Here is a 57,671-nt window from a genome sequence, read left to right on the forward strand (position 1 = left end):
TTCCACTTTCATGGCGAGGAATTCGACGACATCACCCAGATGATCGATCCCGCCTATAATGCCGACTACGCCGCCCGCTTCCTGAAAGATCTGCAGGGCGAAACCGCGACCTGGACCGAGGCGGTCGGCTTCTATCACAGCCGCACGCCCTCCAACTCCAAGCCCTATCGCAGCCGGGTGCTGGATTTCTGGCTGGAGCGCAACGGCCATGCCCCGGCCGGCTCGGCTTCGGGCAAGCGCACGCCTGCGATCACGACCGCCGCCGAGGATGCCGCACAGCGCCAGGCACCGGCGGCTGACGAGACCCAGCTTGCCGCCGCCGACATGGCGCCCGAGACTGCCGGCGCTGACGACGCCCCCGGCGCCATCGCCCCCCGCCCCGCCGCCACTCGGGTGCATATGCCCTCCCCCGCCCGCGGCGCCACCCTCGGCCCCGTCACCAGTTCGACCCGCGGGGTCTATCGGGCGCCCAGCGGTCAGGTTCTGCGCATGATGCGCCCCAGCGGGGCGATCGGCCTGAACTGACGTTGCGACACGAAAAACCCGCACCGGCCAAGGGGGCGGGTGCGGGCACATCCGGCCGGCAGAGACTGCCGGATCAGTTCGGCTGGGTGCTGCCGCGCAGCTGGCGATGGCCACCGGCCGCGCGGGCGGCAATCATCTGATCCTCGTTGACCACGCCGTCGGCGATGGCCAGTTCCAGCGTCTTCTTCTGCACCTTCTCGAAGGCCCTCACCTCGATCTGGCGCACCCGCTCGCGGCTGATGCCGTAGACCTGGGCCAGATCCTCCAGCGTCGCCGCCGGCTCTTTCAGGCAGCGCTCGGTGAAGATGTGGCGCTCGCGCTCGTTCAGGTCTTCCAGCGCCGACTGCATCAGGCCCATGCGCTTGGACTGCTCCTCGTCCTCGGCGACCATGGTTTCCTGGCTGGGCCGGCTGTCGGTCAGCCAGTCCTGCCATTCGGCATCGCCTTCGGCCGAGACCGGCGCATTCAGCGACTGGTCGGGACCGGCGAAGCGGCGGTTCATCTCCACCACCTCGTGCTCGCCGACATCCAGCTCGGTCGCGATCTTCTTCACCACCTCGGGCGGCAGGTCGCCGGCCTCGATGGCGTTCATCTGGTTCTTCAGCCGGCGCAGGTTGAAGAACAGCTTCTTCTGAGCGGCGGTGGTGCCCATCTTGACCAGCGACCACGACCGCAGGATGAACTCCTGGATCGAGGCGCGGACCCACCACATGGCATAGGTCGACAGGCGGAAACCACGGTCGGGATCGAACCGCTTGACCGCCTGCATCAGGCCGACATTGCCCTCGGCGATAACGTCTTCCAGCGGCAGGCCGTAACCGCGATAGCCCAAAGCGATCTTGGCGACCAGGCGCAGATGGCTGGTGATCAGCCGGCGCGCGGCGTCGGCATCGGCATGGTCCCGCCACCGGCAGGCGAGCATGAACTCCTCGTCGGCGGTCAGGATCGGGTACTTCTGAATCTCGTTCAGATAGGTCGACAGATTACTGCCGCCCGATATGGCGGGGAGTTGAGCGACCAAGACCTTCTCCTTTCGTCGTCGAGACCGAAGATGCGGCCGGACCCGGCGGTCGGCATCCGGACGGCATGTATCACGTCAAAATGGGGTGTCGCGGACGCAAGGGCAAGGGATCCCCCCGTGACCGTTGCATGTCTGTGCCTGGCCCGGAAAAGACCCTCGGCAAAGCTGCATCCATCCGGCTCATCGACGGCGTAGGGAGATTGACCATGCGCGCCGCCCGGGGGCGAAACCATGCGGTGCTTTGCCGCGGGCGCCCCGACCGCTCATGCGCCTCCGCTCGCCCCCCTGTTCACGGGGGATCGGGTGGCACAGGACTTGCGCTTTTGCCCTCAATCAATGCCGGACATGGCCGGCAGGGCCGGATTTCTGCGCCCCGCCTCGCGGAATGCGACGCGTATCGCAGTGATCGTTGCAAGTTGCGTCCCGGAGACGGAGACGCAGCGCCCGCCGCCATCCGCCTGTCCACAGTCCGGGGCTCTGCCCTTGAAAGACGAGATGCCGATGAACCGTATGACAACTGTCACCGATCGCCGCCCCGCCCTGCTGCTCGTCGGCCGTGGCGACAGCTTTCCGGTGTTCGATCAGGCCTCGGGGTCGCTGATGCGGATGCCACGCACGGCCGTGCCCGACGCCCAGCGCGCGCTTGCCGCCATCCGCGTCTCCCACCCGCCGGTGGTGATCGTGGGGCGCTTCGACGACATGCCGCGCGCCGGGCTGATCCAGCGGCTGATCGCCATCGTCCCGGACATCCGGCCGATTTTCGTGCGGCTGCCCGAAGACGACGACGAGGTGGTGGTCGGTGCCATGCGCGCCGGCGCCATCGACGTGGTGCCGCAGGACGCCTCTCCAAGCCGCATCGCCCATGCGGTGACCATGGCCATGACCTGGCGGGCCGGCTCCCTCGCGCTGCCCGAGGACGATCCGGCACAGCTGATCCGGCCGCTGGACGACGTGATCGACGAGACGATCGAACGCGCGATCCTGCTCTGCCAGGGCAATGTCACCCGGGCCGCCCAGCTGCTGGGCATCAGCAGCTCCACCATCTATCGGCGCCGCGAGCGCCGGGCCGGGAACGCCGCCGATTGACCTGCACCCGTCAGCCGAGGGCAGCCACCGCCATGCCTGCGGCGGCGGCCAGCGGCACCAGCCCCCAGACCGGCAGCCGCCAGACCAGCAGCGCCAGCAGGACCAGAATGGCGAGCGCGGCGTCCCGCGGGCCGGACACGGCCGTGACGAAGACCGGATCGTAGAGCGCCGCGGCAAGCAGCCCCAGCACCGCGGCATTGACCCCCGCCACGGCCCGCCTCGCCCCCGGATGGCCGGCGATCCGGCCCCAGAAGGGCAGCGCCGCCACCACCAGCAGGGCGGCCGGCACGAAGATCGCGATCAGGCCGATGATCCCCGCCAGCCATCCCGGCAGCCCGCCCCAGCTGCCGGCAGCCCCCAGAAAGGCCGAGAAGGTGAACAGCGGCCCCGGCACCGCCTGGGCCAGGCCATAGCCGGCCAGGAAGGCCTGGCCGTCGACATGGCCGCCGGTTTCCGCGGCCAGCAGCGGCAGAACCACATGGCCACCGCCGAAGACCAGGCTGCCGGCCCGATACATGCCGTCGACCAGCCGGCCGGTGGCGTCGCCCGTGGCCGACCAGAGCGGCAGCAGGACCAGCCCGGCCAGGAAGATGAGCAGGGCTGCCGCCCCGGCCCGCCGCAGGGGGCGCCGGCCGGCGGGGGCCGCGGCGGCAGGTGCCGCCGGCAGATCCAGAAGCGGAACGGCCAGAAGCCCGATCAGGATGGCGCCAAGCTGCCCGGCCAGCCCGGGCAGGGTCAGGGCGACCACGGCCGCAACGGCCGCCACGCTTCGCCGGGCGCGATCGGGCGCCAGGCTGCCCGCCATCCCGGCCACCGCCTGAACCACCACAGCCAGCGCCGCGATCTTGAGCCCGGTGGTCAGACCATCGGGCAGCCGGCCCGCCTCGGCACCGGCGCCGATGGCAAGCCCGGCCAGGATCATCAGCAGGGCGGAGGGCAGGGTGAAGCCGGCCCAGGCGGCGGCGGCCCCTGCCCAGCCGGCACGGCCGAAGCCGAGGGCGATGCCGACCTGGCTGCTCGCAGGCCCCGGCAGGAACTGACACAGCGCCACGATCCGCGCATAGGCCTCGTCGTCCAGCCAGCCGCGGCGGGCGACGAATTCGGTCCGGAAGAACCCCAGATGCGCCACGGGGCCGCCAAAGGCGGTCAGGCCCAGCTTCAGGAAGGCCCGGAAGACCTCGCCCGCACTGCCGTCGCTGCCTGTGCCCATGCCTCGCCCCCGCACCGCTATCTTTCGCGGGGACGATATCGTTCGACCTGACGCCCTGGCAATCCGGGCCGCGGGCGTCATGAAATCATCATGATCTCCCGCCGATGCCTGAATCCCCGCCGATCCCTGAAAACCCCGCCTCTGGTTCCGCGGCGTGGACCCTGCCACCGGCAGCATTGCGCCGCCGCGCCGGGATCGGCTACCGTTCCGAAGTGACCCGCCGGACAGATACGTCAGGGAAGATCGCCCCATGCTGAAATTCGGAATCGGCCAGGCCGTGCGTCGCGTCGAGGACCGGCGCTTTCTGACCGGCCATGGCCGCTATGCCGACGACATTTCCTTTGAAGGCCAGCTGCACGTGGCCTTCGTGCGCAGCCCCCATGCCGCGGCCCGCATCCTGGCGGTCGATACCGCCGATGCGGCGGCCGCCGAGGGCGTGGTCGCCGTCTTCACCGGCGCCGATCTGGATGCCGACGGCGTCGGCGGCGTGCCGGCGGTCGCGCGGGTGAAGAATGCCGACGGCAGCGGGATGCAGGCGCCCAAGCGTCCGGCGCTTGCCGCCGATGCCGTGCATTTTGCCGGCGAAGCGGTGGCGATGGTGGTCGCGACCGATCCGGTCGCCGCCCGCGATGCCGCCGAGCTGGTGGTGGTGGATTATGACGAGCGCCCGGCCGTGGTCGATCCGCTGAAGGCGGTGGAAGAGGATGCGGTGGTCGTGCATGACGGCACCCCCTCGAACCTCTGTTTCGACTGGCGCCAGGGCAAGGCGGCCGAGGTGGAGACGGCGATGGCGGCTGCCCACCAGGTGGTCGAGATCGACATCGTCAACAACCGGGTGTCGGCCAATCCGCTGGAACCGCGGGCGGTGAACGCGACCATCGATGCCGAAACCGGCCAGACCGTGGTCTATACCAATGGCCAGGGCGTGCACGGGCTGCGCGGCATCCTGGCCGATGCCGTGTTCAAGGTGCCGGCCGACGAATTCCGGGTGGTGATGCCGGATGTCGGCGGCGGCTTCGGCATGAAGATCTTCCTCTATCCCGAACATGTCGCGGTGATCTATGCCGCCCGCAAGCTGCGCCGGCCGGTGAAATGGACCGGCGACCGCTCGGAAAGCCTGCTGACCGACGCCCATGGCCGCGATCTGCGCACCCATGCCCGGCTGGGGCTGGATGCCGATGGCCGCTTCACCGCCTTCGAGGTCTCGACCGTCGCCAATCTGGGTGCCTATGCCTCGCAGTTCGGCGCGATGATCCCGACCTCTGCCGCAGCCGGCCTTGCCACCACGGTCTATGCGATCCCGGTGGCGGCCCTGCATGTGAAGGGCGTCTTCACCAACACCGCCCCGGTCGATGCCTATCGCGGCGCCGGCCGGCCCGAGGCGAATTACCTGATCGAACGGCTGATCGACACCGCCGCCCGCGCCACCGGCCGCAGCCCGGCGGAACTGCGCCGGATCAACTATATTCCTGCGACCGCGATGCCCTATACCAACGCCATGGGCACCACCTATGACTGCGGCGATTTTGCCCTGATGCAATCCCGCGCGCTGGAAGCGGCCGACATGGCCGGCTTCGCCGAGCGCCGCCGGCAGTCGGCGGCCAAAGGCCGCCTGCGCGGCATCGGCATGGCCAGCTATATCGAATGGACCCAGGGCAACCCCAAGGAAGAGGTCCGGATCCGCTTCGAAGCCGATGGCAGCGCCACCGTGCTGGTCGGGACCCAGTCCAACGGCCAGGGCCACGAAACCTCTTTCGCCCAGGTGGCGGCCGAACTGCTGGGCATGCCGTTCGAAAAGGTGCAGGTGGTGATGGGCGATACCGCCCGGGTGAAGACCGGCGGCGGCACCGGCGGTTCCCGCTCGCTGCAGATGGCGGGCTCGGCGATCCGTCTGGCGTCCGAGGCGGTGGTGGAACGGGCACGGTCGATCGCGGCCGAAAAGCTCGAGGCCGCGGCGGAGGATCTGGTGTTCGAAGACGGCCGCTTCACGGTTGCGGGCACCGATCTCGGGATGGATATGGAGGCGGTGGCGCAGATCGCGCTGGATGCCGGCGCGCCGCTCGACGAAAGCCGGACCTTCGACCGCCCCGCCCCCACCTTCCCCAATGGCTGCCATGTCGCCGAGGTCGAAATCGACCCCGAGACCGGCCGGGTGGAACCGGTGCGCTATGTGGTCGCCGACGATTTCGGCAAGGTGGTCAACCCGATGATCGTGATGGGCCAGGTGCAGGGCGGCGTCGCCCAGGGGCTGGGCCAGGCGCTGATGGAACATGCCGTCTATGACGATGACAGCGGCCAGCTGCTCACCGGCAGCTTCATGGATTACGGCATGCCCCGCGCCGAGGACATGATCTTCCTCGACATCCGGCTCTACGAGGATCTGCCGACGGCGTCGAGCGGCCTCGGCTCCAAGGGATGCGGCGAGGCCGGCACCATCGGCGCCTGCCCGGCGATCATGAACGCGATCAACGACGCCCTGATCGCCGAGGGCGCGGGCGAGATCGACATGCCGGCGACCCCGGCCCGGGTCTGGGCGGCACTGGGCGCCGCGCGCAGCACCGCTGCGGCCTGAGTGACGCCCGGCCATATCGACTGGAAACGGGCCCTGCGGTTCGCCGCAGGGCCCGTTTCACATCCGAAGACCCGGGTGATCCGGCCGGTCGGTCAAAGGATGTAGCGCATCAGCACGAAACCGCCGACCAGCAGCACGCAGAACAGAACCGTGAACAGGCCGAGCCGCTTCTCGACGATGGCAAGGGTCTTGGGCCCGAACCAGTAGATGATCGCGGTCACCGCATAGAACCGGATACCGCGCGCCACGATCGCAGACAGAATGAAGCTGACGACATTCATGCCCGTGACGCCGCTGGTGATGGTGATCACCTTGAACGGGATCGGCGTGATGCCGGCCAGCAGCACCATCACCCAGCCGAGTTCATTATAGCGGGCGGCGGCGGCGGCGAAGTCCTGGCGCAGGCCATAGATGTCAAGGATCGCCTGGCCGACGCTTTCAAACAGCAGATAGCCGATCAGATAACCCAGCACCGCCCCCGCCACCGAGGTGAGGGTGCAGATGAGCGCGAACCGCCAGGCCTTGGAGCGCTGGGCCAGCACCATGGGGGCGAGGATCACGTCCGGCGGGATCGGGAAGAACGAGCTTTCGGCGAAGCTGACGACACCGAGGGCACGTTCGGCGTGACGATGGCCGGCAAGCGCCATGGTCCGGTCGTAGAGGCGGCGGAGCATCGGGACCTTTCGGGATGGGTCGGCGAAGCCTGGAGACTAGCACCGGCCATGCCCCCCGGCATCCCCAATTCAGGGCGGCGAGAACACCATCTCCGCATGAAGACGCCCCGGACGGTTTCCCGTCCGGGGCGTCTTCGCCGTCAGGCGTGCGGTAAACCGGCTCAGCCGGCGCGCACCGCTTCAAGGAAGCTGCGGACTTCGCTGTCCAGATCGGTGGCCTGGCGGGCGAGTTCGCCGGCCGAGGACAGGATCTGCTGCGAGGCGCTGCCGGTGGCCTGGGCGGCGTCGCGCATGTCGTCGACGCTGCGGCTGACCTGTTCGGTACCGCGGGCGGCCGCCTGGACGTTCGAGGCGATCTCCTGGGTCGCGGCACTCTGCTGTTCGACCGCACTGGCGATCGAGGTGGCGATGTCGTTGATCTCGACGATGATCTTGCGGATGCCTTCGATCGCGCCGATCGCCTGGTTGGTCTCGCCGCGCACCGCCGCAATCTGGGTCGAGATTTCCTCGGTCGCCCGCGCCGTCTGATTGGCGAGGCTCTTGACCTCGGAGGCCACGACCGCGAAGCCCTTGCCGGCTTCGCCCGCCCGGGCCGCCTCGATGGTGGCGTTGAGCGCCAGAAGGTTGGTCTGCTCGGCGATGTCGGTGATCAGCCGCACCACGTCGCCGATCTTCTCGGCCGCGGCCGCCAGGCCATAGACGGTCTGGTTGGTGCGCTCGGCCTCGTCGACCGCGCGGCCGGCGATGGTCGAGGACTTGTGGACCTGCCGGCCGATCTCGGAGATCGAATGCGACAGCTCTTCGGCGGCGGCTGCCACCGTCTGCACGTTCTCGGTCGCCTGGGCGGTGGCATGGGCCACCTCGTCCGACTGATGGCGGGCGCCATCGGCGGTGGACGACATCGAGCGGGCGGTGGCATCCAGCTCGGTCGCAGCCGCCGTCACCCCGCGCAGCACGCCGCTGACCCGGTCGTCGAAGCTGCGGGTCAGGCGCACCAGTTCCTCGGCGCGCTTCGACTTCTCTTCCTGATCAAGCCGCTGGGCCTCGGCCAGGCGCTGGCTTTCGACCATGGCGTCCTTGAAGACCTGCACCGAGGCGGCCATCTCGCCGATCTCGTCGCTGCGGTCACGATCGGGAATGTCGATCGAGAGGTTGCCGTTCGAGAGTTCCTTCATCGCGCCGGTCATCCGGCCGAGCGGGCGGGTGACGCCGCGGGCGACCAGCATACCGATGGAGCCGACGATCACGATCAGGCCGACGGCCACCGCGGCGATCATGTTGCGCATGTCGACGACCGGCGCCAGGATCTCGTCCTCGGCGACGTCGGCGATCACCGCCCAGCGCTGCCCCAGGAATTCCAGCGGCTCGTAGGCGCTCAGCACCGGATAGCCGCCGGGGCCGATATCGCGGACAGAACCGCTCTTGCCGGCCAGCGCTGCGGCGACGGCATCGGTGTTGACCTGCCGCTCCAGCACGGTGGTGTCTGCCGACAGCCGCGAGTTGGAGCGCATATAACCGTCGGAGCCGACCAGATAGGTCTCGCCGGTCTCGCCCAGGCCCTGGGCGCTCTGCATCACCTCGTCGACGCCCTTGACCGACAGACGCACGACCACGGCACCGACATAGCCGCCGTCACCGAAGACCGGCACCGCCAGGAAGGCGCTGACCTCGTTGTTGGCCTGGGGGTGATAGGTGAAGTCGATCAGCGACACCTGGCCCGGCTCGGTGGTCGCCTGCGCGGCGGCGACGGCACGGCCGAGACCGGTCTGGCCGACATCGCTCTCGTCGAGCTTGACCGCAAAATCCGTGTTCTTCTCGACCGAGTAGACCACCCAGCCGTTCTTGTCGACGAGATAGAGATCGGCATAGCCCTTGGAGCGTGCAGCTGCCCGCAGCCAGGGATGATAGCGCTCGTGACTGTCGCTGAAGAAGGTGCCGTCACCGGCCTTGTTCAGCACCGCCCGATCGGTTTCGGGATTGTCGGTGATGTACGACTTCTGAAGGATCTGATCGGGCTTATCATCCATAAGCGAGATCAGCTCGAAGGCGTAGGTGAAGTCGATCAGGGTCTGGCGCAGCACCGAATTGTCGGCCAGCACCGCCACATCGGACCGCACCCGTTCCAGATAGTCGTTCAGACGGGCCTTGCGGCCCTCGGTGATCGCTTCCAGCTTGGTTTCCGATGCCTCCACCAGCTCCCGCGACGACACCAGATAGGCGACGACGCCGAGTACGATGGATGTGATCGCGACCGCAGCCACGATGGCACCGGGAATTTTATGAACGATGCGCAGCCCACGCGCCGCAGCCGCCATATCGGTGTCCCTCTTCCCAAGATGTCCCGTGAGCGGGTCTCTCACTGCCAGACCGGACCCGCCATGCCCACTGTTCAATATCCCGAAACTCCCCCCGGTCGGAAGTTATCGCAGGGGAGAAGTTAATCATTTGTTAGGATCGGCGAGCAAACTGCCACGAGGGGCACGAAAATGCGTCGCATTTCGCATATGCAACACATTTTAGATAAATGAAACCGGCCGCGGACCATGGTCCGCGGCCATCCATGCTTCGAGATGCAGTCGAAGCAGACGTTCGCGGGTCAGTTCAGATCGATGACGACCTTGCCGGTCGAGCGCCGCTCCATCAGCGCCCTGAGCGCCTTGGGGGCCTCGACCATCGGGAAGGTCTCGGAGACATGCGGCTTGAGCTTGCCTTCGGCATACCAGCCGAGCAGCGTCTTCAGGCTGTCGCCCAGCACCTTGGGATCCTTGTGCATATAGGCCCCCCAGAAGGTGCCGACGACCGACACGTTCTTGACCAGCAGCAGGTTGGCGGGGATCTGCGGGATGGTGCCGCTGGCGAAGCCGATCACCAGGATGCGGCCTTCCCAGTTGATGCAGCGGAGCGAGGCATCGAAGGCGGCACCGCCGACCGGGTCGTAGACCACGTCGACGCCGCCGACCAGCTCCTTCACCTTTTCGCGCAGATCATCCTTCGAATAGTCGATCAGGTGGGTCGCGCCGTGGGCGCGGGCGATTTCCAGCTTCTCGGGGCTGCTCGCCACCGCGACCACCTCGGCGCCCATGGCGGCACCGATCTCCACCGCCGTCAGGCCGACGCCGCCGGCTGCCCCCAGCACCAGCAGCTTTTCGCCCGCCTTCAGATGCGCCCGATGGTCAAGCGCCACATGCGACGTGCCGTAGGCGACCGGGAAGGCGGCGGCGCTTGCGAAATCCATCATGTCGGGGATCGGCACGACGGCGGCCGCAGGCAGCACGACTTCCTGGGTATAGGCGCCGCTCTGCGCCATGCCCATCACCCGCTGCCCGGGCTTCAGATGGGTCACGTCGGCCGCCACTTCCGTCACCTCACCCGCCAGTTCGATGCCGGGCGAGAAGGGCAGTTCGGGCCGCACCTGGTACTTGCCCTGGATGATCAGCGTGTCGGCGAAGTTCACCCCCGCCGCCCGCACCCGCACCCGCACATGGCCGGGTTTCATCTCGGGCGCCTGAATCTCCTTGATCTCAAGATCCTCGGGCCCACCCAGCTTCGTGCACAGAACCGCCTTGATCACGTCTTTCCTCCGTTCGACCGGTTTCGATCCGTATCCGTTTCAGTCTTGGGCGCCCGTCAGGACGCCGCCTCTACCGCCTCATCCTCTTCCGCCTGCGCGCGCGGCGATGCCGCCGGGGCGTTCTGGCCAAGGGTGAAGACGGGTATCTGGTGCAGCGGCGGCGCATTGCGGAAGCCCGCCGCGGCAAAGGCCACCATCCGCCGGATCAGCGCGTCGTAATCCTCCAGATCGCAGACGCCCTGCGAAATCGCCTCCAGGCGGCTGAGATCGGTGATGGTGTAGTGCATCATGCCCAGCGAGAAATGCAGCCGCCAATAGATCTCCTCGGCCGCCAGGTCCGGCAGCGCCCGCTGCAGGGCCGGCACGAAGCGGTGCAGGTGGCGCACGTCGCGGTCCAGCAGCGCCTTCATCTCGGGCGTGCCGTCGGCGCGGCAGCGGGCCAGGAACTGCACGAAAACCGACAGCCCGCGCCCGGGATCCGACATCCAGCGCATCGGCGGCGCCAGAAGGGCGTAGAGCACCTCTTCCAGCGGCAACGGCCGGTCGCCTGACTTGGCCTCGATCTCGGCCAGCAGCGCCACGCGCTCGCGGTTGAGGTCGCGCGCCCGACGGTGAAACACCGCCTGCAGCAGCGCATCCTTCGATCCGAAATGATAGTTCACCGCCGCCAGATTGACGTTCGCTTCGGCCGTGATGGTGCGGAGCGACACACCGGCATAGGTGTGCTCGGCGAACAGACGCTCGGCCGCGTCCAGAATCCTCTCCTTGGTGTCGGTGCCCGCCATCGATGCGTTCCCATCCGATGCTGTTCGCCCGTTGCGGCGGCCGGACCGGCGATGCGATGCGGGGGCATCACATGCGGGCGCTCCATGGCCGTTCGTTTCAGGCGACGTTTTAAATCAACGTTCGTTCGAATATCGATGACACAGGCGTGACGGCGCGACAATGTAAAACATGCATGTCCGGACAGCGCGGCGATCCAGCCCACCATCTCCGCCCGCTGCCTGCGTCGCCTCCCCGGCCCTCACCTCTCTTGCGGTTTCTCCATCGACAACGCCCCAAGCCCTGTGCTATCACAGCCTAGATAAAACGTTTGTTTGATACAAGTGTTGGCAAGCCAGCCGGGCCCCGAAGGTCCGGCCAGATCAGGAGGAAGCCCCCATGGAGTTCGGCATCAGTCCGCGGGCGCAGGAAATCCGCGAACGGCTGATCGAGTTCATGGACGCCTACGTCTATCCGGCGGAGGCCGTCTTTGAAGAACAGCACCGGGCGTCGCCCGACCGCTGGGTCACGCCCCCGATCATCGAGGAACTGAAGGCCAAGGCCCGCGCCGCCGGCCTCTGGAACCTGTTCCTGCCGCACAGCGAGCGCGGTGCCGGCCTCAACAACCTCGACTACGCGCCGCTGTGCGAGGTGATGGGCCGTTCCGAGATCGCGCCGGAGGTGTTCAACTGCAACGCCCCCGACACCGGCAACATGGAAGTGCTGGAGCGCTACGGCACCGAAGAGCACAAGCGCCAGTGGCTGGAGCCGCTGCTGGAAGGCAAGATCCGCTCGGCCTTCGCCATGACCGAGCCGATGGTCGCCTCGTCGGACGCGACCAATATCGAGAGCCGGATCGAGCGCGACGGTGACGACTACGTCATCAACGGCCGCAAGTGGTGGACCAGCGGCGCGCCGGATCCGCGCTGCAAGATCCTGATCTTCATGGGCAAGACCCGCTTCGACGGGCCGCGCCACAGCCAGCAGTCGATGATCCTGGTGCCCATGGATACCCCGGGCGTGACGGTTCTGCGTCCGCTGAAGGTGTTCGGCTATGACGACGCGCCCCACGGCCATGCCGAGGTGCTGTTCGAGAATGTCCGCGTGCCGGCCGAGAACATCCTTCTGGGTGAGGGCCGCGGCTTCGAGATCGCTCAGGGCCGCCTTGGGCCGGGCCGCATCCATCACTGCATGCGCCTGATCGGCCTTGCCGAGCGTGCGCTCGAACTGATGTGCAAGCGCGCCCAGCAGCGCACCGCCTTCGGCAAGACGCTGGCCGAGCATGGCATGACCCGCCACTACATCGCCCAGTCGCGCATGGAAATCGATCAGGCCCGCCTGCTGACCCTGAAGGCGGCCTGGATGATGGACACGGTCGGCAACAAGAACGCCAAGTCCGAAATCGCGGCCATCAAGGTCGTGGCGCCGAACATGGCGACCCGCGTGATCGACCGCGCGATCCAGGTCCATGGCGGCGGCGGCGTCTGCCAGGACTTCTTCCTGGCCAAGGCCTATGCCGGCGCCCGCACGCTGCGCCTGGCCGACGGCCCGGACGAGGTCCATCAGGAGACCATCGCCAAGCTCGAGCTGGCCAAGCACGCGCTCGGCTGATCCTCGATCAGACCACCGGCCCCGCCTGCACCGCAGGCGAGGCCGGACTGCCTTCGGAACCCCCCGTCCGGCTGCGGATGGGGGGTTTTCGCGTGTCGCGGCCCCACCGCCCCCTCGCTCTTGCCTCCCGTGAAAAGTATCATAATGATATCTCGATCACGATGGAGGCAGCCGTGACCGACACCCTCTACCCCTACACCGAATGCGGGCTGGACAACGTCTATCTCGCAAACGGCTACACCCTGCGCGAGACACCCTATGGCGAGACGCTCGCCATCCACGACATCGACCGCCTGCATCGGGCGATCGGTCTTGCCCTGGTTCGCAGGTCAGGCGGGCTGAGCGGTGCCGAGCTCAGGTTTCTGAGGGTCGAACTCGGCTGGTCGCAGGAAGAGCTCGCCCGGCTGCTGGGCCGCGACAAGCAGACCGTCGGTCGATGGGAACGGGGTGAGAGCAACATCGATCCGCTCGCCGAACGGGTCCTGAAGCTGATCTTCACCGAACATGCCGGCGCGGAGAACACACCACGCCTGACCGAGCGGCTGTCGGCCTTCGCGGCAGAGACGGCCGGCGGAGGCCGGATGGATGTGGTGATGGAAGAGCGTGGCGGATGGCAGAGCCGGGCGGCGTGACGCCTTTGCGTTCAGCCTCAAGCTGACCCTGTTCATCGGTGTCGCGAAAAATGCCTGGCAGATATTGCGAAACCACCCGGCGGCGGCCAGATTCATGGTCGGGCAATCCTCTGGCGGAGACTGAGATGCGCGGCATGACGGCTGAAGAATTGCAGGCCGCATATGATGCCGGTGCGGTGTCTGACGTCACGCTCAAGGGTGATGGCGGCGACTTTCTGATCGAGATCACGACGCGCAGCGGCGCAGGTCTGCTGACCACGGCCGGGCGCGCCGACATACGCCGCTTCGACGATCCGATCACCGCCCTGGCCCTGCTTCACGAGATGGGCATCACCATCGGCCACTTCGATGCCCGCCGATGGAAACCGCATACGCGCGAAGAGACCCCTGAGGCCTATGGCCACTGGCTGTTGTCCGAAATCGATGCGGCCCTGGCCGACCCTGCCCCCAGTCTGCCGCATGACGAGGTGATGGCAGACATGGACAGAGAACTCCATCAGGTCTTTGCCAGGGCGGGCAGGCGGTCGCCCCGGTAATGCGGCCGGTGTTCGACATCGTCTGGCGTCCGCGCGCCAGAGCCGACCTTATCGCCATTGTCCGCCATATCGCGCAAGACAGCCCCCTCCATGCCGAAGCCTTCGGCGCCATGATCCGGCAACAGACCGACAGGCTCTCGGCGCATCCTCATTCAGGCCGGCCCGGACGCTATGGCGCGTACCGGGAACTGGTGGTGCACCGGAATTATCTCGTGCTGTATCGGATTATCGAGGAGACCGGGATCGTTGAGATCCTGGCGGTCAAGCACGCCAGACGTCGCCACCCCTGACAGGTCGACCGCCGTCATCCATCCACCTCACGCATGGCACCAGAACCGTAACATACCAGGACTAGCATCTGCGCCCGGCCGGCCGCACGACCGACCCTGTCCTGGATGTTCGGAGATCTGTTCCATGTCCACTCTGCCCGAGGCTTCGCGCCGCACGGTTCTCCGCCTGCTGGCGGGCATGCCGCTTCTGCCCGTGGCGGGGCTTGCCGCCGGCTCGACGGCGACCGCCTTCGGCCGCACCGCTTTCGCCGCGACCGGTGGCGCCGCCGCGGCGCCCAGGTCGGTGGAGTTCGTCGCCATGTCGGCGCCTGCCACCGCGGCGGCACAGGCCACCACCACGGTCGGCTCGTCGATGGTGGTGACCTATGCCGACGGCAAGACGCAGAATTTCGCGCTGGGCTACGAGCCGCTGTTCATCACCGGCGACGACCTGCCCGACGGCAAGGGCGGCAAGGTGCTGGCCGGCGGCTATGTCGACATCAACGGCAAGCCGATCATGGACGCCTCGGGCGAGAAGCCGGTGCAGTTCTTCTCCGACTGCCCGGACGGCTGCAACATGCTGATGCCGATGGATGCGAAGGTCGCCGGCGTGAAGGGCAACACCGTGTTCGCGGTGGTGCAGTTCGAATACACCACCCGCGATGCCGCCGATAAGGACATGTATGGCCGCCTGCCCTCGCCCATCGCGGTGCTGACGCTGGACCAGGATCCGGCGACCGGCGCGCTGAAGCTTGTGCAGTACCACAATGTCGACACCAGCCCGGTGCACGGCCTGTGGATCACCTGCGGCGCCAGCCTGTCGCCCTGGAACACCCATCTATCGAGCGAAGAGTACGAGCCCGACGCGCCCTTCGCCAGGACCGACGAGCAGTTCCGCGCCTTCAGCCAGAACCTGTTCGGCGATCCGGACAAGGCCAACCCCTATCACTATGGCCATCTGCCCGAGGTGAAGGTGAATGCCGACGGCACCGGCACCATCACCAAGCACTATTGCATGGGCCGCATCTCGCACGAGCTGGTGCAGGTGATGCCGGACCAGCGCACCGTGCTGATGGGTGACGACGCCACCAATGGCGGCCTGTTCATGTTCATCGCCGACAAGCCCGCCGATCTGTCGGCCGGCACGCTTTATGCGGCGAAGCTGGCGCAGCGCGCGGGCGTCGACATCGACAAGGGCGGTTCGTTCGATCTGACCTGGGTGAAGCTCGGCCATGCGACCAGCGACGAGATCCGCAAGCTCGCCGACACGCTGACCGCCGCCGACATCGTCGAGGTGGTGAAGGAGGATCCGAAGGACGCCTCGTTCACCCAGATCGGCTTCAACGGCAAGGCCCAGTGGGTGCGCTTCAAGCCGGGCATGGAGAAGGCGGCGGCCTTCCTGGAGACCCATCGCTGGGCGCCGCTGCAGGGGGCCACGCTGGCGCTGAGCAAGCTGGAAGGCGTGACCGTCAACGCGAAGGACAAGACCGCCTATATGGCCGTGTCCTACATCTACAAGTCGATGAGCGACGGCAAGAGCGGCATCAAGGTCGACAAGATCGATGCCGGTGCGGTCTATCAGCTGCCGATGGAAGGCGGCCGCAAGGATGCCGCCGGCAACGCCATCGACAGCGAGTGGGTGCCGGTGCATTTCTCGGCCGTTCCGGCCCTGGTCGGCCGGGATCTGGCCGAGCCGGATGCCGTCGGCAACACCGCCGATGTCGACCTGGTCGCCAATCCCGATAACGTGAAGTTCTCGGAGCGGCTGCGCACGCTGTTCATCGGCGAGGACAGCGGCAACCACGTCAACAACTTCCTCTGGGCCTATGAGGTCGATACCGGCCGCCTGTCGCGGCTGCTGTCCTGCCCGGCCGGCGCCGAATCGACCGGCCTGCAGGCGGTCGACGACGTCAACGGCTTCGCCTACATCATGAGCAACTTCCAGCACCCGGGCGACTGGGGCAAGGGGCTGCACGACAAGGTGAAGGCCGAGGTCGCACCGCTGATCGACGCCAACTACCGCAACCGCCGCAGCGGCGGCGTCGGCTATATCGCCGGTATGCCCCAGCCGGTCTGAACCGGCCGATCCGCCCGTCAGTCGACTGAAACGGCCGCCCGAGACTTTCGGGCGGCCGTTGATGACTTTATCCAGCCCGGTTCAGGACCGCCGGCATTGCGGGAGAGGCCGGCAGGACCGTGACCGCCCTCGTCCGGGTGGACGCGCCTCCGGTGCACTTGTGTACATGCTTGATGGCAGAATCAGCCAACGCACCGATCCCGATTGTGCTCAGCAGTATCCCTGATCAGGCGCCAGGGCTGGCGCTCAAGCCATGTGTCGCACTCAGGCGCGTCTCTCCATCAAAGCCGCGCACTGCTGTGCCCGTCCTCGACGGCGACCCACGGTCGATGCCTCAGGGGCAGGACCAGCTGCCAGAGAATTTCAGTCCCTGCCTGACTCCACAACGAAAAGGGAGCGGCCAAATCCTTGTCAGGGTTTAGTAATAAGGGTAGGCGTCGCATAATAAGGCAGCTTAGACAACTGAAGCCCCTTGTCAGCAATAAACTTGTCGATCACTTCAGTCGCCCCCACAACGGCATTATAGTCGTCGACGACAATCATGCCTCCCGGAACGATTCGATCGTACATCCTTTTCAGTGCAAATTCGGTCGGCTCTGCCACATCCATGTCAAGATGAAGGAGAGCAAGACGCACGTGAGGGTTTTTCTCCAGGTATGCGGGAAGTGCTTCAAAAACATTCCCGCCGATCAATTCCACATTTCTAAAATTTTTATGATTTAGAATCGCCTGCAACTCCGATTTATCCAGACCATCACCTCCCGAATTTTCAAATCTTTTTATGAACTCGATATCTCCATCATTAGTAATGTTGGTCGTGGGGAATTTCCCAAAGATATCAAATCCAACAATTTTCCGGGAGGACTCGTTTTCAAGCAAACTTCGGAATGTTATGAACCGCAGCAGAGACGTGCCTTTGTACACGCCAAATTCAAATATGTCACCGGGAAGTCCAGCGACCTTCTTGTAGATTTCATAATGTGCGAGAGCTTTATTTATTCGGGAGGGATGACTGAACCAATAAAAACCATTCTCATAGTCCCATGCTCTTTCGGCGTCCATCTCTCGTATGATGAGCATTTCAAACTTCCCTGATCAGGGTGATTTGGTACCAATTCGAGCACTCAATTTAGAGATCTACCGCAAGGATTTTCTGGAATTTTGCAGGCAGGCGCAACGAAAATATCCGTGACGCGCAATCTGAATAAAACGCGCCAGATCTTCAACATCGCCACCTATGTCGCGTCATGTCGCGTCGGAGGAGGCGCTCTGCCTCCTCAGCCAGCGCCAGCCTCCATTTGGCCGCGATCGGAACAGCGCCACAGCCCCGGCGCAACCGCACTCACCACCCGCGGTCGTCAGGGGGCCGCCAACCATCGACAGGCGAGCGGCTCGCCGACATGGACAAGGCACTCGCGAGGCACTGCTCCAGCAGCGTGCACCGCTTACTCCGACCAGCCCGCATCATGGCCGACAGTATATCCAGTAAAAAGAAGACAGAGGTTTCGGACTGCGCCTGCCGGTAAAGACGTCAGTCGCTCGCGACCTGCTTCCAGCCCAGCTCGGCGAGCAGCGAGGCCCGGGCGCCGACCACCTTGGCACGCTCGGAGCTCGCATTGCCAGTGATGCCGCGGTGATAGACGCCCTGAAGAATGGCGGCCAGGCGGAACATGGCGAAGGCCTTGTAGAACGGCCAGTCGTCGATGCCGTCGCGGCCGGTGCGGCGGCAATAGGCGGCGACGTATTCCTCTTCCGTCGGCACGCCCAGCGCTCCGAGATCGATCCCGCCGAGGCCGGGGAAGCCCTCGTCGCCGGCCGGCAGGCTGTAGAACATGGCGTTGTAGGCGAAATCCGCCAGCGGATGGCCGATCGTCGCCAGCTCCCAGTCCAGCACCGCCAGGATCTTCGGCTCGGTCGGGTGGTAGATCACATTGGCGATGCGATAGTCGCCATGGGCGATCGACACGCTGTCATCGGCCGGGATATTGGCCGGCAGCCAGGCGATCAGCTGATCCATCGCCGGGATCTCGTGGGTCTTGGTCGCCTCGTACTGCTTGGACCAGCGGGCGATCTGGCGGGCCATGTAGTCGGTGGCCTTGCCCATATCGGCCAGCCCCGCCGCCGTGAAGTCCACGCTGTGCAGCGCCGCCATCACCCGGTTGAGCTCGTCATAGGTGGCGCGGCGCTCGTCGGGGCCAAGACCGGGCAGGGTCGGGTCGGTCAGCACCCGGCCTTCGACATAGTCCATGACATAGAAGGCCGTGCCGATGATCCCTGCATCTTCGCAAAGCAGCCGCGCCGGCGCGACCGGGACATCGGTGTCGGCGAGCCCGGCGATGAAGCGATATTCCCGCTCCACCATATGCGCCGAGGGCAGCAGCTTGCCCGGGGGCTTCTTGCGCAGCACATAGCGGCGCCCCGCGCTCTTCAGCATATAGGTCGGGTTCGACTGCCCGCCCTCGAACTGCAGGATCTCGAGGTCGGCGGGGTCGAAATCGGGCAGACGGTCGGCCAGATAGGCCGAAAGCGCCGCCTCGTCGAGGCGATGAGCCTCGCGGACCGGAACGAGATTGGGGCCGGACATGTGGCGCAGGATCTCCGGAGGTTCAGTGGTGGATGCAGACGGCCGCGGCCGGACATGACGAAACGGAAGGGCCGGCGTCACCGCCCGCCCCTCCGCTTCAATGTTCCGGCCGGGCTCGTATCGGATGGGTCCGCCCGCTCAGAGCGTGTCGCCGACGGTGACACCGCCGTCGATCACCAGCAGCTGGCCGGTGATGAAACGGGCGGCGTTCGACGCCAGGAACACGGCGGCGCCGCCGATATCCTCGGGCTCGCCGATCCGGTGCAGCGGGGCCGACTTCTCGACCTTCTCGCGCATCTTGGGGTTCTCCCAGAGCGCGCGGGCGAAATCGGTCTTGATCAGGCCCGGAGCGATGGCGTTGATGCGGATGTTGTGCGGCCCGTATTCGATCGCGAGGTTGCGCACCATCTGCGCCTCGGCGGCCTTCGACGCGGCATAGGCGCCCAGCACCGGCGTGCCGCGGATGGCGGCGATCGACGAGATCAGCACGATGGCGCCGTCGCGGCGCTCCTTCATCTCGGGCACCACCTGATTGCAGAGCCAGAGATTGGAGAGCACGTTGTTCGACATGATCTTGACGAAGGCCTCGTCGGGCATCTCCGCCGCCGGGCCGTAATAGGGGTTGCTGGCGGCGTTGCCGACCAGGATGTCGACCCGACCGAACGCCTTGCGGGTCTCGGCGATCAGGTTCTCGCAATCATCCTTGCTGCTGATGTTGCAGGGAACGTCGATCGCCTCGGCGCCCTTGGCGACCAGTTCCGCCCGCACCGCGGCGCAGGGCTCGGGCTTGCGGCTGGAGATCACCACCTTCGCACCGGCGGCCGCCATCTGCTCGGCGATCGACTTGCCGATGCCGCGGGTGGAGCCGGTGATGACCGCGACCTTGCCGGTCAGGTCGAACATCGGATTGGTCATGGGTCGGGAACCTCCCTCAGGATCTGTCATGGTCCGGCCTCTCGGGCGGGCCGGCTGGCTTGGCTGCGAAGGACCGCGATCAGGCGGCGGTGTTGCCACCGTCGACCGCAAGCTCGGTGCCGGTCACGAAGCTGCTCTCGTCGCTGGCGAGATAGAGTGCGGCATAGGCGACCTCTTCCGGCCGGCCCATGCGCCCCATCGGTGCCGCGGTGGAGAGCGCCGCCTCCATCTTGTCCGGGTTGCGCGCGGCGGTGATCATGTCGCGCACCATCGGGGTCTCGGTGAAGGACGGGTGGATGGAGTTCACCCGGATGTTGTAGCCGCGCCGGGCACAATGCAATGCCGCCGCCTTGGTGAACAGGCGCACCGCCCCCTTGCTGGAGCAATAGGCCGCGAGGTTCACCGCACCGATCAGGCCGGCGATCGACGAGATGTTGACGATCGAGCCGCCGCCCGTGCCCTTCATCACCTTGATCGCCTTGCGGGTGCCGAGGAAGGGGCCTTCCGAATTCACCGCATGGACGCGCTTCCACTCGGCAAGCGTGGTCTCTTCCAGATCGGCCATATAGCCGATACCGGCATTGTTGATCAGCACGTCCAGCCGGCCGAATTCGGCGACACCGGCATCGACCACCTCTTCCCAGCGGGCTTCGTCGGTGACGTCCTGCTCCATCACCATCACCCGGTCGTGGCCATCGCCCGCCAGATCCGCCTTCAGCGCCTCCAGCCGGTCGGCCCCCATATCGGTCAGGATCAGCCGGGCCCCTTCGGCCGCGAACAGATGGGCCATCGCCCGGCCCAGGCCGCCGGCGGCCCCCGTGATCAGAACCACCTTCCCTGCCAGCCGTCCGCCCATGTCCGGGGCCTCCTCCACTGAAAGACATGACGGGTGGGACCGGTCTCGCTGCGGCCCCTTCCCGCTTGATCTCGGGCAGTGTTTCCGGTTTCATCGCCTACGTCAAACGTTCGTTTGAACGAGACATCATCTCCACCCGTCTCGATCTGCCCGAGGATGCCGCCGACGATGACCTCTGCCACCGCAGCCCCGCGCCGGATGCCCGCCCGCATCCTGCTGACCAATGACGACGGCATCGACGGCGAAGGCCTGGCGGTGCTGGAGCAGATCGCGCGGGAGCTGGCGCCCGAGGTCTGGGTCGTGGCCCCCAGCCGCGACAGCAGCGGCGGGTCCACGGCACTCACCATCCGCCGGCCGCTGCGGGTGCACGAGCTGGGGCCCCGGCGATACAGGGTCGACGGCACGCCGGCCGATTGCGTGGCGGTCGCCCTGTCTTATCTGATGCCCGATACGAAACCCGATCTGGTGCTGTCGGGCATCAATCGCGGCGCCAATCTGGCGGAAGAGGTGATCTATTCGGGAACGGTGGGGGCGGCGACCACCGCCCAGCTGATGGGCATTCCGGCAATCGCCCTCAGCCAGACCTTCCGCGACCCGGCCTTCATTCCCTGGGACACGCCGCGGACGCTTGCCCCGGGCATGCTCCGCCGCCTGATCCAGGCCGGGTGGCCCGCGGATGTCACGCTCAGCCTCAACTTCCCCGACTGCGCCGCCGACGAGGTTCGCGGCGCCCGGCTGACCCGTCAGGGCCGCGGCATGATCGGCGGCATCCGCATCGAGTCCACCGTCGACCACCATGGCGACACCGATCTCTGGCTGCGCTTCGACCGCGCCGGTCTGGACCGGACGGACGACTGCGACATTCAGGCGCTGCGCGATCGCCATGTGTCGGTAACCCCGCTCGGCGTGGACCGCAGCTGGGCCGGAGATCGCGCACCGCTCGCCGCACTCGCCCAGGGGCTGATCGATCGCTGAACCTGCTGCCGCCGGTGGCGTGCCGGCACGCGATCGCGCGGTTCGCCGGCATTTGTGCGAAACGGGCACAAATGCGTGAGACAAACGTTTGACCTGTCGCGCAAGACCAGCCACGATAACGACGACCGGCCGCTCAAGAGCCGGCACTCAACGATAAACGGCACCGCACGCCGGGGGTGTGCGAAGCGGTGCCGGCCGTGCTGCTGCTAGGGAGGAATATCCGTATCATGTCCCGTCCTCTGCCGCTTCTGGGGCAGATGATGGACAGGCCGCTGTCCATCATTGCGTTGCTGCAATACGCAGCCCGTTGCCACGCCACGACCGAGATCGTGTCGCGCAACTGCGAAGGCACCATCCACCGCTACGGCTATGGCGACGCCTATGCCCGGGTGCAGAAGCTGGCCCACGCCCTGGTTTCGCTGGGGGTGACACCCGGCGACCGCGTCGCGACGCTGGCCTGGAACAACCACCGGCATTTCGAGCTGTATTTCGCGATTTCGGGGATGGGGGCGGTCTGCCACACCATCAACCCGCGCCTCGCCGCCGACCAGATGGCCTATATCCTCAACCATGCCGAGGACAAGGTTTTGTTCGTCGACCCGACCTTCGTACCGCTGGTGGCCCGGCTTGCCGGCCAGTTGCCCAGGCTGCAGGCCGTGGTGGTGATGACCGACCGGGCGCATATGCCCGACGCGCCGGCCGGCTTCGAGACGCTCTGCTATGAAGACCTGATCGAGGGCCAGCCCGAAAGCTATGACTGGCCGGAGCTGGACGAGCGCACGGCATCGTCGCTCTGCTACACCTCGGGCACGACCGGCAAGCCCAAGGGCGTGATGTACAGCCATCGCTCCACCGTGCTCCATGCCATGGCAGCGGGTGCCGCCGAAGGCGTCGGCATTTCGGGCCGCGAATGCGTGCTGCCGGTGGTGCCGCTGTTCCATGTGAACGCCTGGGGCATTCCCTATGCCTGCGCCATGTTCGGCGCCAAGCTGGTGATGCCCGGCCCGCGTCTGGACGGCGAAGGCCTGCACGAGATGTTCGAGGCCGAGAAGGTCACGATCACCGCGGGCGTGCCGACGGTCTGGCTGAACCTGATCAACTATCTCCGCCAGTCGGGCAAGCGGCTCGACATGCTGAAGAATCTGCTTATCGGTGGTTCGGCGGCCCCGCTTGCCATGATCCGGACCTTCGAGGAAGAGTTCGGCGTGCCGGTGGCCCATGCCTGGGGCATGACCGAGATGAGCCCCGCCGGCACTGTCGGCACGCTCAAGGTGACGGACGAGTCCAGGCCTGCGGAAGAACGCTGGCTGCTCAAGACATCTCAGGGCCGGATGATCTGCATGGTCGACATGAAGATCGTCGACCCGATGGGCAACCGACTGCCCCATGACGGCAAGGCCTTCGGCGAACTGCTGGTCGCCGGCCCCTGGATCACCAGCGGTTATTACGAGAATGCCGAAGCCAATGCCTCGGCCTTCGACGACGAAGGCTGGTTCCGCACCGGCGACGTCGCGACCATCGACCCCGACGGCTATATGCGCATCGTCGACCGGGCGAAGGACGTGATCAAATCGGGTGGCGAGTGGATCAGCTCCATCGACCTTGAAAATGCGGTGATGGGCCATCCCAAGGTGGCAGAGGCCGCGGTGATCGGCGTTACCCATCCGAAATGGGACGAACGGCCGCTGCTGATCGTGGTGCCGAAGCCGGGTGAGACCCCCACCAAGGACGAAATCCTGTCCTGGCTGTCGAGCCGCGTGGCGAAGCTCTGGCTGCCCGACGACATGGTGCTGGTCGACGAACTGCCCCATAGCGGCACCGGCAAGGTGCTGAAGGCACAGCTCCGCCAGACCTTCCGCGACTACGCACTGCCCACGGCCTGACCGGCACGGAACACCCCCGGCCCGCCTTTGCGGACCGGGGGTGGCCGATCAGGCGAAGTTCACGATCGACAGGGTCTCGGCGACGCAGACCGGCCGCTCCTGGCCTTCCCGCTCCACCGTGATCTCGACCGTCAGGCGCAGCGAGCCGGGCCCCTGCTCGTCCACCGCCTTCAGGACGCCCCGGCCGCGCACGCGGCTGCCAGCCGGAACCGGCGCCGTGAAGCGAACCTTGTTGGAGCCGTAATTGATCGAGGAGGCAACGCCTTCGATCTTCCAGATGCCGGCCATGATCATCGGAACCAGCGACAGGGTCAGATAGCCATGGGCGATGGTGGATTTCCACGGGGTTTCACGGGCGGCACGCTCGACATCCAGATGAATCCACTGGAAATCACCGGTTGCCTCGGCAAACTTGTTGATCCGGTCCTGATCGACAAGAATCCAGTCGCTGACCCCCAGCTCGGATCCCACGGCAGACTTCAGCTCTTCCGCTCCGCTGATAACGCGCATGAGTTTAAGGCCTCCTCTTTGGTTGCGCCTTTTGGTGGATTTTAAATACTGTTCATCCACCTGAAATTATATGACCACCCCAACGGTTTTTCAAAGAGTTTGCTCTGAATTCTGCACTGCGAAATGATATTTCGCTGTTTTTGAAGCCCAGGATCGATTAGGTTATAAGCAATTGTGGTGCAAGGCCCTGAGAGGCCGCACCGCCAACAACATACCGGCCAGGTAAAGGCCGGTCCGGATGCCGGTTCGACAGGAACGGGCATCCGTCAGGAACAGGCACCGCCGATGGCGGCGCGCGCCCCCGGGAGGGCGCCCGTGTCCGCGCCGGCAGATGTGCCGCTACGCAACGACGTAGGATGCCAAGGGAGGCTGCGTTGACGCCCAAGACCACTCTGACCGCCATGACCAGCGCGATCGCGCTTGCTGTGGCCGCTTTCGGCATGGCCGGTGCCGCTTACGCCGACGACACGATCAAGATCGCGTATATCGACCCGCTGTCGGGTCCGTTCGCGAATGTCGGTGACGCCGGTGCGAAGCACTTCTCGTACTTCATCGACTATTTCAACGAGCATGGCGGCTTCAACGGCAAGAAGCTCGAGCTGATCGCCATCGACAACAAGTCGAGCCCGAAGGACAGCCTGGTGGCGCTGAAGAGCGCGATCGACCAGGGCGCCCATTTCATCACCCAGGGCAACGGCAGCCATGTCGGCGCGGCGTTGAGCGAGGCTGTCGCCAAGCATAACGAGCGCAACCCCGATAACCGGGTGCTCTACCTGAACTATGCGGCGGTCGATCCGGCGCTGACCAACGATGCCTGCAATTTCTGGCATTTCCGCTTCGACGCCAACAGCGACATGAAGCTGGAAGCCATCACGAACTACATCAAGGACCAGCCGGAGGTCAAAAAGATCTATCTGGTCAATATGGACTACTCGCACGGCCAGGCCGTGTCGAAGATCGCCCGCAAGCTTCTCAATGAGAAGCGTCCCGACATCGAGATCGTCGGCGACGACCTGCACCCGGTCGGCAAGGTGAAAGACTTCTCGCCCTATATCTCGAAGATCAAGGCATCGGGCGCCGATACCGTGATCACCGGCAACTGGGGCGCAGATCTGGCGCTGCTGGTCAAGGCGAGCGCCTCGGCCGGCCTGAATGTCCAGTACTACACCTATTACGGCGGCGGCCTGGGCGCGCCGACCGCGATCGGCCCGGCCGGTGAGGGCAAGGTGAAGCAGGTCACCGAGTGGCATGCAAACCTGCCGGTCGAGACCCCGTCGGAACAGGGCAAGGTTCTGGAGGACGCCTATGTCGGCTTCCTGCAGAAGTATGACCTCGACTTCTATTACGGTCGCATCCGGACCATGCTCGGCATGCTCCAGGAAGCCATGAACGAGGCCAAGAGCGACAAGCCGGTCGATGTCGCCAAGGCGCTGGAAGGCATGACTTACCAGACCGCCATGGGCCCCGTGACCATGCGCGCCGACGACCACCAGCTCGCCCAGCCGCTCTTCATTTCGACCTTCGTGAAGGGCGTGAAGTACGACACCGAGCACACCGGTCTCGGCTGGAAGACCGACGCCAAGATCGACGGTCCGGCCACCGAGACGGCGACCACCTGCAAGATGCAGCGCCCGAGCTGACGTCGCCCGGCGGGCCGGAGGTGATCCCTCAGGCCCGCCGATATCCCCGCCCGCCATCCGTTCGCCCGGTCCCCGCCCGCGGGACAGATGGCAGGCCGGGAATCGCCAGACACCGGACGCCGGGATGCCCATCCCCGGGACCGCGACTCCCGGGACGGCGACCCGATCCCGGGGCGGCCTCGGACCGGCCCCGACCGCGCGCCATCGACGCGCTGGCCGACGCCGGCCGCGCCACACCTCGCAATGACGAAGGGCGAGATGCTGGAAATCCTCGTCTTCTCCCTCCTCAACGGCGTGCTGTTCGGCATGCTGTTGTTCATGCTGTCGAGCGGGCTCACGCTCATCTTCAGCATGATGGGTGTCCTCAATTTCGCGCATGCCAGCTTCTTCATGCTGGGTGCGTATTTCGCCTATCAGATCAGCACGGTCACCGGCTTCTGGATCGCCCTGATCCTGGCCCCGCTGCTGGTCGGTGGCATCGGCATGCTGATCGAACGCTACGGCCTCAGGCGTGTCCACAAATACGGTCACGTCGCCGAGCTGCTGTTCACCTTCGGCCTCGCCTTCCTGATCGAAGAGGTCGTGGTCATGATCTGGGGCCGCATCCCGGTGGATTACGGGGTGCCGACGGATCTGAACTTCACCTTCTTCACGCTCTTCGGCACGAACTTCCCGGCCTATCGCGCCTTCATCCTGCTGATCGCGGTGATGATGTTCGTCGCCCTGTTCCTCACCATCACCCGTACCCGCATCGGCCTGATCATTCAGGCGGCGCTGACCCATCCCGATATGGTTGCAGCACTTGGTCATAACGTGCCGCGGGTGTTCATGATGGTGTTCGGCGGCGGCACGGCGCTCGCGGCGCTGGCCGGTGTGATCGGCGGCCCGATCCTGGTGACCGAACCCGGCATGGCCTTCCTGCTCGGCCCCATCATCTTCGTCGTGGTGGTGTTCGGCGGCATGGGCTCGCTCGGCGGCGCCTTCGTGGCCTCGCTGCTGATCGGTGTGATCCAGACGCTGGCGGTGGCGCTCGACTGGTCGCTCGGCGGCACCCTCGCAGCGATCGGGATCACGGTGCCCGTCGATGGCTTCATCGGCACGCTGTCGCGGATCACCGTGTCGCAGACCGCGCCGATCCTGCCCTATCTGATGCTGGTGCTGATGCTGATCTTCCGCCCGAAGGGCCTGATGGGGACGCGCGAATCATGACCGACCGCACCCTTCCCACCGGCAAGACCACCGCCGCGGCGATGCGCGGCGGCGCCCGCCCCGGGGGCCCCGGCTTCCTGGCCCGCTACGGGCTGTGGATCTTCGCCATCATCGTGATGATCGCGGCCCCCCAGTTCATGACCTCGGGCTTCTCGCGCTCGATGCTGAGCCAGATCGGCATCGCGATCATCTTCGCGCTCTCTTACAACATGCTGCTGGGCCAGGGGGGCATGCTGTCCTTCGGCCATGCGGTGTTCTACGGCCTGGGCGGCTTCGCGGCCATCCACGTGCTGAACGAGATCTCGCCCGACGGCTTCCCGCTGCCGCTGGAACTGCTGCCGCTGGCCGGCGGCATCGGCGCGATGGTCTTCGGCGTGATCTTCGGCTGGATCTCTACCGCCCGTGCCGGTACCACCTTCGCAATGATCTCGCTCGGCATCGGCGAACTGGTCTATGCCGGCACCTCGATGTTCCCCGACCAGTTCGGCGGCGAAAGCGGCATTTCCGGCAACCGGGTCACCGACACCAGCCTGTTCTTCGGATATGGTCCGCAGGTCGAGGTCTACTACCTGATCGCCTTCTGGTGCCTGATCTCGACCATCGTCATGTACCTGCTGACCCGCACGCCTCTGGGCCGCATGGCCAATGCCGTGCGCGACAATGAAGAGCGGGTGCGTTTCGTAGGCTACGATCCGCGCATCGTGCGCTTCGTGCAGTACGTGCTCGCCAGCTTCTTCGCCGGCATCGCCGGCGGCCTGACCGCGATCAACTATGAAATCGTGACGGCTGAGAATGTCAGCGCGGTCACCTCGGGCTCGGTGCTTCTGATGACCTTCATCGGTGGTGTCGGCAACTTCGCCGGCCCGATCCTGGGCGCCATTCTGGTCACCGTCCTGCAGCTCAGCCTGTCGTCGATCACCGAGACCTGGCAGCTCTATTTCGGCCTGCTGTTCGTGGTGATGGTGATGTTCGCGCCCATGGGCCTCGCCGGCATCATCATGGCCCATCAGCCGGTCTGGCAGGCGGGACGGATGGGGCGGCTGGTGGCGCCCTACGCCATCGGTCTCGTCACCTTCCTGATCATGGGCCTGGGTCTCGTCGCCCTGATCGAGATGAACTACTACATGTCGACCACCTACGACGCCTCGATCCCGATGGAGCTGTTCGGCCAGAAAGTCTCGGTTCACGAGACCATCCCCTGGGCACTGGCGATCGCCGCCACCATCATCGGCGGCTACCTCTTCCGTCTGGCGATCCGGGGCATCGTCCGCGCCTGGGATGCCGTGGTGGCCGAGATCAAGCAGGGAGGTGCGTGATGTCGACGCTTGCACTCGAACTCACCGATCTCCGCAAGAGCTTCGGCCCGACCGAGATCATCCGCGGCCTGAACCTGCAGGTGCAGCAGGGGCATCGCCATGCCGTCATCGGTCCCAACGGTGCCGGCAAGTCGACCCTGTTCCACCTGATCAGCGGCCGCTTCCCGCTCACCTCGGGTTCGATCAAGCTCAACGGCGAAGAGATCAGCGGCCTGCCCGCACAGCAGATCAACCGCCGCGGGCTCAGCCGCAGCTTCCAGGTCACGAACATCTTTCCCAAGATGAGCGTGTTCGAGAACCTCCGCTGCTCGCTGCTCTGGTCGCGCGGCTACAAATACTCGTTCTGGCAGATGGTCTCGAAGCAGCGCCAGTTGAACGAGGATGCCGAGCGGATCCTGGAGCGCATCCATCTCCAATCCCGCCGCAACGTGCTTGCCGGCTTCCTCTCTTATGCCGAACAGCGGGCGCTGGAGATCGGGCTGACCATCGCGGGCGACCCCGATGTCATCCTGCTCGACGAACCGACCGCGGGCATGAGCAATACCGAGACCGAACAGGCGGTGGAGCTGATCCGCGATGTGACCGTGGGCAAGACCCTGGTCATGGTGGAGCACGACATGGGCGTGGTCTTCGGCCTGGCCGACCGCATCTCGGTGCTGGTCTATGGCGAGGTGATCGCGACCGACACGCCCCAGGACATCCGCAAGAACCGCGCCGTGCAGCAGGCCTATCTCGGCGAGGAAGCCGCATGACCACGATGCTCGACGTCCGCGACCTGCACGCCTATTACGGCAAGAGCCACATCCTGCAAGGGGTGAGCTTCGACGTGAAGGAGGGCGAGATCGTCAGCCTTCTCGGCCGGAACGGCGTCGGCCGGTCGACCACCATCAAGGCGATCATGGGGCTGGTGCCGCCGCAGGGCACCGTGAACTATCGCGGCCGCAACATCGCCGGCATGACCCCGCACGAAATCGCCCATCAGGGGCTGGGCTATGTGCCGGAAGACCGGTCGATCTTCCCGACCCTGACCGTGCGCCAGAACCTGCTGCTCGGCCAGAAGAGCACCCGCAAGCAGGGTCGCTGGTCGGTCGATGACATGTACAAGCTGTTCCCGCGCCTTCAGGAACGTGCCGACACCCTGGCCGGCGTGCTCTCGGGCGGCGAACAGCAGATGCTGACCATGTGCCGCACTCTGCTCGGCGATCCGGATCTGATTATGGTCGACGAGCCGACCGAGGGGCTTGCGCCCAAGATCACCGAACAGGTGGGCGATCTGCTGTCCGAGATCGCCCGGCGCGGCGTCAGCGTGCTGCTGGTCGAACAGAAGCTGACGATCGCGCTGCGCATCTCGCAGCGCCTCTATGTCATGGGGCATGGCCATATCGTCTACGAGGGCACGCCGGATGCCCTGGCGAAGGACGAGGCCGTGCGTAAGGAATGGCTGGAGGTCTGACGCGCGGAGCGTAGTCTGATACACGCTTGGGCAACCAGCCCCGGCATATTTGCGACGCGGCCGGCGCCGGCCTTCCGGTGACGGCCGCGTCGTCCGGTCCAAAACCCGCATCCGGCCGCGCAAGGCGCTCCCTCCCCGGGCAGATGCCGGATCCGACAGTCGAGGTGACCAGTTTCATGAGCACGAGTGTCCGCTACGAACGCCAGGGCGATGTCGGCGTCATCACGGTCGACAACCCGCCGGTCAACGCCCTCAGCCAGCATGTCCGGCAGGGGCTGCTCGACTGCCTCGCCGAAGGCCTGGCCGATGACGAGGCGAAGGCGCTGGTTCTGGTCGGCGCGGGCCGCACCTTCATCGCCGGTGCCGACATCCGCGAATTCGGCAAGCCCCTGGCCGACCCCGATCTCAACGGCGTGATCTCGACCTACGAGAATGCGACCAAGCCGGTCGTGGCCGCGATCCACGGCACCGCCCTCGGTGGCGGCCTGGAAGTGGCGCTCGGCTGCCATTATCGCGTCGCCGTCGCCCAGGGCAAGGTGGGCCTGCCCGAGGTGAAACTCGGCATCCTGCCCGGCGCCGGCGGCACCCAGCGCCTGCCGCGCGTGGCGGGTGTGGAAGCCGCCATCGACATGATCACCACCGGCAAGTTCGTGCCGGCCGGCAAGGCGCTGCAGCTCGGCATCATCGACGCCGTGGTCGACGAGCTGGTCCCCGGCGCTGTCGCCTTCGCCCGCAAGCTGGTCGAAGACGGCGCGCCGCTGCGCCGGGTGCGCGACATGGACGAGAAGGTGAAGGCCTTCGACGCCGCGAAACTGCCCGAGATCCGCAAGCAGGTGGTCAAGGCCGCCCGCGGCCAGATGTCGCCGGTGGGCTGCTTCGACGCCGTCGCCGGCGCCGTCACCCTGCCCTTCGACGAGGGGCTGAAGAACGAGCGCGAGATCTTCGGCGGGCTGATGGCGTCTGACCAGTCGAAGGCGCTGCGCCACATCTTCTTCGCCGAGCGCGAGGCGCTGAAGATCCCCGATGTCCCGGGTGACACTCCGACCCTGCCGATCCGCCAGGCCGCCATCATCGGTGCCGGCACCATGGGCGGCGGCATCGCGATGAACTTCGCCAATGCCGGCATCCCGGTGAAGGTGCTGGAGATGACCGCCGAGGCGCTGGAGCGCGGGCTCGGCATCATCCGCGCGAACTATGCCGCGACCGTTTCCAAGGGCCGCCTGACCCAGGACGCCATGGACAAGCGCATGGGCCTGATCGAAGGCGTGCTCGACTACGACGCCCTCAAGGACGCCGACATCATCATCGAGGCGGTCTTCGAGGAGATGGACATCAAGAAGAAGGTCTTCTCGACCCTCGACGCGGTGGCCAAGCCGGGGGCGGTGCTCGCCTCCAACACCTCGACGCTCGACATCGACGAGATCGCGGCCACGACATCCCGGCCGGAATTCGTCATCGGTACCCATTTCTTCAGCCCGGCCAATGTCATGCCGCTGCTGGAACTGGTGCGCGGGGCCAAGACCTCCTACCAGGTCATCTCGACCTCGATGAAGCTCGCCAAGACCATCGGCAAGGTGCCGGTGCTGGTCGGCAATTGTGACGGCTTCGTCGGCAACCGCATGCTGGAGCCCTATGTCCAGCAGGGTGAGCTGATGCTGGTCGAAGGCGCCCTGCCCGCCCAGGTCGACGGCGTGCTGCAGCGCTGGGGCCTGGCGATGGGCCCGTTCACCATGGGCGACATGGCCGGTCTGGATGTCAGCTGGCGGATCCGCAAGCGCCGCGCGGCCACCCGCCGCAACGATCTGTTCTGGCCGACCGTGTCGGACCAGATCTGCGAGATGGGCCGCTTCGGCCAGAAGACCAAGGCCGGCTACTACCTCTATGAGGGCGGCAGCCGCACGCCGGTGACCGATCCCAAGATCGAACAGCTGATCGTCGAGGCCTCGAAGGCCGCCGGCGTCGAGCGCCGCGAGATTTCGGAAGACGAGATCCTGAAGCGCTCGCTCTATGCCCTGATCAATGAAGGCGCCAAATGCCTTGAAGAGGGCATGGCGATCCGGGCGAGCGATATCGACGTGATCTACTGCTTCGGCTATGGCTTCCCGGCCTGGCGCGGCGGCCCGATGTTCCAGGCCGACCTGATCGGCCTCGACAAGGTTCTGGCCGATATCAGGCAGTTCCATGCCGATCTCGACGATCGCTGGAAGCCGGCGAAGCTGATCGAGACCCTGGTCGCCGAGGGCAAGTCCTTCGCCGACTACGACCGCAGCCGGTGATCCGGCAGACCGGCCGCCACGTTTTACGGGGCGGCCGGTCGTCCATGATCTGCAGCCGGGCCGTGACGCTTTCCCCTCTGCCGCAATGGGACGTATCGACGAAATGTCCCGATCTCGCGGTTTTCACTGGCCTCGGCGTAAAACAGTCGTATGTTTCAAAGACGGATCGACCTTGAGGGGGGGACGGTCCTGAACCAGGGGTCCGGGGACCCCGCAGATTTCAGGGAGCAGGGGCGCGATGAAGCTTACCCTCAGCGCCGAAGATCAGGCGTTCCGCGAGGAGGTCCGCGAGTTCATGCGGACGTCGTTGCCGGAGGACATCAAGGCGCGCTTCGAGCGCAGCATCCATCTGCCGAAGGAAGATTTCGTCCGCTGGCAGAAGATCCTCTACAACAAGGGCTGGATCGCCCCGGCCTGGCCGAAGGAATATGGCGGCACCGGCTGGGATCCGATCAAGCGGTACATCTTCGACCAGGAGATGAACGCCGCCGGCGCGCCGCCGCCGATCGCCTTCGCTTTCAGCATGGTCGGCCCGGTGCTCTACACCTTCGCCAACCAGGCCCAGAAGGACCATTTCCTGCCGCGCATCCTGTCGTCGGAAGATTTCTGGTGCCAGGGCTTCTCCGAGCCGGGCTCGGGCTCCGACCTCGCCTCGCTCAAGACCCGCGCGGTGCGTGACGGCGACGAATATGTCGTCAACGGCTCGAAGATCTGGACCACGCTCGGCCAGTATGCCGACTGGATCTTCTGCCTGGTGCGCACCGACAGCACGGTCAAGAAGCAGGAGGGCATCTCCTTCCTGCTGATCGACATGAAGACCCCGGGCATCTCGGTCACCCCGATCATCACCATCGATGGCGGCCACGAGGTCAACCAGGTCTTCTTCGAGGACGTCCGCGTCCCGGTCGAGAACCTGGTCGGCGAGGAAGGCAAGGGCTGGACCTATGCCAAATTCCTGCTGAGCCACGAGCGCACCGGCATTGCCGGCGTCGGCCGCTCGCGCCACCAGCTGCGCAAGCTGAAGGCGCTGGCCGCGAAGGAAGTGGACGACGAAGGCCGCCCGCTGATCGAGAATGCCCGCTTCATGGAGCGGCTGGCCGCGGTCGAGATCGAGCTGATGGCGCTGGATGCGACCGTCATGCGCATGATCACCACCTCGAAGAGCGGCCGTCCGGGCCCTGAATCCTCTCTGCTCAAGATCAAGGGCACCGAGATCCAGCAGGCGATCACCGAGCTGCTGCTCGAAGCCGTCGGCCCCTACGCGCAGCCCTATCTGCCCGAGAGCCAGCATCCCGGCTGGAACGGCGAGCCGATCTCGAGCCTCGAGGCCAATCTGGCCGCGCCCTACTACCTCAACTGGCGCAAGAGCTCGATCTACGGCGGCTCGAACGAGATCCAGAAGAACATCATCGCCAAGGCCTTCCTGGGCCTCTGACGCACGACCGGGACAAGGATCCGAGTTTCATGGACTTCTCACTCAGCGACGAACAGCAGCTCCTGGTCGAGAGCGTCGAGCGCTTCGTGCGCAACGAATACACCTTCGACGCGCGCCGCAAGCTGGCCGAGAGCGAGGACGGCATCTCGGCGAAGAACTGGGGCACGCTCGCCGAAATGGGCCTGCTGGCGGTGATGGTGCCTGAAGACCAGGGCGGCATCGGCGGCAGCATGGTCGATGCGGCCCTCATCCTGGAAAAGCTGGGCGCGGGCCTGGTGCTCGAGCCCTTCATGCCGACGGCGGTGCTGGGCGTGCGCGCCCTGACGGCCGGCGCCAAGGGCGACGTGCGCGATGCCCTGCTCGGCCAGGTCGCGGAAGGCGCGCTCAAATTCGGCTTCGCCCATTACGAGCCGCGCGGCCGCTATGCCCGCACCCGGGTCACCACCCGCGCCGAGCGTTCAGGCGAGGGCTTCACCCTCTCGGGCGTCAAGGCGGTGGTGCGCAACGCCCAGCATGCCGACAAGCTGATCGTCAGCGCCCGCACCGCGGGTGGCGAGCGTGATGCCCAGGGCATCACCCTGTTCCTGGTCGATGCCGGGGCCGCGGGCGTGTCGCTCAAATCCTACATGACCGTCGATGGCGGCCGGGCGGCCGACGTCACTTTCGAAGGCGTCCAGGTCGGCCCCGAGGCGGTTCTGGGCGAGGTCGACGGCGGGGCTGCCCTGCTCTCCGACCTGCTCGACCATGGTGCGGTGGCGGTTTCGGCCGAGGCGGTCGGTGCCATGAAGGCGCTGCACATGCTGACGGTCGACTACCTGAAGACCCGCGAGCAGTTCGGTGTGGCGATCGCGAACTTCCAGGTGCTGCAGCACGCCGCGGTCGACATGATGAACCACATGGAGCAGAGCCGTTCTCTGGCCTATGCCGCCGCCATGGCCCTGGCCGAAGAGGATGATGCCACTGCCCGCGCCCGTGCGGCCGCTGCCTGCAAGGCGCATACCTCGCGCTCGGGCCGTCTGGTCGGCCAGGCCGCGATCCAGCTGCATGGCGGCATCGGCATGACCGAGGAATATGCCGCCGGCCACTACTTCAAGCGGCTGACCATGATCGAGGGCGAGTTCGGCGATCACGATCACCATCTCGACCGCATGGTGGCGATGATCCGTCGCGCCGCCTGACCGGATTCCCCAGGAACCGGACCTCAAAAGGGGGCGGCGGCCGCTTGCGGCGCCGTCCCCTTTTTCGTGGCCATCCGCACCGACCGAACATTTGGTCTGCACGTCCCTCGCCTCGACTGCGGGCCTGAATTTCCAAGATCTCCAGGGAGGATCGAGGCTCATGGACTCGAAGATCATCAACCGGCGCGACCTCGACTTCATGCTCTACGACATGCTCGACGTCGAAAGCCTGACCACCCGGCCGCGCTTCGCCGACCATAGCCGCGACACCTTCGATGCGGCGATCGACCTGTCGATGAAGATCGCGACCGATCACTACCTGCCGCATCTGCGCAAGAACGACACCAACGAGCCGCGCTTCGAGAACGGCCGGGTGGTGATGATCCCCGAGGTGAAGGCCGCCGTCGATCAGTTCATCGAGGCCGGATTGCTGGCGGCGGGACAGGAAGAGGAATGGGGCGGCATGCAGCTGCCCACCACCGTCGCCCATGCCTGCTATGCCCTGTTCGACGGCGCCAACGTCGCCACCGCTTCCTACACCTTCCTGACCATCGGCGCCTCGAACCTGATCAAGAGCTTCGGCTCCGACGCGCAGCGCGAACGCTATCTGCGGCCGATGCTGGCCGGGCGCTTCTTCGGCACCATGGCCCTGACCGAGCCCCAGGCCGGATCGGGCCTGGCCGACGTCCGCACCCGGGCCGTTCCCCAGGACGACGGCACCTACCGGATCACCGGCAACAAGATCTTCATCTCGGCCGGCGATCACGAGCTGTCCGAGAACATCATCCACATGGTGCTGGCCCGGATCGAGGGCGCGCCGGCGGGCGTGAAGGGCATCTCGCTGTTCATCGTGCCCAAGGTGCTGGTCAACGAGGATGGCAGCCTGGGCGCACGCAACGACGTGGCGCTGGGCGGGCTGATCCACAAGATGGGCTGGCGCGGCACCACCTCCACCATGCTGAATTTCGGCGAGAACGGCGGCGCGGTCGGCTATCTGGTGGGCGAGCCCCACAAGGGCCTCAGCTACATGTTCCAGATGATGAACGAGGCGCGGATCGGCGTCGGCCGCTGCGCGGTGATGCTGGGCTATGCCGGCTATCTCCACTCGCTGGACTATGCCCGCAACCGCCCGCAGGGGCGGCTGCCCACCGACAAGGACCCCGCCAGCCCGCAGGTGCCGATCGTCAATCATGCCGATGTGAAGCGCATGCTGCTGGCCCAGAAGGCCGCGGTCGAAGGCGGGCTGGCGCTCACCCTCAGCTGCGCCCGGCTGGTCGATGAACAGGAAACCGGCGAGACCGAGGCCGCCCGCGCCGAGGCGCAGCTGCTGCTCGACATCCTGACCCCGATCGCCAAGGCCTGGCCGTCGGATTACTGCCTGGAAGCCAATGTCCATGCCATTCAGATCCATGGCGGCTATGGCTTCACCCGGGAATATCAGGTCGAGCAGTATTACCGCGACAACCGGCTGAACCCGATCCATGAAGGCACCAACGGCATCCAGGCGATCGACCTTCTGGGCCGCAAGGTGACGATGATGAACGGTGCCGCCCTGCAGGCCCTGGGCAAGCGCTACGCCCAGGCGATCACCGAGGCCCGCGCCTCGGGCGACGACCGGGTGCTGTGGCTGGCCGACCGGTTCGAAGAGGCGGTCGCACGTCTGCGCAAGACCACCGAAACCCTGGTGCCGATGGGGGCCGAAGGCAAGGTGGAGCTGTTCCTCGCCAATGCCACGGCCTATCTGCACCAGTTCGGCCATACCGTGCTGGCCTGGATCTGGCTGCGCCAGGCGACCACCGCCGCCCGGCTTGCCGCCGCGGCCCCGCATGACGCGGAGCGGGCCTTCCTGGACGGCAAATTCGCGGCCGCCCGGTATTTCTATGTCTGGGAACTGCCCAAGACCGCGGTCTGGGCCGGGATCCTGGAATCGAAGGACGACACCCTGCTCGCCACCGCCGACGCCTCGTTCTGAGGCGCCGGCGGCGCGGACAACCGACCGACAAGAAGACGCTCCACGGAAGGAAACGCCACCATGACCACCCGCATCGGCGTCGTCGGCGCCGGCATGATGGGCTCGGAGATCGCCCTGATCTTCGCACTTGCCGGCAATGACGTGCTGCTGACCGATCAGAATGTCGAGGCGGCCCGGGCCGCGATCGGCCGGCTCGAGGGCGTGCTCGACCGCGGCATCGGCCGCGGGCTGTTCTCGGAGACCGACAAGGGCCGCGCGCTCGGCCATCTTCGCGCGGCGGAAAGCCTTGAGGCCTTCGCCGATCGCGAACTGGTCGTGGAGGCGGTGTTCGAGGATCAGGAGATCAAGCAGGCGGTGTTCCGCCGCCTCGACGGCATTCTGGGGGCGGAGGCGATCATCGCCAGCAACACCTCGACCATCCCGATCTCCACGCTCGCCTCGGCAGTCTCCGCCGGGCGGCAGACCCGGTTCCTGGGCACGCATTTCTTCTCGCCCGTGCACCGCATGAAGCTGGTCGAGGTGATCCCCGGCTTCGACACCACCGACGAGGTGATCACGCGGGTGATGGATCTCTGCCGGGATGCCGGCAAGGAGCCGATCCGGGTCAAGGACGTGCCCGGCTTTGCGGTCAACCGCGTGCTCCACGCCTTCCTGATCGAGGCGGTGAAGCTGGTCGAGGAAGGCGTCGCCACCCCTGAGGACATCGACAAGGCCTGCCGGCTGGGCCTGGGTCACCCCATGGGGCCGTTCGAGCTGATGGACGTGGTGACCAACAGCCTCAGCCTTCAGGCGCAGGAAATCATGCACGACGCCTATGGCGAACGCTTCCGCCCGGCTTCCCTGCTCAAGCAGAAGGTCGCTGCCGGCCATGTCGGACGGAAGGCGGGGCGGGGCTGGAAGGTCTATCCGAAAGCATAGTGGGCACCTGCGGATGGATGCGACCGGACACTTCGGCTAGACTGTCCGCGAACTGGTTCACGCGGGGGAGACGGGATGGCCGGTCGGCGACGGACGATCATCCTCGTGGCATCCATCGCCGCACTTGCGGCTCTGGGCGTCGGAGCCTGGCGTTATGGCCCGGTTCTGGCCGTCGACCTGGCGGCAGATGCACTCACCCGCCGCGGCCTCGGGCCGGTAACGGTGGCCGATCGCCACTTCGCGGATGGCGCACTGGTTCTGGACGACGTGACGCTCGGCGCCCCCGCCGACGGCAGTTCAGCTGCCTCGGGCGCCCATGCCCGCCGGATCACCCTCGCCTTCACACTCGATGCGCTTCTCGACGGCCGGCTGGCGGATCTCAGGATCGACGGTCTGACGTTGCGGCTGGTCGAGGGGCAGCCCGGGCCGTTCGCGCCGCTTCTTCAGCCTGCCTCCGGCCCGGAAGAGACCACGCCCGCCCCGCTGACCCTGCCGGTCGACGGCGCCGCGATCGACGATATCGACGCAGCCTGGCTCTCAGCCGATGGCACGCCCCTGCTCCGCTTCCAGGGCAGCGCTGGCGCCGACCGCCTGTCCTCCGATCCGGACATCACCCTCACCGGCCGGCTCGCCTGGTCGACGGCCGACGGGGCCACCGACGCCGCTGCCGATCTGGCCCTGTCCGCCCGGCTGTCGCGTGCAGACGGCCGCGAACGCATCGAACTGGGCGGCGATGTGGCGCCGACCGGCGGCGGCCCCGGCTGGCATGTGGATCGCGACCGGCCGGTTCCGGTCGCCTTCACCCTGACCCGCAGCCTGGTCGATGGCGGCGTGCGGATCGACCTTGCCGACTGTCTCAACCTCCCGGCCCTGACCCTGGACGCAGGAGAGACAACGCTTCGCCTGAGCGAGGGACGGCTCTGCCCAATAGAGGGCCAGCCGCTGCTCGATCTGACCGATGGCGCCAGATCGGTTCAGGGGGTGCTCGCCGGGGCCCGGATCGACGGGGACGCGGTGACCGGCCGGCTGCCGACCGTCACGCTGGCCGGCGACCCGCTGGACGGCCCCCTGCAGATGACCGCGTCGGACGGGGATCTCCGGCTGCCGGCCGCCGATCTCGCGATTTCGGGGCTGACGGTCGAGGCCGGCATCGAAGCGCCGGATGCGCCGGAACCGGTGGTCACCATCGGCCGGCTGTCCGCCCGCCTGACGGACATCGCCACCCCGCTGCGCTTCGCGCCCCTCGACATCGCGCTCTCGGGCCGGGCTGCCGCCCAGGGCATCGAACTGGCGGGTGAGGTGCATGATCCGCGGCAGCGAGCCCGGGCCGACATCACCCTCTCCCACGACCCCGCCAGCGGGCGCGGTACGGCCCTGGTCAGACTGCCCGCCGTCACCTGGGCGCGCGAGCGGCTGCAACCGGCCGATCTGGTGCCGTCGGCGGGCGGCATCGTCACCGGTGTCGCCGGCCAGACGGCAGCCACCGCCACGATCCGCTGGGGCGGCGGCCCGCTGCGGCTGCGGCTGGTGGCAAGCCTCGCCAATGCCGGCTTCACCGCCGAGGCGGCGACCGTCTCGGGCCTGACAGGCCAGCTGGTGCTGACGGGCCCCGATCCCTGGGTCACCGACGGGCCGCAGACGCTCGACATCGGCCGGATCGAGGCGGGGCTGCCCCTGACCGACGGCCGGATGACCGCGATCCTGACCCCCACCACCTTCGATGTCGTCAACGCGGAATGGCCTTTCGCCGGCGGCCGCTTGTCGGTGGAACCGGTACGGGTGCCGCTGGGCGCGGGCGACCGGCGGGTGATCCTGCGGGCCGAGAACCTGGAACTCGGCCTGCTCGCCGCCTTTGCCGACGAACCGGCACTGAATGCCGACGGACGCATTTCCGGCTTCGTGCCGGTGGTGCTGGGGGACGAGGGTATCCGCATCGACCATGCCGAATTCACCGGCCAGGCCGGCCGGCTGAGCTGGGCATCGAATACGGCCGAGGCCGCGGCCGGCAGCGCGGGCGAAGGCGCCGACCTGCTGGCGCGTGCGCTGGAAGACTTCCGCATGCGGCATCTGCGCCTCACCCTCGACGGCCCGCTGGAGGGTGAGCTGACCGCGGGATTGTCGCTCGCGGGATCGAGCCCGGCGGTGTATGACGGGTATCCGATGGAGATCAACCTCGACGTCCGCGGGCCGCTCGCCCAGCTGCTCTCCGTCGAAGGGCGGCTGTTCGATTCCGGTGCGGAGGGTTTCGGCCAGTCCCTCGTGAAAGAGCAGTCGCGGATGAAGAGCCGGTCGCCCGAATAGCGACCCGATACCGCAGGCCGGGGAGGACAGGAATGGCCGGACCGATACGTTTGCTGCCGCTGGCAGGCATTCTGGTGCTGCTGGCGGCCTGCCAGCCGACCGTGAGGGTCGAGGCGCCCGAGAAGCCGATCGTCATCAACGTCAACGTCAAGATCGAGCACGAGGTCCGGGTCCGGGTCGAAAAGGACATCGAGGATCTGCTCGCCGAAGAGCCGGAGCTGTTCTGATGCCGACCCTGCCCGCCCGTCGCCGCACCGCCGCCCGGTTCATCGCCGTTCTGCTGGCCGCCGCCCTGCCCGTCGCCGCCGTCCTGCCATTGGCCCTGCCCCGCGCCGCCATGGCCCAGGAAGCCGGCCTCGATGCGCTGAAGGCGCAGGGGCTGGTCGGCGAGCGCTTCGACGGCTATGTGGGTGCCGTAAAGTCCCAGACCGATGCCGCCACGCAGCAGGTGATCGACCGGATCAACCTGCAGCGCAAGGACCGCTACCGGGCCATCGCCGCCAAGCGCGGCGCCTCGCTCTCGGCCGTCGAGCGTATCGCCGGCGCGCAGGTGATCGAGCGCGCCCCGTCCGGAACCTGGGTGATGCCGGAAGGCAGCGGCTGGGTGCAGAAGCCCTGAGGCCATGCCCCTGCGGGCGGAAGCCTTGCCGGCCCGGGGCAGACGCGGCAGGATCTGCAGGCCCCGGCAGGCCATCGAACGAGCCTCGGGGCCAACCGGAGGACCCGCCCGATGCTCGACGCTCCCCGCCCCGACGAAACCATTGCCGGATGGCGCGCCCGCTTTCGCTGGCAGATCCCGGCGCGGCTGAACATCGCCGCCCAGACCGCGGGCCGCTGGGCGCATGAGGCACCGGATCGCACGGCCCTGATCCATGTCGAGGAAGACGGCAGCCGCAAGGTCTTCAGTTTTGCCGACATCGACCGGCTGGCGGGGCGTCTGGCCGCCGGGCTTCTGCATCTGGGGGTCGGGCGCGGCGACCGGGTGGGGATCTGCCTGTCGCAGAGCCCCGAAGCGGCGCTGGCCCATATGGCGATCTACCGGATCGGCGCCATCGCCCTGCCGCTCTTCACGCTCTTCGGCCCGGAAGCGCTCGCCTATCGCCTGGCCGACAGCGGCACCCGTGCGGTGATCGTCGATCCCGGCCGGCTGGACGCCGTGATGTCGGTGCAGGCCGACTGTCCGGATCTTGCCCGGGTGATCGTGACCGGCCCCGAGCCGGTGCCGGCCGGCACCATCGCCTTCGACCGGCTGATCCGCGATGCCACCGGCACCCCGCCTGCGATCCTCGACACCGCGGCCGATGATCCCGCCGTGATCATCTATACCTCGGGCACCACCGGCAATCCCAAGGGTGCGCTGCATGCCCACCGGGTGCTGTCGGGCCATCTGCCGGGCGTGCAGATGCCGCACGACTTCCCGCCCCGGCCGGACGACCTGTTCTGGACACCGGCCGACTGGGCCTGGATCGGCGGGCTGTTCGACGTCCTGCTGCCGGCCTGGGCCATGGGGATCGGCGTCGTTTCGCAGCGCATGCGCAAATTCGACCCCGAAGCCGCCCTCCGGCTGATGGCGACGGAGCGGGTGCGCAACACCTTCCTGCCGCCGACCGCGCTGAAGCTGATGCGTGGCGTGCCCCGCGACCGGGTGCCCGCCGATCTGGCGCTCCGCTCCGTCGGCAGCGGCGGCGAGAGCCTCGGGTCCGAGCTGCTCGACTGGGGGCGCGAGGTTCTGGGCGTGCCGATCAATGAATTCTACGGCCAGACCGAATGCAATCTGACCGTGTCCTGCAACCAGCGGATCGAACCCTCGCCCCCGGGCGCCATGGGCCGCGCCGTGCCCGGCCATGAGGTGCTGATCGTCGACGAGGCGGGCCAGGCCGTGCCCGACGGCGAGACCGGCGAAATCGCGGTCAGTGCCCCCGACCCGGTGATGTTCCTGCGCTACTGGAACAACCCTGCGGCCACCGAGGCCAAGTTCTGCAACGGCCGGCTGCTGACCGGCGATATGGGCCGGCGCGACGCGGACGGTCTGTTCCACTTCATGGGTCGGGCCGACGATGTGATCACCAGCGGCGGCTACCGCATCGGCCCGGCCGAGATCGAGGACTGCCTGATCCGGCACCCGGCGGTGGCCATGGCCGCCGTGATCGGCAAGCCCGATCCGGTGCGCACCGAGATCGTGAAGGCCTTCGTGGTTACGGCCCCGGGGGTCGAGCCGTCGGACGATCTGGCCCGCGCGCTGGGCGCCCATGTTCGCGACCGTCTGGCGGCCCATGAATACCCGCGCGAGATCGCCTTCGTTACGGAACTGCCGATGACCGCAACCGGGAAGATCATGCGGCGTGTTCTGAAGCAACGCGAGGCGACAATAGGCGATTGACAATCATTCTCAGCATTGCCACTCTATCCATGCGAACGGTTCGCAGTGGCGGCGAAGTGCCCCTTCCCGCCACTGCAACCAGCCCCCGGATCGGAGTGCGGCTCAGCATGTATGTCTGCATCTGCAACGGATTGACGGAACGGCGTGTGCGCGAGGCTGCGGCCGGTGCGCGAAGTGTCTCGGGCGTCTACCGCGCCCTGGGGACCCGGCCGCAATGCGGCAAATGCGTCGACTGCGTCCGGGCCATGCTGCCCGGCTGCGGCAGCACCGGTGCCGAGGCGGCAAATGCGGCGGTTCCGGCGTCGATCCGCGCCTGACAATCACTCTCAGGCTTCGATCGCGCAGTTGCGACGCAAACTCAAGAAAAGCTCGAAGCTGCGACGCAAACTCAAGTAATTCCACGATTTTTTGAAGAATTCCAGCCTGTCCGCACTGGCCGCGGGACAGAGTTGTGGCTATAGTCTCGTTCAAAGCCGGCGCCTTCCCCTGCAGCCGGCATCGGGTCACGAGAACGAGGACGAGACGGCCATGAAGGGCGATCCGAAGATCATCAAGCACCTCAACACGGTGCTGAAGAACGAACTCACCGCCATCAACCAGTATTTCCTTCACGCCCGGATGCTGAAGGACTGGGGCTATCGCAAGCTCGGTCACGTGGAATACCACGAGTCGATCGACGAGATGAAGCACGCCGATAAGGTGATTGAGCGGATCCTGTTCCTGGAAGGTCTGCCCAACCTTCAGGATCTGGGCAAGCTGCACATCGGCGAGACCGTGCCCGAAATGCTCCAGGCCGATCTGGATCTGGAGATGAAGGCCGTCGGCGACCTGCGCGTCGCCATCGCCGATTGCGAGACCAAGGCCGATTTCGTCACGCGCGATCTGCTGCGCGAGATTCTGAAGAGCGAGGAAGAGCATATCGACTGGCTGGAGACCCAGCTGGGCCTGGTCGATCAGCTCGGCCTGCAGAACTATCTCCAGACCGCGGCCGGCGAGATCGAGGAGCCCTGATCCGGGCCGCGCCGACAGCGTTGATCAACGGAAGGGCCGGCAGTTTTCACTGCCGGCCCTTCTGCTTGAAGCCTTGCCGGTAATCCCGCCGGTTCATCCCTGCGGATCCACCCACCGGCCCTCGTTGACCATCGCGATGGCACGGTCGGTCTCGGCCTCGATCTCACGCAGGCGTGCGGCGCGGCGGTTCAGGTCGTCTGCGATCCCGCCCAGCCGCTCGACATGCCGGGCCAGCTGGCCGCGCTGATCGTCGAGGCGCCGGTGCTGATGATCCAGCGCCCCCCGCGCGGCGGCAAGATCGGCACCGGCGGCATCGATCGCCTCCAGCGCCCGCGACAGCCGGTCGACCGCACGCTGCCGGCGATCGAAAGCAACCACCACCGGTGCAGCCCCACGCACCGCATCCTTCGGCGGCATCGGCACGCGCTCACCGCGATGCCGGCCGAGTTCAACGATCTTCGCGCCATCCTCGGTCATGTGGGGCCTCCCATTCCGGTGGATCTGCCGGCCCCGGATATGGAAGGGCCCATTCCTATAAAAATGGGGCGACGGTTGTATGAGGGAAAGGCATGATTGACGGGAAAGATGCGAGGGGATATCCGCGCCCGACGACATACCCCCCCGCACCCATCGGCCATCAGGCGCTGCGCAGACGATCCAGGAAGCCGCTCATCGACCCGTCGAGATTGCGGGAGGCCGCGCCCAGCGCATCGGCGGCATGCCGCACCTGATCCGCCCCTTCCGACGTGCGGCGGCTGGCATCGGCGACATCGGCGATCGATGTCGACACCTCGCGGGACCCGGCACTCAGCTCGGCCACGCTGCGGGCGATCTCCTGGGTGGAACTGCCCTGCTGCTCGACGGCGGCCGCGATGGCACTCGCAATCTCGTTCAGCCGCAGGATCGTGTCACGCACGTCGCGGATCGCCTGGACCGCCTCTCCGGTGCGGTTCTGGATCGCTTCCACCCGCTGGCTGATCCGACCGGTCGCCTTGGCGGTTTCGGCCGCCAGGGTCTTCACCTCGCCCGCCACCACCGCAAAGCCCTTGCCGGCCTCGCCGGCACGCGCCGCCTCGATGGTCGCGTTCAGGGCCAGCAGATTGGTCTGGCCGGCGATCTCGCCGATCAGCCGCACCACCTCGCTGATCTCCTCGCTGGCCTTGCCCAGCTCCTCGACCGTGGTGTCGGTACGCTCGACCTGGGCGACCGCACCCCGGGCGATGGTCGATGCCTCCTGGACCTGATTGCCGATCTCGGCAACCGCACCCGAGAGCTGGCGGGTGGCATCGGAGACCGTCTCGGCGTTGCGTTCCGCCTCTTCACTGGCCGCCGCGACGGTCTGGGCACGCTCGTCGCCCCGGGCCGCAGCTGCGGTCAGCTCCGACGAACTGGCACCCAGCGCCGAAACCGCCTCTGCCAGCTGGTCGACCACGCCCTTGACCTCGGCCTCGAAAGTGGCGGCCAGATCGAGCATTTCCCTGCGCCGGATTTCCCGCTGCCGCTCTTCCTCTGCCGCCGCGCGGGCCTTGGCCGCCTCGACCTCGGCGGTGGTGTCGCGGAAGACCTGCAGGGCCTCGGTCATCCGGCCGATCTCGTCGCCGCCCGCCGGCGGCAGTTCCACCGTCAGGTCGCCGGCCGCGACCGAACGCATCGCCCGCTCCAGACGCCGCAAGCGGCCGATGACCCGCCGGCCGACATAGCCGAGCGCGATCAGCAGCGAGACCGCGACGCTCGCACCGGCAAGCGCGAGCAAAACCGTCCGGCTGCGGGCCAGGTCTTCGGTCGTGCGGCTGCGCACCTCGGCGATGGCGCCCGAGGTCTGGAAGACCAGCCCGTCGACATCTTCCGCCAGCAGCTGGCCGGCCTCGCGGGCGGCCTGCAGACGCTGGTCGACCTGGGTCAGCGCCGTGATTTCCGCCACGCGCATCTCGAAGACATTGTTTTTGTCGCCGGGCGTCGCCGCCTGGGAGAAGCGTGTCACCGCCTCGAGCAGGGGGCCCTTGTTCACCCGCTCGTCCAGGGCCTTGGTGTCGCGATCGAGCGCATAGGCGGCCGCCTGAAGCCGCTGACGCAGCCGTTCCAGATGTGTGGCGTTGGTGATGGTCGCGGTCTCGGCAACGATGCCCTGGGCGGCCGCGATGTCACCGCGCAGCTGGATGCTGAGCTGAAGGGCCGGCAGCTGCCGGCTGGTCAGATCATAGACCGCCTCCTGCAGCATGCCGAACTCGAACATGCCGGCGGTCGCCTCCGCCTTGTTGCGGAAGTCCTGGGAGATCCGCTGCGCCCCCGGAGAGATGGCCGCCAGATAGGTGTCGCGTGCACCGGCCAGGTCGCGGATGGCGGCTTCACGCCGGGCGGTCAGCGCATAGCGCTCTTCAACCGCCTTGAGCAGTTCATCGAGCCGGGCGATCAGGGCGTCGACATCCTCGCCGACCATGCCGACCAGGCCGGCATCCAGCCCGGCCGATTGCAGGGCGGCAAGATCGCCGCGCATGCCGCCGATCGCGGAGGTGATCGCCTGGCGTTCCTTGTCGAGCGCCTCGGCCGAGCCGGCACTGGCGACAGCCGGGGCCGAGGCCGCCAGCACCTCCGCCTGCCGGGCAAGACGCAGTGCCGCGGTCAGCGGCCGCACGCCCTGTTCCTGCACCTCCTCGAAGCCACGCTCCACCCGACCGTAAGAGATCCAGGCGACACCGCTCGCCACGACGGCCAGGATCGACACCACCGCAAAGGCCAGGAACAGCTTCGGCCCAAGCCCGATCCGGCCCAGCCGCCCGGGGCGCCGGACGTCCCGGCCGCGGGGCCCCTCGGCCCGGCGGCGCCGGAAACGTCGGCGACGGCCGGTTTCCGGTGCCGGCGTGGTCGTGACATCGGCTCCCGCACCGGTGGCCTGCTGGTCATGCTCGCTCATGTCGTCCCAACCTCCCCTGATCGTTCTTCTTTGTCGTTTCCGCGTCCTGCCCGCGGCATGCGACGGTCGGAGCCCCCCCGGCCCGGCCGTCGCATGGACCTTCATGACAACATCATTAAGGGATGAAACTTATCGGTCCGTTAACGCCAGACGATGATCAGCCGTCGCCGAGGCCGGCCACAGCAGAGAAAAGCGCGGCGCGCAAGCGGCCGGCATCGCCCTCGACCATCCAGATCACCCGCGATCCGGCCCCGACCTCGTCCCCGGCATCGAAAGAGGCGAGCGTCTGCCCCCGCGCCGGCCCGTGGAGGACGACCCGCAATCGCCCCGATACCGCCCTAACGGCCCCCGGCGCCAGCAGATCGGCGATGACGCAAGGATCGTGCAGAGGCGCCTCGTCGGCGGGCGCGCCGCCCATCCCGGGCAGCGGCGCCACCCGGTGCCGGTCGAGATAGGCCCCCAGCATGCCGGCGACGGCCCGCCCCGCCCGGCTGTCGAGGGCGGCATATCGGGCGATCTCGGCACGATCGGCGGTGACGGTATGGGTGAGCGTCAGCCCGTAAACGTAGAACGGCACGCCGTCGGCACCGGCCGCATCCAGGGTGGCCGCCACCCGTTCCAGCGCCTCGGGATCGACATAGGCGTTGAATTCGGCCGCAGGGGTGATGTTGCCGCGCCCGGCACTGCCGATCATGGCGCGCACCTCCAGCAGCCCGTCTGCGATGTCGGGCGCCATGATCAGCGCCGTCGCCAGATTTGTCAGCGGCCCCAGCGTCACCAGCCGGACCCGGCGGCCCTCTGCCGCCGCCCGCCGCAGCCGGTCGATCAGAAAGGTCACCGCATGGACCGGTTCCACCTCTCCCTGCGGCTCGGGCAGGCCGGCGCCGTCCAGACCGTCGGCACCGTGGACGTCGGCGGCGTCGGTCAGGGCGCCGATCATCGGCCCGGGGCAGCCGGCATAGACCGGAAGCGCTGCGGCATCCAGCCCGGCCGCCTCGCGGATCCGCAGCGCATTGCGCCGGGTGTGACGGAGCGCGACATTGCCCGCGACCACCGTCACCGCCTCGAGGCCGCTGAGGTGCCGGGCACCGATCGCCGCGAACAGGGCATGGGCGTCGTCAACGCCCGGGTCGCAGTCGATGATGGTGGGCGGCACGGCGACAGCGGTCATGGGCACGGCTTTCAAATGGCGTTCGGGGCCGACAGAGTGACATGTCCGATACCCGGGGGGGAAGAGGTCCGATACACGATATGGACGCCACGCGATATGGACGCGGCGGTTTCAACAGGTCAGGATGGTGAAAACACCCCGGGCCCGCCGGCTGATGCGGGGCACATCCCGGACCAGAAGGATGCGGAGTTCCCACCCCCATGACCGCCACCGTCACCGACCCGGCCCGTGCGCCGGGCGGCAGCCGCCGCGCCATTGCACTGCTGTCCCTGTCGCAGGGCTTCTACACCATCATGACCATGCTGCTGGTGACGGTATCGGCCCTCGCCGGCCATATGCTGGCCGAAGACAAGAGCCTGGCCACCCTGCCCTTCGCGCTGACCTTCATCGCCAATACCGCCACCACCATCCCGGCCTCGATGCTGATGGCGCGGCAGGGCCGGCGGGCGGGCTTTGCGCTCGGCGCCTGTCTCGGCATCGCCGGGGCGCTGCTCGCGGCCGTCGCCATCGCCATGGCGAGCTTCCTGCTGCTCTGTGCCGCCATGGTTCTGGTCGGCATGTCGAACGGCTTCAGCGTCTTCCTGCGCCATGCGGCGGGCGAGGCCGCGCCACGCGGCGGCGAGGCGCGGGCGATCGCCTTCGTCATCTCGGGCGGGCTGCTCGCCGCCCTGGTCGGCCCCACGCTGGCCGGCGCATCACGCGACGCGATATCGCCCTATCCCTTCCTCGGCACCTATCTGGTGATCGCCGGTGCCGCGGTTCTGATGCTGATTGCCGCCCTGGCCCTGGACCTGCGCAAGCCGGCCGGCACGGTCAAATCGCTCTCGGGCGGGCTGGGCGCCGCCTTCCGGCGGCCGCGTTTCGTGATCGCGATCCTGGCCGGCATCACCGCCTATACGGTGATGAACCTGCTGATGACCGCAACACCGCTGGCGATGGTCGCCTGCGGGCTGGATTTCACCTCCACCGCCCAGGTCATCCAATGGCATGTGCTCGGCATGTTCGCCCCGGCGCTGATCGTCGGCCGGCTGATCGAACGTTTCGGCCTGATGCCGATGATGCTGGCCGGCTGCCTGCTGATGGCGATGGCGATCGGCGTCGGCGCCTCAGGGATCAGCGTCTGGCATTTCAGGATCAGCCTCACCCTGCTCGGCCTCGGCTGGTCGGCCCTGTTCGTCGGTGCCACCACCCTGGTATCGCTGTCGCTGCTGCCGGCCGAACGGGGCCCGGGTCAGGCTGCCAATGATTTCCTGGTCTTCGGGCTGGTGGCGCTCTCGGCCTTTTTCTCGGGCCAGCTCATCGAGCGCTTCGACTGGGCCACGCTCACCCTCTCGGCCCTGCCGCCGGTGGCGCTGACGGCCTGTGCCCTGGCCTGGCTCTGGGCCATGGAAGGCACTCGCCCGCGCGCCATAGGCGTCTGATCGTCATGCGCCACAACGCCCGGATGAACCATCCGGGCGTTTTTCTTTTCCATAAAGAAATCATCAGTAGAATTTTGGATTGAAAAAGAAGCATCTCCGTGGAATCTTCTGCTGGCGAAAAGGCAGGGGGCAGTTCCATCCGCCGCGCGGCCACGCCACCGGTCCGCGCCGCACGGAGACCACTGATGACCGCGACACCGGAGACATCCCGGATCGTGGAGCTGGCCGCCGGTGACGGTATTGCCGTTGCACCGGCCCGTTGGAGCTTTGCCGGCGATGTCGCCGGCAAGTTCGACGGCCATGTCTCCCGATCCGTGCCGCTTTACGACAGCGGCCATGATCTGACGGCCAGGCTTTCGGACTATTTCGTCCGGGCGGGGTCCACCGTCTACGAGATCGGCACCTCCACCGGCACCCTGCTGCGCCGGCTGGCGGCACGCCATGGCGACCTCGCCGACACCCGCTTCATCGGGCTGGACGTGGAACCCGACATGATCGCCCATGCCCGGCAGGTCCATGCCGACATGCCGAACATGTTCTTCCAGACCGCCCGGGCGGAGCGCTTCGCCTTCGAACGCTCGGACCTGATCACCGCCCATTACACGGTGCAGTTCATCCCGCCCAAACATCGGCAGGCGCTGTTCGACCGGATCTGGGACGCCCTCGACTGGGGCGGCGCCTTCATCCTGTTCGAGAAGGTGCGGGCCAACGACGCCCGTTTCCAGGATGCCTTCACCACGCTCTACAACGAATTCAAGCTCGCCAACGGTTACGACCATCACGAGGTCCTGGCCAAAAGCCTGAGCCTGAAGGGCAAGATGGAGCCCTTCACCTCCGAGGCGAATGTCGACTTCATGCGCCGGGCCGGGTTCACCGACATCATCACGGTCCAGAAATATCTCTGCTTCGAAGGGTGGCTCGCGATCAAATGACCGACATGTCCCTGCCCCTGACCCGTTTCGCGGTGCGCGGTACCAGCTTCGCCCTCCACGATCCGGGCGACACCGTGGCGCGCGAAACCTTCTCGGCCATCGGCTATGAACCCGCCGTGGTCGATCTGCTCGACCGGATCGCGGACAGGCTGCCGGCCGCCACCTTCTGCGATGTCGGCGCGCTGCACGGCTATTACCCCTGCCTCGTCGCCGCCCGCTATCCAGGCTGGCGGGTGGAGGCTTTCGAGCCCAACCCGCAGGCTTTCGAGGTGCTGGCCGGAAACATCCGCCGCGCCGGAGATGTCCATGCCACCAGGGAACCCGGCCGCGCCCATTGTCTGGCGCTCAACGACACCGGCGACAGCCTGCATTTCCGTGGCCGGACCATCGTCGCCCCCGACACGCCGGACGCGATCATCGTGCCCGGCCGGCGCTTCGACGATCTGGCCTGCGACCTGCCCGCCGGACCGCTGGTGGTGAAGATCGACGTGCACGGTGCCGAGGGGGTGGTTCTGGCCGGCATGACCGCCTGCCTGGCCGGCAGCCTGCCCGGCATCGACCTTCGGGCCGTGCTGATCGAGGTGCATGCCCATCATCTGCTGGTCGGCGGCCACGACTATGAAGGCATGCTGGGGCGGCTGGAAGGCGCCGGGCTCGAGGTGTTCGAGATCCGCGACTTCCGCGATACCGATACCGCACTGCCGGTGCCGCTGACCGGGGAAACCCGGCGGCGCTTCGTCGATCCCGCGCTCTGGACCCAGGCGCAGATCGATCGCGAACGGCTGATCCTGGCCACCCGTCCCGGGACCTTCCGACCTTGACCGCACAGCTGTTCGGATCGGTGATGCTGCTGGCGGTGGTGCATCTCGCCGCCATGCTCTCCCCCGGGCCGACCGCGCTGATCGTGCTGCGGCACGGCGCCGAACCCCGCATGGGGCCGATGGCGCCGCTGGTCTCGGGCATCGTCGGGGCGACGGTCACCAATGTCGCGCTGATGATGGCGGGGGTGGCGGCGGTGATCGCCGCCTCCCCCGCCCTCGGCCTGGCCCTGGCGTTGGGCGGCGCCGCCTATCTGGTCTGGCTCGGCATCCGCAATCTGATGGCCGCGGTCACCAAGATGCGCCACCGCCGCGCGGCACGCGCTGCGGCAGCCCCGGTCCCGCCCCCGCCGCAGCGTCGCTCGCCGGCGGCGCTGTTTCGCGACGGCTATCTGGTCAACCTGCTCAACCCCAAGATCGCGATCTTCTATGTCAGCATCTTCTCGCAGGTCGCCACCCCCGATCTGCCGCGTGCAGCCCTTGCGGTCTTCGGCGGCCAGCTGATCCTGCAATCGGCCCTGTTCTGGTCGTGTTTCGCGATCCTCGCCCGATCGGGCGTGATCGCCCGGGCGGTCGATGCCTCCAATGGCTGGGTCGATTTCGTCTTCGGCGGCGCGCTGATCGGCTTTGCCACCACACTTGCATGGAGTGCCCTGTGACCGCCCCCTCCCCCGCCAATCAGCCCTCTTTGACCAGTGTCGACTGGAGCAGCATCCCGGCCCCCGTCGATGACGGTGCCGCCGCACATCTGACCGGTGCCCGTCTGCCGGATCTGGCCCTGCCCTCGACCGCGGGCGGCACCGTCCGTCTGGCCGATCTCGCCGGCTGGAGCGTGCTCTATTTCTATCCGATGACCGGCCGGCCGGATCAGCCCCTGCCCGAGGGCTGGGACATGATCCCTGGTGCCCGCGGCTGCACGCCGCAGTCCTGCGCCTTCCGCGACCATGCCGCCGAGCTGGCCGAGGCCGGGGTCTCCGCGCTCTATGGCATCTCCACCCAGGACACCGCCTGGCAGCGCGAGGCGGCAGAGCGGCTGCACCTGCCCTTCCCGCTGCTGTCGGACGCAGATCTGCAGGTGACCCGGGCGCTGAACCTGCCGGTGATGGAGGTGGGCGGGCACCGGCTGATCCGCCGGCTGACCCTGATCACCCGCGATGCTGTGGTGCAGCAGGTGTTCTATCCGGTCTTCCCGCCCGACCGGAATGCGGGCGATGTGCTGGACTGGCTGCGCCGGCGCTGACGGCCAGCCCCACACCCTTCAGCCCCACACCTGTCAACCCCTGACCGGCGGCCGGAGCGTGCGAACCGCACCGGCCGCCAGGAAGCACAGGATACCGGCGGCGAAGAAGGCCGGCAGATAGGTGCCGAGTTCGCTCCGCGACAGCCCGGCGCCGAAGGCCGCGGTGGCGGCGCCGATCTGGTGGCCGGCGAAGATCCAGCCGAAGACCATCGGCGCCCGCTCCCGGCCGAAGCGGTCGGCGGTGAGTTTGATGGTCGGCGGCACCGTCGCCACCCAGTCGAGACCATAGAACATCGCGAACAGCGACAGGCCGTAGAGGGTGAAATCCGAATAGGGCAGGAAGACCAGCGACAGCCCGCGCAGGCCATAATACCAGAACAACAGCTTGCGGTTGTCGTAGCGATCCGACAGCCAGCCGGACAGCACCGTGCCGATGAAATCGAAGATGCCCATCAGGGCCAGCAACCCGGCGGCCCTGACCTCGGCCACGCCGAAATCGACACAGAGCGGTACCAGATGGGTCTGAACCAGGCCATTGGTGCTGGCGCCGCAGATGAAGAAGGTCAGGAACAGCACCCAGAAGACCCTGGTCCGTGCCGCATCCTTAAGCGCGCCGATGGCCGCCAGGGCGACCGAGGCGCCAGCCGGGCCTGCCGGCGGCGGCATCACCTCGGTCTCGCCATAGGCCGGCAGGCCCAGATCGGACGGGCGGTCGCGGAGCAGGATCAGGGCCAGGATCGCCGCCAGCGCCATCAATCCGCAGAGCAGCATCACCGCGGGGCGCCAGCCCATGCCGTCGGCGATCCAGGCGATCAGCGGCATGAACACCAGCTGGCCGGTGGCGGTGGAGGCGGTCAGCAGGCCGATCACCAGGCCGCGCCGCTTCACGAACCAGCGGGTCGCGACCGTCGCCCCCAGCACCATGGCGATCATGCCGGTGCCGATGCCGACAACCACGCCCCAGAGCAGGATCAACTGCCAGAGTTCGGTCATCGCCAGCGAGAGCGCCAGCCCGCCGCCCACGGTGGACAGCGACGCCAGCACCATGCGCCGGACGCCGAAGCGGTTGATCAGCGCGGCTGCAAACGGCCCCATCAGGCCGAACAGCAGCAGGCGGATCGCCATGGCGCCGGAAATCTCGGATGTCTGCCAGCCGAAATCCCGCTGCAACGGCAACAGCAGCACGCCGGGCGCGCCCACCGCCCCTGCCGCCACCAGCATGGTGAGAAAGGTCGTGCCCGCGACCACCCAGCCGTAATGGATCCGCCGGCGGGCAAGGGCCGCCGCGATCACCGTCGATGCCATTCGTCCGCTCCTGCCCAGGCCCGGCAGCCGTCGGCTGCCCTGCCGTCCACCGCCGCATTGCCGCCCAACGGCGTTCGGTTTATGATGACGGCCATCATGTTTTATTGATGATGAACGTCATACCCGCCGTCAAGAGCAGATCGATGCATGCGCGACCGATCGACGTGCGGAAGAAAGGGGGCCAAAGCGGTGAAGGTGACCAGGGAACAGGCGGCCGCCAACCGGGCCGCCATCGTGAAGGCGGCCGGTCGGCTGTTTCGCGAGCGCGGCTTCGATGGTGTCGGCGTGGCCGAGATCATGAAGGCCGCCGGGCTCACCCATGGCGGCTTCTACGGCCATTTCGCATCCAAGGACGCACTTGCCGCCGAAGCCTGCGGCAAGGCCTTCGGCGACACGATCGAGCGGCTGGAGGCGGGGCGCGACCAGGCGGGCCGCGATCTCGGCCGCTTTGTCGAGACCTATCTGTCCGACACCCATCGCAGCCGTCGCGACATCGGCTGCCCGATCGCGGCATTGGCGACCGACGTGCCGCGGCAGGAGCCCGGCGTACAGACGAGCTATGCCGAGGGTGTCGACCGTTTCATCGACACCCTGGCGGCGCGCTTCCCGGCACTGGCCGGAACCGAGAGCGATCGCAACCGGGCGATCCTGGTGATGTCGGCCCTGGTCGGCGGTCTGGCACTTGCCCGCGCCACCGAGGCCAGTGACCGCGCCCTCTCGGACGAGATCCTGGCCGCAGTGCGCGACGAGATCACGAAGCTTCCCCGGACCTGACCGTCGTCACCGGCCGGAGGGCACGTGATCCTCGATTCCGATCCGCCCCAGATCGAAGGGGGTGGTCTGGTAAATCTCGTTGATCCAGTTGCCGATCAGCAGATGGGCATGGCCGCGCCAGAGATTGTGAGGCAGACGGCCGGGATCGTCGCCGGGGAAATAGCCGACCGGCAGGGTCACCGGCACCTCGGCCGCGACGTCCCGGTGATATTCTTCCGCCAGCGAGACCGTGTCGTATTCCAGATGGTTGAACATGTGCAGCGCCCGGTGGGCCGGGTCGTCGAGCAGACAGAGACCGGTCTGATCGCTTTCGGCCAACACGGTCATGCCGCTCGAAGCGGGCACATCCTCGGCCCGCACCTCGGTCCAGCGCGAGACCGGCGTGGTGAAGATGTCCGGAAAGCCGCGCAGCCAGGGCGAGGCCGGCGCCAGCACCCGGTGGGCATAAAGCCCGAAGGCCTTGGCGGGCAGGTCGTATTTGGCCATGCCGTGGAAGTGATGCACCGCCGCCTGCGCGCCCCAGCAGATCGTCAGGTTGCGATGAACATTGGTCTGGGTCCAGTCGAGGATCCGGCGCAGCTCGTCCCAGTAGGTGACCTCTTCGAAGCGCAGCCGCTCCACCGGCGCACCGGTAATCACGAACCCGTCGAAGCGTTCGGTCGCAACCTCGGCCCAGGGCCGGTAGAAGGCCGACATATGGTCGGTGGCGGTGTGGCGCGAGACATGATCGGTGATCTTGACCAGGGTCAGCTCCACCTGCAGCGGCGTGGAGCCGAGCAGCCGGGCGAACTGGGTCTCGGTCCGGATCTTGTTGGGCATGAGGTTGAGCAGACCGATGCGCAGCGGGCGGATGTCCTGGCGGACCGCGTCGGTCTCGCCCATCACCATCACCCCTTCCGCTTCCAATGTGCGGCGGGCGGGCAAATCGTCAGGAATCTTGATCGGCATCGGCGCGTCCCCACTCGGCATGTCAGGGGCGGACGCGGTGGCGTGATCCGTTTGATTGCCGGCTCGGCCACATCTTCCCGATCACAGGGATCACCGGGAGTGCCACCTTGCCCGGATGCGGCAGGTTGGCGTTGGGCGTCGCCCCAACTCTTGATGTGGCGCGGATCATAAGGCCATCGCACCCGCTCCGCAATGGCCGCCATGCGCGCCGCTGCGAAGCGGGTGGGACTGCCCGTCGCTTCAGTCGCCGCCATCGGCGATGGTGGTCATCAGCCGGGTGTCGCCGCCGGCCGCGGCGGTGTTGACCGACAGCACGCGCTCGACCGCAAACCGATGCAGATAGCGCGGTCCCCCGGCCTTGGGGCCGGTGCCCGACAGCCCCTCGCCGCCGAAGGGCTGGGTGCCGACCACCGCCCCGATCATGCTGCGGTTGACGTAGAGATTGCCCACCCGGGCCAGCTCCGCCACCCGGCGCACCGTCCGGTCGATGCGGCTGTGCACGCCCATGGTCAGCCCATAGCCATAGGCATTGATCCGCTGCACCACGGCTTCCAGATCACGCGCCTCGTAGCGCCAGATATGGAGCACCGGCCCGAAGACCTCGCGGGTCAGGCGGTCGGGGCTGTCGATCCGCCAGGCGGTCGGGGCGAGGAAGGTCCCGGCTTCGGCCCTGGCCGGCAGCGGTGCCTCGGCGATCTTCGTCTGGCCGGCCGCCTTCAGCGCCGCCAGATGGGCCTTCAGCCCGTCCAGCGCCTCGGCATCGATCACCGGCCCGACATCGGTCGCAAGCCGCATCGGGTCGCCCACCTCCATCACCGCCATGGCGCCGGCGAGCATGGTCTCGATCCGGTCGGCGACATCCTTCTGCACACACAGCAGGCGCAGCGCCGAACAGCGCTGGCCGGCAGAGCCGAAGGCCGAGGTCAGCACATCCGCCACCACCTGTTCGGGCAGCGCCGAACTGTCGACGATCATGGCGTTGAGCCCGCCGGTCTCGGCGATCAGCGGCACGATCGGCCCGTCACGCCCCGCAAGGCCGCGGTTGATCAGCTTTGCGGTCTCGGTCGAGCCGGTGAAGGCGATGCCGGCGATCCGGTCGTCGGCGACCAGCTTGGCCCCCACCCGGGCGCCGTCGCCGGGCAGCAGCGCGATGGCGCCGGCCGGCACGCCGGCCGCCAGCATGTGACGCACCGCCCAGGCGGCGATCAGGGGCGTCTGCTCGGCAGGCTTGGCCAGCACCGCATTGCCGGCGGCCAGCGCCGCCGAGACCTGGCCCGTGAAGATCGCGAGCGGGAAGTTCCAGGGCGAGATGCAGGCAAAGACGCCGCGCCCCGCAAGCCGGATCTCGTTGCTCTCGCCCACCGGTCCGGGCAGGGTGACGGGGCCGGCGAAATCGGCGCGCGCCCGGGCGGCGTAGTAGCGCAGAAAATCGATCGCCTCGCGGATCTCGGCCAGGGCGTCGGGCCAGGTCTTGCCGGCCTCGCGGATCAGGATCGCGAAGGCGCGGTGGCGGTCTTCCCAATAGCGGTCGGCGATCGCCTCCAGCACGGTGGCGCGGGCGGGCCCGCCCAGCGCATCCCAGCGGCCCCAGGCAGCGCGGGCAGCCGTGATCGCCGCCTCGACCGCGGCATCGTCGGCCTCGGCCACGCGCCCCACCACCACCGACCGGTCGGCGGGGCTGCGGATCTCCGCAAAGGCGCCGCCACGATCCCGGCCTTCGACGATCGCCGAGGCCTCGGCGGGCGTGGCGGCGGCAGCGGCGACGGCGGCGTCCAGCTCCAGCACCACCAGCGGATCGGCCAGATCCAGCCCCTGGCTGTTCGGCCGTTCGGGGGCGTAGATCGCGCCCGGCAGCGGGATCGACGGGTTGGGCCGCGAGGCCCGGCCGGCAAGCTTCGCCACCGGATCAGCGACCAGATCGCCGATCGCGACACTCTCATCGGCCAGGCGATGCACGAACGAGGTATTGGCCCCGTTCTCGAGCAGGCGCCGGACCAGATAGGGCAGAAGATCCTCATGTGCGCCGACCGGCGCATAGATCCGGCAGCTGACGCCGCCCTTCGACGGCGCATCGCCCAGCGCCGCCTCGTAAAGCGGCTCGCCCATGCCGTGCAGGCGCTGATATTCGAAGCGGCGGTCATTGCCGGCCATCACGTCGATCGCCGCCACGGTATGGGCGTTATGCGTGGCGAACATCGGATAGAGCCGGTCGCGGGCCGCCAGCATGCGGCGGGCGCAGGCCAGATAGGAAACGTCGGTCGCCTCCTTGCGGGTGAAGACCGGGAAGGAGCTGAGGCCGCGTTCCTGCGCCCGCTTGATCTCGGTGTCCCAATAGGCGCCCTTGACCAGGCGGGTGGGGATGATGCGGCCGGTGCGGCCGGCCAGGTCCACCACATGATCGATCACCGCATGGGCGCGCTTCTGATAGGCCTGGACCGCCAGCCCCAGACCGTTCCAACCGGCAAGCGCCGGGTCGGCCGCGGCAGCTTCCAGCAGGTCGAGCGAGATGTCGAGCCGGTCGGCCTCTTCGGCATCGATGGTGAGCCCGATGCCCACCGCCTTCGCCTCGCGGGCCAGTTCGGCCAGCCGGCCGCCCAGCGCCTTCAGCATCCGGCCATCCTTGGCCGCCTCGTAGCGCGGATGCAGCGCCGACAGCTTCACCGACACGCTGGGACGGGTGATCTCGTCCAGCTCCCGCGGGGCCGCCTTGCCGACCGCGCGGATCGCCGCCAGATAGGCCTCGTGATAGCGGGTGGCATCGGCCTCGGTGCGGGCGGCCTCGCCCAGCATGTC

At 67.2% G+C, this 57,671-nt stretch carries 49 protein-coding genes and 1 riboswitch (2 of these 50 running past the window's edge); of the genes, 32 read left to right on the forward strand and 17 right to left on the reverse strand.

The genetic code is table 11. The features are described from left to right. On the forward strand, positions 1–525 hold the 3' portion of the coding sequence (locus WI697_RS11830) for a transglycosylase SLT domain-containing protein (RefSeq protein ID WP_345958602.1). 411 nt of this gene lie to the left of the window's left edge; 525 of the gene's 936 nt are visible here — the last part of the coding sequence; its start codon lies off the left edge, out of view; it ends in the stop codon at positions 523–525. A gap of 73 nt (positions 526–598) precedes the next feature. On the opposite strand, the gene rpoH is transcribed toward WI697_RS11830, so the two are convergent. Beyond that, positions 599–1,546: an RNA polymerase sigma factor RpoH gene (gene rpoH, locus WI697_RS11835; protein WP_062769308.1), complete on the reverse strand. Its 948-nt coding sequence runs from the start codon at positions 1,544–1,546 to the stop codon at positions 599–601. 501 nt (positions 1,547–2,047) lie between these two features. Between rpoH and WI697_RS11840 the strand changes: the two genes are divergently transcribed. After that, positions 2,048–2,632: a helix-turn-helix domain-containing protein gene (locus tag WI697_RS11840; RefSeq protein ID WP_345958603.1), complete on the forward strand. Its 585-nt coding sequence runs from the start codon at positions 2,048–2,050 to the stop codon at positions 2,630–2,632. Positions 2,633–2,642: 10 nt separating this feature from the next. On the opposite strand, the gene chrA is transcribed toward WI697_RS11840, so the two are convergent. Beyond that, positions 2,643–3,842, reverse strand: coding sequence for a chromate efflux transporter (chrA, locus tag WI697_RS11845; RefSeq protein WP_345958604.1), 1,200 nt, complete (start codon positions 3,840–3,842; stop codon positions 2,643–2,645). Between the two features lie 250 nt (positions 3,843–4,092). Here chrA and WI697_RS11850 point away from each other — a divergent pair, with 250 nt between their 5' ends. After that, the gene (locus tag WI697_RS11850) at positions 4,093–6,414 is read left to right on the forward strand and encodes a xanthine dehydrogenase family protein molybdopterin-binding subunit (protein ID WP_345958605.1); all 2,322 of its coding nucleotides are present in this window, start codon (positions 4,093–4,095) and stop codon (positions 6,412–6,414) included. Between the two features lie 92 nt (positions 6,415–6,506). On the opposite strand, the gene WI697_RS11855 is transcribed toward WI697_RS11850, so the two are convergent. The 4 genes from WI697_RS11855 to WI697_RS11870 form a co-directional block, all read right to left on the reverse strand. Then, positions 6,507–7,088, reverse strand: a complete 582-nt coding sequence (locus tag WI697_RS11855) for a YqaA family protein (protein ID WP_062769296.1) — start codon at positions 7,086–7,088, stop codon at positions 6,507–6,509. A gap of 161 nt (positions 7,089–7,249) precedes the next feature. Next, positions 7,250–9,403, reverse strand: a complete 2,154-nt coding sequence (locus WI697_RS11860; RefSeq protein ID WP_296707997.1) for a methyl-accepting chemotaxis protein — start codon at positions 9,401–9,403, stop codon at positions 7,250–7,252. Between the two features lie 281 nt (positions 9,404–9,684). Beyond that, on the reverse strand, positions 9,685–10,656 hold the full coding sequence (locus tag WI697_RS11865; RefSeq protein WP_345958745.1) for an NADPH:quinone oxidoreductase family protein: 972 nt from the start codon (positions 10,654–10,656) through the stop codon (positions 9,685–9,687). Positions 10,657–10,715: 59 nt separating this feature from the next. After that, positions 10,716–11,444 (reverse strand): TetR/AcrR family transcriptional regulator, encoded by a 729-nt coding sequence (locus WI697_RS11870; protein WP_014744166.1) that lies wholly within the window; start codon positions 11,442–11,444, stop codon positions 10,716–10,718. A 376-nt stretch (positions 11,445–11,820) separates the two neighbouring features. Here WI697_RS11870 and WI697_RS11875 point away from each other — a divergent pair, with 376 nt between their 5' ends. The 5 genes from WI697_RS11875 (at position 11,821) to WI697_RS11895 (ending at position 16,546) form a co-directional block, all read left to right on the forward strand. Then, entirely contained in the window at positions 11,821–13,032 is a 1,212-nt protein-coding gene (locus WI697_RS11875; RefSeq protein ID WP_345958606.1) for an acyl-CoA dehydrogenase, read from the forward strand. 173 nt (positions 13,033–13,205) lie between these two features. Further along, entirely contained in the window at positions 13,206–13,664 is a 459-nt protein-coding gene (locus WI697_RS11880) for a helix-turn-helix domain-containing protein (RefSeq protein WP_298642771.1), read from the forward strand. Between the two features lie 125 nt (positions 13,665–13,789). Continuing rightward, positions 13,790–14,200: an antitoxin PaaA2 family protein gene (locus WI697_RS11885; RefSeq protein WP_345958607.1), complete on the forward strand. Its 411-nt coding sequence runs from the start codon at positions 13,790–13,792 to the stop codon at positions 14,198–14,200. Positions 14,201–14,208: 8 nt separating this feature from the next. After that, positions 14,209–14,490, forward strand: a complete 282-nt coding sequence (locus tag WI697_RS11890) for a type II toxin-antitoxin system RelE/ParE family toxin (RefSeq protein ID WP_385997584.1) — start codon at positions 14,209–14,211, stop codon at positions 14,488–14,490. 124 nt (positions 14,491–14,614) lie between these two features. After that, positions 14,615–16,546 (forward strand): PhoX family protein, encoded by a 1,932-nt coding sequence (locus tag WI697_RS11895; protein ID WP_345958609.1) that lies wholly within the window; start codon positions 14,615–14,617, stop codon positions 16,544–16,546. A gap of 411 nt (positions 16,547–16,957) precedes the next feature. On the opposite strand, the gene WI697_RS11900 is transcribed toward WI697_RS11895, so the two are convergent. From WI697_RS11900 to WI697_RS11915, 4 genes are all read right to left on the reverse strand, one after another. Continuing rightward, the gene (locus tag WI697_RS11900) at positions 16,958–17,626 is read right to left on the reverse strand and encodes a TylF/MycF/NovP-related O-methyltransferase (protein WP_345958610.1); all 669 of its coding nucleotides are present in this window, start codon (positions 17,624–17,626) and stop codon (positions 16,958–16,960) included. Between the two features lie 451 nt (positions 17,627–18,077). Next, entirely contained in the window at positions 18,078–19,130 is a 1,053-nt protein-coding gene (locus WI697_RS11905) for a phosphotransferase (RefSeq protein ID WP_345958611.1), read from the reverse strand. A gap of 138 nt (positions 19,131–19,268) precedes the next feature. Continuing rightward, positions 19,269–20,045, reverse strand: coding sequence for an SDR family NAD(P)-dependent oxidoreductase (locus tag WI697_RS11910; RefSeq protein ID WP_062769280.1), 777 nt, complete (start codon positions 20,043–20,045; stop codon positions 19,269–19,271). Between the two features lie 79 nt (positions 20,046–20,124). Then, complete coding sequence (locus tag WI697_RS11915) at positions 20,125–20,901, reverse strand: glucose 1-dehydrogenase (RefSeq protein ID WP_296707981.1); 777 nt, start codon at positions 20,899–20,901, stop codon at positions 20,125–20,127. Between the two features lie 168 nt (positions 20,902–21,069). On the opposite strand from WI697_RS11915, the gene surE reads away from it, so the two are divergent. Next, positions 21,070–21,876 carry a 5'/3'-nucleotidase SurE gene (gene surE, locus WI697_RS11920; RefSeq protein ID WP_345958612.1) on the forward strand — a complete coding sequence of 269 codons (807 nt, stop codon included), beginning with the start codon at positions 21,070–21,072 and terminating at the stop codon, positions 21,874–21,876. Between the two features lie 227 nt (positions 21,877–22,103). Then, positions 22,104–23,759 carry a long-chain-fatty-acid--CoA ligase gene (locus tag WI697_RS11925; RefSeq protein ID WP_345958613.1) on the forward strand — a complete coding sequence of 552 codons (1,656 nt, stop codon included), beginning with the start codon at positions 22,104–22,106 and terminating at the stop codon, positions 23,757–23,759. Positions 23,760–23,807: 48 nt separating this feature from the next. Here the strand turns inward: WI697_RS11925 and WI697_RS11930 are convergent, their stop codons facing one another. Next, positions 23,808–24,269, reverse strand: coding sequence for a MaoC family dehydratase (locus WI697_RS11930; protein ID WP_014744157.1), 462 nt, complete (start codon positions 24,267–24,269; stop codon positions 23,808–23,810). 374 nt (positions 24,270–24,643) lie between these two features. Between WI697_RS11930 and WI697_RS11935 the strand changes: the two genes are divergently transcribed. From WI697_RS11935 to bfr, 16 genes are all read left to right on the forward strand, one after another. Then, positions 24,644–25,909: a branched-chain amino acid ABC transporter substrate-binding protein gene (locus WI697_RS11935; protein WP_345958614.1), complete on the forward strand. Its 1,266-nt coding sequence runs from the start codon at positions 24,644–24,646 to the stop codon at positions 25,907–25,909. Between the two features lie 258 nt (positions 25,910–26,167). Further along, complete coding sequence (locus tag WI697_RS11940) at positions 26,168–27,118, forward strand: branched-chain amino acid ABC transporter permease (protein ID WP_345958615.1); 951 nt, start codon at positions 26,168–26,170, stop codon at positions 27,116–27,118. Beyond that, positions 27,115–28,434 carry a branched-chain amino acid ABC transporter permease gene (locus WI697_RS11945; protein WP_345958616.1) on the forward strand — a complete coding sequence of 440 codons (1,320 nt, stop codon included), beginning with the start codon at positions 27,115–27,117 and terminating at the stop codon, positions 28,432–28,434. The genes WI697_RS11940 and WI697_RS11945 overlap by 4 nt, the downstream gene beginning before the upstream one ends. Next, positions 28,434–29,186 (forward strand): ABC transporter ATP-binding protein, encoded by a 753-nt coding sequence (locus tag WI697_RS11950; protein ID WP_296707963.1) that lies wholly within the window; start codon positions 28,434–28,436, stop codon positions 29,184–29,186. Before WI697_RS11945 ends, WI697_RS11950 begins: the two co-directional genes overlap by 1 nt. 5 nt (positions 29,187–29,191) lie before the next feature. After that, a complete protein-coding gene (locus WI697_RS11955; protein ID WP_062769489.1) occupies positions 29,192–29,887 on the forward strand; it encodes an ABC transporter ATP-binding protein in 696 nt (231 codons plus the stop codon). 176 nt (positions 29,888–30,063) lie between these two features. Continuing rightward, positions 30,064–32,163, forward strand: coding sequence for a 3-hydroxyacyl-CoA dehydrogenase NAD-binding domain-containing protein (locus WI697_RS11960; RefSeq protein ID WP_345958617.1), 2,100 nt, complete (start codon positions 30,064–30,066; stop codon positions 32,161–32,163). A 238-nt stretch (positions 32,164–32,401) separates the two neighbouring features. Continuing rightward, the gene (locus WI697_RS11965) at positions 32,402–33,598 is read left to right on the forward strand and encodes an acyl-CoA dehydrogenase family protein (RefSeq protein ID WP_062769253.1); all 1,197 of its coding nucleotides are present in this window, start codon (positions 32,402–32,404) and stop codon (positions 33,596–33,598) included. Between the two features lie 29 nt (positions 33,599–33,627). Next, positions 33,628–34,776: an acyl-CoA dehydrogenase family protein gene (locus WI697_RS11970; RefSeq protein ID WP_345958618.1), complete on the forward strand. Its 1,149-nt coding sequence runs from the start codon at positions 33,628–33,630 to the stop codon at positions 34,774–34,776. Positions 34,777–34,936: 160 nt separating this feature from the next. Next, positions 34,937–36,748, forward strand: a complete 1,812-nt coding sequence (locus WI697_RS11975; protein ID WP_296707953.1) for an acyl-CoA dehydrogenase — start codon at positions 34,937–34,939, stop codon at positions 36,746–36,748. Positions 36,749–36,808: 60 nt separating this feature from the next. Then, positions 36,809–37,666 (forward strand): 3-hydroxyacyl-CoA dehydrogenase family protein, encoded by an 858-nt coding sequence (locus WI697_RS11980; RefSeq protein ID WP_296707951.1) that lies wholly within the window; start codon positions 36,809–36,811, stop codon positions 37,664–37,666. A 105-nt stretch (positions 37,667–37,771) separates the two neighbouring features. Then, positions 37,772–39,967, forward strand: coding sequence for an intermembrane phospholipid transport protein YdbH family protein (locus WI697_RS11985; RefSeq protein ID WP_345958619.1), 2,196 nt, complete (start codon positions 37,772–37,774; stop codon positions 39,965–39,967). Between the two features lie 32 nt (positions 39,968–39,999). Further along, positions 40,000–40,194 (forward strand): YnbE family lipoprotein, encoded by a 195-nt coding sequence (locus WI697_RS11990; protein ID WP_014744143.1) that lies wholly within the window; start codon positions 40,000–40,002, stop codon positions 40,192–40,194. Then, positions 40,194–40,586, forward strand: coding sequence for a YdbL family protein (locus WI697_RS11995; protein WP_345958620.1), 393 nt, complete (start codon positions 40,194–40,196; stop codon positions 40,584–40,586). Before WI697_RS11990 ends, WI697_RS11995 begins: the two co-directional genes overlap by 1 nt. A 111-nt stretch (positions 40,587–40,697) precedes the next feature. Beyond that, positions 40,698–42,347, forward strand: a complete 1,650-nt coding sequence (locus WI697_RS12000) for an acyl-CoA synthetase (RefSeq protein WP_345958621.1) — start codon at positions 40,698–40,700, stop codon at positions 42,345–42,347. Between the two features lie 107 nt (positions 42,348–42,454). Continuing rightward, a complete protein-coding gene (locus tag WI697_RS12005; RefSeq protein ID WP_345958622.1) occupies positions 42,455–42,664 on the forward strand; it encodes a (2Fe-2S)-binding protein in 210 nt (69 codons plus the stop codon). 211 nt (positions 42,665–42,875) lie between these two features. Further along, positions 42,876–43,358: a bacterioferritin gene (bfr, locus tag WI697_RS12010; protein WP_062770376.1), complete on the forward strand. Its 483-nt coding sequence runs from the start codon at positions 42,876–42,878 to the stop codon at positions 43,356–43,358. 93 nt (positions 43,359–43,451) lie between these two features. Here bfr and WI697_RS12015 read toward each other — a convergent pair whose 3' ends face one another. From WI697_RS12015 to WI697_RS12025, 3 genes are all read right to left on the reverse strand, one after another. Next, entirely contained in the window at positions 43,452–43,835 is a 384-nt protein-coding gene (locus WI697_RS12015) for a hypothetical protein (RefSeq protein WP_062770373.1), read from the reverse strand. A 160-nt stretch (positions 43,836–43,995) separates the two neighbouring features. Further along, positions 43,996–46,269 (reverse strand): methyl-accepting chemotaxis protein, encoded by a 2,274-nt coding sequence (locus tag WI697_RS12020; protein ID WP_345958623.1) that lies wholly within the window; start codon positions 46,267–46,269, stop codon positions 43,996–43,998. A 157-nt stretch (positions 46,270–46,426) separates the two neighbouring features. Further along, on the reverse strand, positions 46,427–47,440 hold the full coding sequence (locus WI697_RS12025) for a nucleoside hydrolase (RefSeq protein ID WP_345958624.1): 1,014 nt from the start codon (positions 47,438–47,440) through the stop codon (positions 46,427–46,429). A gap of 200 nt (positions 47,441–47,640) precedes the next feature. Here WI697_RS12025 and WI697_RS12030 point away from each other — a divergent pair, with 200 nt between their 5' ends. The 5 genes from WI697_RS12030 (at position 47,641) to WI697_RS12050 (ending at position 51,851) form a co-directional block, all read left to right on the forward strand. Beyond that, positions 47,641–48,861 (forward strand): MFS transporter, encoded by a 1,221-nt coding sequence (locus WI697_RS12030; protein ID WP_062770364.1) that lies wholly within the window; start codon positions 47,641–47,643, stop codon positions 48,859–48,861. A 185-nt stretch (positions 48,862–49,046) separates the two neighbouring features. After that, positions 49,047–49,793 carry a methyltransferase domain-containing protein gene (locus WI697_RS12035; protein WP_345958625.1) on the forward strand — a complete coding sequence of 249 codons (747 nt, stop codon included), beginning with the start codon at positions 49,047–49,049 and terminating at the stop codon, positions 49,791–49,793. Further along, positions 49,790–50,614, forward strand: a complete 825-nt coding sequence (locus WI697_RS12040) for an FkbM family methyltransferase (protein WP_345958626.1) — start codon at positions 49,790–49,792, stop codon at positions 50,612–50,614. Before WI697_RS12035 ends, WI697_RS12040 begins: the two co-directional genes overlap by 4 nt. Then, positions 50,611–51,270 (forward strand): LysE family translocator, encoded by a 660-nt coding sequence (locus WI697_RS12045; protein WP_345958627.1) that lies wholly within the window; start codon positions 50,611–50,613, stop codon positions 51,268–51,270. The genes WI697_RS12040 and WI697_RS12045 overlap by 4 nt, the downstream gene beginning before the upstream one ends. After that, on the forward strand, positions 51,267–51,851 hold the full coding sequence (locus WI697_RS12050; protein ID WP_345958628.1) for a peroxiredoxin: 585 nt from the start codon (positions 51,267–51,269) through the stop codon (positions 51,849–51,851). The genes WI697_RS12045 and WI697_RS12050 overlap by 4 nt, the downstream gene beginning before the upstream one ends. A gap of 33 nt (positions 51,852–51,884) precedes the next feature. On the opposite strand, the gene WI697_RS12055 is transcribed toward WI697_RS12050, so the two are convergent. Further along, complete coding sequence (locus WI697_RS12055; RefSeq protein ID WP_296707909.1) at positions 51,885–53,156, reverse strand: MFS transporter; 1,272 nt, start codon at positions 53,154–53,156, stop codon at positions 51,885–51,887. Between the two features lie 189 nt (positions 53,157–53,345). Here WI697_RS12055 and WI697_RS12060 point away from each other — a divergent pair, with 189 nt between their 5' ends. After that, positions 53,346–53,930: a TetR/AcrR family transcriptional regulator gene (locus WI697_RS12060; RefSeq protein WP_345958629.1), complete on the forward strand. Its 585-nt coding sequence runs from the start codon at positions 53,346–53,348 to the stop codon at positions 53,928–53,930. A gap of 6 nt (positions 53,931–53,936) precedes the next feature. On the opposite strand, the gene WI697_RS12065 is transcribed toward WI697_RS12060, so the two are convergent. Continuing rightward, positions 53,937–54,878 carry a homoserine O-succinyltransferase gene (locus WI697_RS12065; protein ID WP_062770343.1) on the reverse strand — a complete coding sequence of 314 codons (942 nt, stop codon included), beginning with the start codon at positions 54,876–54,878 and terminating at the stop codon, positions 53,937–53,939. Between the two features lie 41 nt (positions 54,879–54,919). Beyond that, positions 54,920–55,040, reverse strand: a riboswitch (SAM-I-IV-variant riboswitch). A gap of 78 nt (positions 55,041–55,118) precedes the next feature. Continuing rightward, positions 55,119–57,671, reverse strand: partial view of a bifunctional proline dehydrogenase/L-glutamate gamma-semialdehyde dehydrogenase PutA gene (gene putA / locus WI697_RS12070; protein ID WP_345958630.1) — the 3' portion only. 630 nt of this gene lie beyond the right edge of the window; only the last 2,553 of its 3,183 coding nucleotides appear in the window; its start codon lies beyond the right edge, outside the window — the gene reads right to left on this strand; the stop codon is at positions 55,119–55,121.

The organism is Tistrella mobilis, assembly GCF_039634785.1.
Lineage (GTDB): Bacteria > Pseudomonadota > Alphaproteobacteria > Tistrellales > Tistrellaceae > Tistrella > Tistrella mobilis.

Bases quoted from the DNA above. Each gene is read 5' to 3' on its own strand.
- WI697_RS12055 (WP_296707909.1), bottom strand. From the start codon at position 53,156: ATGGCATCGACGGTGATCGCGGCGGCCCTTGCCCGCCGGCGGATCCAT.
- chrA (WP_345958604.1), bottom strand. From the start codon at position 3,842: ATGGGCACAGGCAGCGACGGCAGTGCGGGCGAGGTCTTCCGGGCCTTC.
- WI697_RS12000 (WP_345958621.1), top strand. From the start codon at position 40,698: ATGCTCGACGCTCCCCGCCCCGACGAAACCATTGCCGGATGGCGCGCC.
- WI697_RS11980 (WP_296707951.1), top strand. From the start codon at position 36,809: ATGACCACCCGCATCGGCGTCGTCGGCGCCGGCATGATGGGCTCGGAG.
- WI697_RS11945 (WP_345958616.1), top strand. From the start codon at position 27,115: ATGACCGACCGCACCCTTCCCACCGGCAAGACCACCGCCGCGGCGATG.
- WI697_RS11910 (WP_062769280.1), bottom strand. From the start codon at position 20,045: ATGACCAATCCGATGTTCGACCTGACCGGCAAGGTCGCGGTCATCACC.
- WI697_RS12030 (WP_062770364.1), top strand. From the start codon at position 47,641: ATGACCGCCACCGTCACCGACCCGGCCCGTGCGCCGGGCGGCAGCCGC.
- WI697_RS11960 (WP_345958617.1), top strand. From the start codon at position 30,064: ATGAGCACGAGTGTCCGCTACGAACGCCAGGGCGATGTCGGCGTCATC.
- WI697_RS11940 (WP_345958615.1), top strand. From the start codon at position 26,168: ATGCTGGAAATCCTCGTCTTCTCCCTCCTCAACGGCGTGCTGTTCGGC.
- WI697_RS12005 (WP_345958622.1), top strand. From the start codon at position 42,455: ATGTATGTCTGCATCTGCAACGGATTGACGGAACGGCGTGTGCGCGAG.
- WI697_RS11905 (WP_345958611.1), bottom strand. From the start codon at position 19,130: ATGTCCGGCCCCAATCTCGTTCCGGTCCGCGAGGCTCATCGCCTCGAC.
- WI697_RS11875 (WP_345958606.1), top strand. From the start codon at position 11,821: ATGGAGTTCGGCATCAGTCCGCGGGCGCAGGAAATCCGCGAACGGCTG.
- WI697_RS12035 (WP_345958625.1), top strand. From the start codon at position 49,047: ATGACCGCGACACCGGAGACATCCCGGATCGTGGAGCTGGCCGCCGGT.
- bfr (WP_062770376.1), top strand. From the start codon at position 42,876: ATGAAGGGCGATCCGAAGATCATCAAGCACCTCAACACGGTGCTGAAG.
- WI697_RS11930 (WP_014744157.1), bottom strand. From the start codon at position 24,269: ATGCGCGTTATCAGCGGAGCGGAAGAGCTGAAGTCTGCCGTGGGATCC.
- WI697_RS12065 (WP_062770343.1), bottom strand. From the start codon at position 54,878: ATGCCGATCAAGATTCCTGACGATTTGCCCGCCCGCCGCACATTGGAA.
- WI697_RS11955 (WP_062769489.1), top strand. From the start codon at position 29,192: ATGCTCGACGTCCGCGACCTGCACGCCTATTACGGCAAGAGCCACATC.
- WI697_RS11870 (WP_014744166.1), bottom strand. From the start codon at position 11,444: ATGGCGGGCACCGACACCAAGGAGAGGATTCTGGACGCGGCCGAGCGT.
- WI697_RS11925 (WP_345958613.1), top strand. From the start codon at position 22,104: ATGTCCCGTCCTCTGCCGCTTCTGGGGCAGATGATGGACAGGCCGCTG.
- WI697_RS11885 (WP_345958607.1), top strand. From the start codon at position 13,790: ATGCGCGGCATGACGGCTGAAGAATTGCAGGCCGCATATGATGCCGGT.
- WI697_RS12040 (WP_345958626.1), top strand. From the start codon at position 49,790: ATGACCGACATGTCCCTGCCCCTGACCCGTTTCGCGGTGCGCGGTACC.
- WI697_RS11975 (WP_296707953.1), top strand. From the start codon at position 34,937: ATGGACTCGAAGATCATCAACCGGCGCGACCTCGACTTCATGCTCTAC.
- WI697_RS12020 (WP_345958623.1), bottom strand. From the start codon at position 46,269: ATGAGCGAGCATGACCAGCAGGCCACCGGTGCGGGAGCCGATGTCACG.
- WI697_RS11950 (WP_296707963.1), top strand. From the start codon at position 28,434: ATGTCGACGCTTGCACTCGAACTCACCGATCTCCGCAAGAGCTTCGGC.
- WI697_RS11915 (WP_296707981.1), bottom strand. From the start codon at position 20,901: ATGGGCGGACGGCTGGCAGGGAAGGTGGTTCTGATCACGGGGGCCGCC.
- WI697_RS11900 (WP_345958610.1), bottom strand. From the start codon at position 17,626: ATGCTCATCATACGAGAGATGGACGCCGAAAGAGCATGGGACTATGAG.
- WI697_RS12025 (WP_345958624.1), bottom strand. From the start codon at position 47,440: ATGACCGCTGTCGCCGTGCCGCCCACCATCATCGACTGCGACCCGGGC.
- WI697_RS11850 (WP_345958605.1), top strand. From the start codon at position 4,093: ATGCTGAAATTCGGAATCGGCCAGGCCGTGCGTCGCGTCGAGGACCGG.
- WI697_RS12015 (WP_062770373.1), bottom strand. From the start codon at position 43,835: ATGACCGAGGATGGCGCGAAGATCGTTGAACTCGGCCGGCATCGCGGT.
- WI697_RS11855 (WP_062769296.1), bottom strand. From the start codon at position 7,088: ATGCTCCGCCGCCTCTACGACCGGACCATGGCGCTTGCCGGCCATCGT.
- WI697_RS11990 (WP_014744143.1), top strand. From the start codon at position 40,000: ATGGCCGGACCGATACGTTTGCTGCCGCTGGCAGGCATTCTGGTGCTG.
- WI697_RS11860 (WP_296707997.1), bottom strand. From the start codon at position 9,403: ATGGCGGCTGCGGCGCGTGGGCTGCGCATCGTTCATAAAATTCCCGGT.
- WI697_RS11895 (WP_345958609.1), top strand. From the start codon at position 14,615: ATGTCCACTCTGCCCGAGGCTTCGCGCCGCACGGTTCTCCGCCTGCTG.
- WI697_RS11995 (WP_345958620.1), top strand. From the start codon at position 40,194: ATGCCGACCCTGCCCGCCCGTCGCCGCACCGCCGCCCGGTTCATCGCC.
- WI697_RS11840 (WP_345958603.1), top strand. From the start codon at position 2,048: ATGAACCGTATGACAACTGTCACCGATCGCCGCCCCGCCCTGCTGCTC.
- WI697_RS11970 (WP_345958618.1), top strand. From the start codon at position 33,628: ATGGACTTCTCACTCAGCGACGAACAGCAGCTCCTGGTCGAGAGCGTC.
- WI697_RS11965 (WP_062769253.1), top strand. From the start codon at position 32,402: ATGAAGCTTACCCTCAGCGCCGAAGATCAGGCGTTCCGCGAGGAGGTC.
- surE (WP_345958612.1), top strand. From the start codon at position 21,070: ATGACCTCTGCCACCGCAGCCCCGCGCCGGATGCCCGCCCGCATCCTG.